Origin of the sequence: Candidatus Methanosphaera massiliense, from assembly GCF_028890305.1 — an archaeon.
Lineage (GTDB): Archaea > Methanobacteriota > Methanobacteria > Methanobacteriales > Methanobacteriaceae > Methanosphaera > Methanosphaera massiliense.
In genome coordinates, this window is the sequence record NZ_JARBXM010000001.1 from 925,243 (window position 1) to 967,500 (window position 42,258).

Annotated in this window: 42 protein-coding genes and 3 tRNA genes (1 of these 45 only partly in view); 26 read left to right on the forward strand and 19 right to left on the reverse strand. The window is 31.1% G+C overall.

Annotated elements, in window-relative coordinates:
• The 5 genes in view from mtrA to OTK55_RS04470 are tightly spaced (at most 42 nt apart) and all read left to right on the forward strand, a layout consistent with a single transcriptional unit that may run on beyond the window.
• Positions 1-190 carry the end of a tetrahydromethanopterin S-methyltransferase subunit A gene (gene mtrA, locus OTK55_RS04450; protein ID WP_407652421.1) on the forward strand. Its footprint begins 572 nt before the window's first position, so 190 of the gene's 762 nt are visible here — the last part of the coding sequence; its start codon lies off the left edge, out of view; it ends in the stop codon at positions 188-190.
• 1 nt (position 191) lies between these two features.
• Positions 192-380 carry a tetrahydromethanopterin S-methyltransferase subunit F gene (locus OTK55_RS04455; RefSeq protein WP_274870847.1) on the forward strand — a complete coding sequence of 63 codons (189 nt, stop codon included), beginning with the start codon at positions 192-194 and terminating at the stop codon, positions 378-380.
• Positions 380-574 carry a tetrahydromethanopterin S-methyltransferase subunit MtrG gene (gene mtrG, locus OTK55_RS04460; protein ID WP_274870848.1) on the forward strand — a complete coding sequence of 65 codons (195 nt, stop codon included), beginning with the start codon at positions 380-382 and terminating at the stop codon, positions 572-574. The genes OTK55_RS04455 and mtrG overlap by 1 nt, the downstream gene beginning before the upstream one ends.
• 42 nt (positions 575-616) lie before the next feature.
• Positions 617-1,549: a tetrahydromethanopterin S-methyltransferase subunit H gene (gene mtrH / locus OTK55_RS04465; RefSeq protein WP_274870849.1), complete on the forward strand. Its 933-nt coding sequence runs from the start codon at positions 617-619 to the stop codon at positions 1,547-1,549.
• Between the two features lie 4 nt (positions 1,550-1,553).
• Entirely contained in the window at positions 1,554-2,927 is a 1,374-nt protein-coding gene (locus OTK55_RS04470; protein WP_274870850.1) for a methanogenesis marker 14 protein, read from the forward strand.
• A 15-nt stretch (positions 2,928-2,942) separates the two neighbouring features.
• On the opposite strand, the gene OTK55_RS04475 is transcribed toward OTK55_RS04470, so the two are convergent.
• Positions 2,943-3,812 carry a zinc metalloprotease HtpX gene (locus OTK55_RS04475; protein ID WP_274870852.1) on the reverse strand — a complete coding sequence of 290 codons (870 nt, stop codon included), beginning with the start codon at positions 3,810-3,812 and terminating at the stop codon, positions 2,943-2,945.
• Positions 3,813-4,005: 193 nt separating this feature from the next.
• Between OTK55_RS04475 and OTK55_RS04480 the strand changes: the two genes are divergently transcribed.
• Positions 4,006-4,602: an NTP transferase domain-containing protein gene (locus OTK55_RS04480; protein ID WP_274870853.1), complete on the forward strand. Its 597-nt coding sequence runs from the start codon at positions 4,006-4,008 to the stop codon at positions 4,600-4,602.
• A gap of 99 nt (positions 4,603-4,701) precedes the next feature.
• Positions 4,702-4,971 carry a PRC-barrel domain-containing protein gene (locus tag OTK55_RS04485; protein WP_274870854.1) on the forward strand — a complete coding sequence of 90 codons (270 nt, stop codon included), beginning with the start codon at positions 4,702-4,704 and terminating at the stop codon, positions 4,969-4,971.
• Between the two features lie 216 nt (positions 4,972-5,187).
• On the opposite strand, the gene OTK55_RS04490 is transcribed toward OTK55_RS04485, so the two are convergent.
• Together OTK55_RS04490 and sufC are read right to left on the reverse strand one after the other, a co-directional pair.
• Positions 5,188-6,405 (reverse strand): SufB/SufD family protein, encoded by a 1,218-nt coding sequence (locus OTK55_RS04490; protein WP_274870856.1) that lies wholly within the window; start codon positions 6,403-6,405, stop codon positions 5,188-5,190.
• A gap of 1 nt (position 6,406) precedes the next feature.
• Positions 6,407-7,144: a Fe-S cluster assembly ATPase SufC gene (gene sufC / locus OTK55_RS04495; RefSeq protein ID WP_274870858.1), complete on the reverse strand. Its 738-nt coding sequence runs from the start codon at positions 7,142-7,144 to the stop codon at positions 6,407-6,409.
• 732 nt (positions 7,145-7,876) lie between these two features.
• Between sufC and OTK55_RS04500 the strand changes: the two genes are divergently transcribed.
• The 3 genes from OTK55_RS04500 to OTK55_RS04510 are packed head-to-tail and all read left to right on the forward strand — an operon-like array spanning position 7,877 to position 10,681.
• Positions 7,877-8,305, forward strand: coding sequence for a hydrogenase iron-sulfur subunit (locus OTK55_RS04500; RefSeq protein ID WP_274870859.1), 429 nt, complete (start codon positions 7,877-7,879; stop codon positions 8,303-8,305).
• A gap of 4 nt (positions 8,306-8,309) precedes the next feature.
• Positions 8,310-9,227, forward strand: coding sequence for an NADH-quinone oxidoreductase subunit B family protein (locus OTK55_RS04505; RefSeq protein ID WP_274870860.1), 918 nt, complete (start codon positions 8,310-8,312; stop codon positions 9,225-9,227).
• A gap of 23 nt (positions 9,228-9,250) precedes the next feature.
• The gene (locus OTK55_RS04510) at positions 9,251-10,681 is read left to right on the forward strand and encodes a Ni/Fe hydrogenase subunit alpha (protein ID WP_274870862.1); all 1,431 of its coding nucleotides are present in this window, start codon (positions 9,251-9,253) and stop codon (positions 10,679-10,681) included.
• A gap of 582 nt (positions 10,682-11,263) precedes the next feature.
• Here OTK55_RS04510 and OTK55_RS04515 read toward each other — a convergent pair.
• Positions 11,264-12,190: a hypothetical protein gene (locus tag OTK55_RS04515; RefSeq protein WP_274870863.1), complete on the reverse strand. Its 927-nt coding sequence runs from the start codon at positions 12,188-12,190 to the stop codon at positions 11,264-11,266.
• A gap of 702 nt (positions 12,191-12,892) precedes the next feature.
• On the opposite strand from OTK55_RS04515, the gene mcrB reads away from it, so the two are divergent.
• Genes mcrB through mcrA form a run of 4 tightly spaced genes read left to right on the forward strand, consistent with a single transcriptional unit; the run spans position 12,893 to position 17,208 of the window.
• Positions 12,893-14,221 carry a coenzyme-B sulfoethylthiotransferase subunit beta gene (gene mcrB, locus OTK55_RS04520; protein WP_274870864.1) on the forward strand — a complete coding sequence of 443 codons (1,329 nt, stop codon included), beginning with the start codon at positions 12,893-12,895 and terminating at the stop codon, positions 14,219-14,221.
• Positions 14,222-14,236: 15 nt separating this feature from the next.
• Positions 14,237-14,749 (forward strand): methyl-coenzyme M reductase operon protein D, encoded by a 513-nt coding sequence (mcrD, locus tag OTK55_RS04525; protein WP_274870865.1) that lies wholly within the window; start codon positions 14,237-14,239, stop codon positions 14,747-14,749.
• A gap of 6 nt (positions 14,750-14,755) precedes the next feature.
• Positions 14,756-15,553 carry a coenzyme-B sulfoethylthiotransferase subunit gamma gene (gene mcrG / locus OTK55_RS04530; RefSeq protein WP_274870867.1) on the forward strand — a complete coding sequence of 266 codons (798 nt, stop codon included), beginning with the start codon at positions 14,756-14,758 and terminating at the stop codon, positions 15,551-15,553.
• Entirely contained in the window at positions 15,553-17,208 is a 1,656-nt protein-coding gene (mcrA, locus tag OTK55_RS04535; protein ID WP_274870868.1) for a coenzyme-B sulfoethylthiotransferase subunit alpha, read from the forward strand. Before mcrG ends, mcrA begins: the two co-directional genes overlap by 1 nt.
• 415 nt (positions 17,209-17,623) lie before the next feature.
• On the opposite strand, the gene OTK55_RS04540 is transcribed toward mcrA, so the two are convergent.
• Entirely contained in the window at positions 17,624-18,910 is a 1,287-nt protein-coding gene (locus OTK55_RS04540; protein WP_274870869.1) for a dihydroorotase, read from the reverse strand.
• Between the two features lie 175 nt (positions 18,911-19,085).
• Here OTK55_RS04540 and OTK55_RS04545 point away from each other — a divergent pair, with 175 nt between their 5' ends.
• Together OTK55_RS04545 and OTK55_RS04550 are read left to right on the forward strand one after the other, a co-directional pair.
• Positions 19,086-20,201: a nucleotidyltransferase family protein gene (locus tag OTK55_RS04545; RefSeq protein WP_274870870.1), complete on the forward strand. Its 1,116-nt coding sequence runs from the start codon at positions 19,086-19,088 to the stop codon at positions 20,199-20,201.
• The gene (locus OTK55_RS04550) at positions 20,192-20,971 is read left to right on the forward strand and encodes a peptidylprolyl isomerase (protein WP_274870871.1); all 780 of its coding nucleotides are present in this window, start codon (positions 20,192-20,194) and stop codon (positions 20,969-20,971) included. The genes OTK55_RS04545 and OTK55_RS04550 overlap by 10 nt, the downstream gene beginning before the upstream one ends.
• 69 nt (positions 20,972-21,040) lie before the next feature.
• Here the strand turns inward: OTK55_RS04550 and OTK55_RS04555 are convergent, their stop codons facing one another.
• Positions 21,041-21,247, reverse strand: a complete 207-nt coding sequence (locus OTK55_RS04555) for a KEOPS complex subunit Pcc1 (RefSeq protein WP_274870872.1) — start codon at positions 21,245-21,247, stop codon at positions 21,041-21,043.
• A gap of 355 nt (positions 21,248-21,602) precedes the next feature.
• Here OTK55_RS04555 and rplJ point away from each other — a divergent pair, with 355 nt between their 5' ends.
• The 3 genes from rplJ (at position 21,603) to mfnA (ending at position 26,098) form a co-directional block, all read left to right on the forward strand.
• On the forward strand, positions 21,603-22,088 hold the full coding sequence (gene rplJ, locus OTK55_RS04560; RefSeq protein WP_274870873.1) for a 50S ribosomal protein L16: 486 nt from the start codon (positions 21,603-21,605) through the stop codon (positions 22,086-22,088).
• 198 nt (positions 22,089-22,286) lie between these two features.
• Entirely contained in the window at positions 22,287-24,587 is a 2,301-nt protein-coding gene (ppsA, locus tag OTK55_RS04565; protein WP_274870874.1) for a phosphoenolpyruvate synthase, read from the forward strand.
• Between the two features lie 347 nt (positions 24,588-24,934).
• Positions 24,935-26,098, forward strand: a complete 1,164-nt coding sequence (mfnA, locus tag OTK55_RS04570) for a tyrosine decarboxylase MfnA (RefSeq protein ID WP_274870875.1) — start codon at positions 24,935-24,937, stop codon at positions 26,096-26,098.
• A 52-nt stretch (positions 26,099-26,150) separates the two neighbouring features.
• Here mfnA and OTK55_RS04575 read toward each other — a convergent pair whose 3' ends face one another.
• The 3 genes from OTK55_RS04575 to OTK55_RS04585 all read right to left on the reverse strand — a co-directional run bounded on the left by OTK55_RS04575 (position 26,151) and on the right by OTK55_RS04585 (position 29,114).
• Positions 26,151-26,351, reverse strand: coding sequence for a MoaD/ThiS family protein (locus tag OTK55_RS04575; protein ID WP_274870876.1), 201 nt, complete (start codon positions 26,349-26,351; stop codon positions 26,151-26,153).
• Positions 26,352-26,357: 6 nt separating this feature from the next.
• Positions 26,358-27,317: a TIGR00269 family protein gene (locus OTK55_RS04580; RefSeq protein ID WP_274870877.1), complete on the reverse strand. Its 960-nt coding sequence runs from the start codon at positions 27,315-27,317 to the stop codon at positions 26,358-26,360.
• 210 nt (positions 27,318-27,527) lie between these two features.
• Positions 27,528-29,114 carry a dihydropteroate synthase-like protein gene (locus tag OTK55_RS04585; protein WP_274871770.1) on the reverse strand — a complete coding sequence of 529 codons (1,587 nt, stop codon included), beginning with the start codon at positions 29,112-29,114 and terminating at the stop codon, positions 27,528-27,530.
• Between the two features lie 268 nt (positions 29,115-29,382).
• On the opposite strand from OTK55_RS04585, the gene OTK55_RS04590 reads away from it, so the two are divergent.
• The 5 genes from OTK55_RS04590 to OTK55_RS04610 all read left to right on the forward strand — a co-directional run bounded on the left by OTK55_RS04590 (position 29,383) and on the right by OTK55_RS04610 (position 33,247).
• Positions 29,383-29,925, forward strand: a complete 543-nt coding sequence (locus tag OTK55_RS04590; RefSeq protein WP_274870878.1) for a pyruvate ferredoxin oxidoreductase subunit gamma — start codon at positions 29,383-29,385, stop codon at positions 29,923-29,925.
• Between the two features lie 22 nt (positions 29,926-29,947).
• A complete protein-coding gene (gene porD, locus OTK55_RS04595; RefSeq protein WP_274870879.1) occupies positions 29,948-30,190 on the forward strand; it encodes a pyruvate synthase subunit PorD in 243 nt (80 codons plus the stop codon).
• Position 30,191: 1 nt separating this feature from the next.
• The gene (gene porA / locus OTK55_RS04600; protein WP_274870880.1) at positions 30,192-31,331 is read left to right on the forward strand and encodes a pyruvate synthase subunit PorA; all 1,140 of its coding nucleotides are present in this window, start codon (positions 30,192-30,194) and stop codon (positions 31,329-31,331) included.
• Between the two features lie 6 nt (positions 31,332-31,337).
• Positions 31,338-32,210, forward strand: coding sequence for a pyruvate synthase subunit PorB (gene porB, locus OTK55_RS04605; protein WP_274870881.1), 873 nt, complete (start codon positions 31,338-31,340; stop codon positions 32,208-32,210).
• Positions 32,211-32,404: 194 nt separating this feature from the next.
• The gene (locus tag OTK55_RS04610; protein WP_274870882.1) at positions 32,405-33,247 is read left to right on the forward strand and encodes a fumarate hydratase; all 843 of its coding nucleotides are present in this window, start codon (positions 32,405-32,407) and stop codon (positions 33,245-33,247) included.
• A gap of 368 nt (positions 33,248-33,615) precedes the next feature.
• Here the strand turns inward: OTK55_RS04610 and phoU are convergent, their stop codons facing one another.
• From phoU to OTK55_RS04640, 6 genes are all read right to left on the reverse strand, one after another.
• Positions 33,616-34,269, reverse strand: a complete 654-nt coding sequence (gene phoU, locus OTK55_RS04615) for a phosphate signaling complex protein PhoU (protein ID WP_274870884.1) — start codon at positions 34,267-34,269, stop codon at positions 33,616-33,618.
• 50 nt (positions 34,270-34,319) lie between these two features.
• Entirely contained in the window at positions 34,320-35,078 is a 759-nt protein-coding gene (gene pstB / locus OTK55_RS04620) for a phosphate ABC transporter ATP-binding protein PstB (protein WP_274870885.1), read from the reverse strand.
• A gap of 1 nt (position 35,079) precedes the next feature.
• On the reverse strand, positions 35,080-35,952 hold the full coding sequence (pstA, locus tag OTK55_RS04625) for a phosphate ABC transporter permease PstA (RefSeq protein ID WP_274870886.1): 873 nt from the start codon (positions 35,950-35,952) through the stop codon (positions 35,080-35,082).
• Entirely contained in the window at positions 35,949-36,824 is an 876-nt protein-coding gene (gene pstC / locus OTK55_RS04630) for a phosphate ABC transporter permease subunit PstC (protein WP_274870887.1), read from the reverse strand. Before pstC ends, pstA begins: the two co-directional genes overlap by 4 nt.
• Positions 36,825-36,854: 30 nt before the next feature.
• Positions 36,855-37,673 carry a phosphate ABC transporter substrate-binding protein gene (locus OTK55_RS04635; RefSeq protein WP_274870889.1) on the reverse strand — a complete coding sequence of 273 codons (819 nt, stop codon included), beginning with the start codon at positions 37,671-37,673 and terminating at the stop codon, positions 36,855-36,857.
• Between the two features lie 328 nt (positions 37,674-38,001).
• The gene (locus OTK55_RS04640; protein WP_274870891.1) at positions 38,002-38,907 is read right to left on the reverse strand and encodes a PhoU domain-containing protein; all 906 of its coding nucleotides are present in this window, start codon (positions 38,905-38,907) and stop codon (positions 38,002-38,004) included.
• Between the two features lie 423 nt (positions 38,908-39,330).
• On the opposite strand from OTK55_RS04640, the gene OTK55_RS04645 reads away from it, so the two are divergent.
• Positions 39,331-39,801 carry an ERF family protein gene (locus OTK55_RS04645; RefSeq protein WP_274870892.1) on the forward strand — a complete coding sequence of 157 codons (471 nt, stop codon included), beginning with the start codon at positions 39,331-39,333 and terminating at the stop codon, positions 39,799-39,801.
• 22 nt (positions 39,802-39,823) lie between these two features.
• On the forward strand, positions 39,824-40,198 hold the full coding sequence (locus OTK55_RS04650) for a YigZ family protein (protein WP_274870893.1): 375 nt from the start codon (positions 39,824-39,826) through the stop codon (positions 40,196-40,198).
• 185 nt (positions 40,199-40,383) lie between these two features.
• Here OTK55_RS04650 and OTK55_RS04655 read toward each other — a convergent pair whose 3' ends face one another.
• The 4 genes from OTK55_RS04655 to OTK55_RS04670 form a co-directional block, all read right to left on the reverse strand.
• A complete protein-coding gene (locus tag OTK55_RS04655) occupies positions 40,384-41,289 on the reverse strand; it encodes a hypothetical protein (protein ID WP_274870894.1) in 906 nt (301 codons plus the stop codon).
• A gap of 150 nt (positions 41,290-41,439) precedes the next feature.
• Positions 41,440-41,523 (reverse strand) — tRNA-Leu (locus OTK55_RS04660).
• A 42-nt stretch (positions 41,524-41,565) separates the two neighbouring features.
• Positions 41,566-41,637, reverse strand: a tRNA-Thr gene (locus OTK55_RS04665).
• A 32-nt stretch (positions 41,638-41,669) separates the two neighbouring features.
• Positions 41,670-41,753: transfer RNA gene (locus OTK55_RS04670), tRNA-Leu, on the reverse strand.
• Positions 41,754-42,258: the final 505 nt, after the last annotated feature.

The following is a 42,258-nucleotide window of genomic DNA, read 5'->3' on the forward strand; positions in this document are numbered from 1 at the left end:
TGTTGATTCATCAGCTTTAAGATTACTTGAAATAGAAGACCGTATAAGGTTAATGAATAATGAAGTTAAGGAAATTGGCAGTCTTGAGAAAATAAATTCAGGGTATTATGCAGGAAAAATAGAGGGTATAGTTCTTGGTTTTATATTAACCTTAATCCTTCTAATTGTAATAATGATAGGTTGGGTTTAATATGAAAAAGACAATGAACAATATTGGTGAATTGGTAGATTCAATAGAGTATAGAGCCCAGTTAATTGGAAGAAACCAAAGATTAATTAGTGGTGTGGAGAGTACTCGTATAAGTGGTATATTAATTGGATTTATATGTACATTAATCATTGTAGGTATACCTATATTATACTATAGTGGGGGCTTTTAATGTCTGATAATATAAAAGAAGATCTTGAACAAATTAATGAACGTTTAGATAAGTTAGAGGAAAGACTAGAAGAGTCTCATGGTGAATTTTCTCAGAAAACTGGAAAAAGTATTGGAAGAGATATAGGATTTTTATATGGTATAATAATAGCACTAATTGTAGTGATTATATTAATGAAACTCACAATAATTTAGGGTAAAAGACTTAGAAGTAATTATTTAAAAAGGAGCATTTTCATGTTTAAATTTGAACAAAAACAAGAAGTATTTGATGTTTATGGTGTAAAGATAGGTGGACAGCCTGGTGAATATCCAACTGTATTAGCAGGTACAATTTTTTATGCTGGTCATAATATTATATCTGATGAGAATAAGGGAATTTTTGACAAGGATAAGGCAGAAACTCTATTAAATACTATGGATGAAATGACAGATTTAACAGGAAATCCTAATATAGTACAAATATTCGGAGCAACACCTGAAGCTTTACTTAAATATATAGATTTTGTAACATCAATATCTGACGCACCATTTCTTATAGATTCAACATCAGCAGATGCAAGAATAGCCGGAGCAAAACATGTAACAGAATCAGGATTAGCAGAAAGAACCATATATAACTCTATAAACATGTCCATAGACACGGAAGAAATCGAAGCAATAACAAACTCAGACATAACCTCATCAATAATACTAGGATTTAATCCAACTCAACCAGGTGTTGAAGGAAAAATAGAATTATGGGACAATGGAGCAGGTATTCTAGAAAAAGGATTACTGGAAATAGCTGATGATTGTGGTATATTCAAACCTTTAATGGATGTTGCAGTAACACCTCTAGGACAAGGAGGAGGAAGTGCAATAAAAGCAACAATAAATGAGAAAAGTAAATGGGGTTATCCTGCTGGTAGTGGAGTACATAATGTACCATCAGCATGGGATTGGATTAAAAAATATAAAAAGGAATATCCTGAAGTATGGCCTGTATGTGATGTAGGAGCTAACATTGTCCAGCAAATGGCTGGTGGAGACTTTGTATTATTCGGTCCAATAGAAAATACTAGAAAAGCATTCACAGCATGTGCAATGACAGACATGTTTATAGCTGAGGCTAACGAGGCAATAGGCATTAATCCAATAGATTCACATCCATATAAAAATTTATTATGATACTATGACACTAGATAAAGTTACAATACCTAGAATATCACCTAACGATATAAAGGACCAATTCTTCACAGTTTTATCAGTAGAACTAGGAAATACAACTATTAAGTCTATAATTATGACTACAAATATTAAAACTAATAAGAATTATCAGTTGAATAAGATGGTACGTTTAACTAGGGATATAAGACTGCCATCACCATCAGAGGAAATATTCGGTCATACAATATGGGATAAACCGTTATCAAAAGAAGCTATAGAAGAAGCAATATCAAGCATAATTCTTGATTCATTAGCTGAAATCAATTTATCTGTAAGTGATTTGGACTTTGTAGTTAGATCAACAGGTGTTGTTGCTATTTCTGGTTTATCTAGTGAAGTAGGATCTATTATCAAAGCATTATCCGATGGTTGTTTGAAGGCAGGAGTTAAACCTGCACAAATGACTGCCCCATTTTCTATAAATAATATTCCAAAACATATACGTAAATTCTCATTTTTTAATAATATACAGTTTGATGGATCAGTTGTCAGTGTATCTTCACCAGAATCAATAGGCAGAGTCGCTAATGAGATGGAGGGGGAATTAGTTACAGCTGGTTTAAAGCTTGCTAGTAAAGGTTCTGTGATAGATTATCGTAATCCTGTGATATCTGTGGATATGGGGACTACTCTTGCCGGACAAGTGATTGATAATCATAAACCTTATGCAAGTTTAACCTGTAATTATGTTGGACTGGCTGGCGGTATCTCTGATATTATTTTGAGAGATTGTGAAATTATAGAAGATAATCATTCAACAATTGACTTAACATTTACTGAAAATAATAATGGATATGATGAGGTATTGTTACATGAAAATACTCTTAAATTACATGAATATATTGATATCATGGAAGTTCCTCCGGAAGTTAATGAATTTGGTTCTGTTGCTGTAGATTCCACGAAGATAAAACAATCAAAAATCAAAGTTATAGGTTCAAGAATTAATAATACCGAAAAATTAGTAGATACATTTAATAACATAATAGAAAACTTTGATAACAATCAGGTCATGTTACAAATAGATGATATGTATGCATTTTTAATAAAACGGTTAATGGATAAAACTAATGAATTAAATCTCATAAAACAAGATACAACACTAGGAATAACTGGAAGAGCAGGAATAACAGGATATAAACCTTATTTCATAGAACAATATTTGAAAGAAGATTTTGATAATATTTTATTTGCACAGGACGGATTAGCATTAGGTGCATTAATGATGGCAAGATGTATGAATTCCTTAGGTACGCCATCTAATCCAGTAGGCGGATCTAGAAGGGGCATGTGTATAATGCAGCAAAGAATTAAAAATAATAAAATAAGAAAATTCTGATAGAACTTAATGTTGTTAGTATTGTTGGCTAACAGCCATTCCTTCTAATCTTTTTATTCTATCAGCTGTACTTGGATGAGTTGAAAATAATTTCTGTAATGCACCACCTATATTAGTAAGTGGATTTATTATAAACATATGTGCATCTGTTGATTTAGCATCAGTCATAGGCATATTAATATTAGCAAATTCTAGTTTTCTAAGTGCCTCTGCTAAAGCATGAGGATTACCACATATCTGGGCACCAGTTGCATCAGCCTTGTATTCACGTGATCTGCTAATAGATAACTGTATTAATGTTGCAGCTATCGGACCAAGAATTGCTATTAATAATGATCCTAAAATACTACCTGCATCATCATCGATTGCGAAAAATACTGCATATCTTCCCCAGTCAGCAATAGCTACAATCATACCTGCAAGGGTTGCTGCCACAGAACTTATTAGAATATCTCTGTTTTTTATATGTCCTAGTTCGTGTGATAATACTCCACGTAACTCGTCTTCGTTTAGTATTTGAAGAAGGGCTGTTGTAACTGCTACTGCTGCGTGACTTTGATTACGTCCTGTTGCAAAAGCATTAGGAGTATTAGACTCGATTATTGCTACTCTTGGTTTTTTAATGCCTGCCTGATTTGATAGTTCACCAATGATTCTATGAAGATTTGGTGCTTCTTGCTCTGACACAATACGTGCATTATATGAGGATAATGCAATTTTATCAGAATAGAAATATGATACGAAATTCATAATAATTGCAAATATAAATCCTATGAAGATACCAAAACTACCTAAGCTAAAAATACTTCCGATAGCTCCACAGACTACTACAAGTATTGCAGACATTATTCCTAATAATAATGCTGTTTTCAGATTTTCTAACATTTTTATTTCTGTCCTTAATTATTTTTTTGTATTTACTTCAAACTCTTAAAAATTTATAAGTGTTCCTATATATAGTTTTTTAAATCATCATATTAATATTATATATAATATTCTATTTTTCCAATTAAACGGTCTTATTAATTTTATATTAAGTAGGAATAAATATAATATTAAATAAACTTGGAAGTATAACATGACAACGGCGTTAGTAATGGCTGGTGGAAAAGGCAGTAGAATGGATTCCGATTGTGAGAAACCTATGATTAAAGTTAAGGGTAAGCCAATGGTTACACATGTATTAGATGCTTTAACAAGTTCTAAATATATAGATAAAATTATTGTAGCTGTGAGTCCTAACACTCCTTTCACTGAGAAATATCTGGAAGATTTCCCAGTTATAATAATAAAAACTAAAGGTAATGGATATGTGGAAGATTTGTCAGATATTCTTTCTGACAGAAAATATGTTGAGGAAGATGAAGTTGTAATGACTCTTGTAGCAGATTTACCTTTTATAACTTCAGAACATATAGACGACGTGTTAGATCATTATTATGATAGGGATAAACCTGCTATGTGTGTTTCAGTACCAGCAAATTTATTTGATAAGTATAATTTAACTCCAACATTAGTCTTTGAGGGATTAGTACCTACAGGTGTTAATGTAGTGTTAGCTAATACTAAGGAACAAGATCAAACAATCTATATATCAAATAGTGTAGAATTAGCTTTTAATGTTAATACACTTGATGATTTAGATATCTCTAATCATCATGCTAAGAAGGAGTAAGTTATTATATTAATAAGTTATATATAGTTTTAAAAATAAAGATATTAGTAATTATTATTACCAATAGGTAACTTGTTAAAATACGTTTAGGTGGACATAATGGCAAAAGAAAGGGAATTAATAAAAGGCGAAGAAAAATTATGGGCAGATATCAGAGGATATCAAGTTGCAACAAGTAGTGCACGTATTCTAGGAGAACTAGAAGAATTAACTATCGATGAAAAAACTGGTAAAATTACAGATATTATCATAAAAACAGACAGTGAAAGAAATGTTAATGTTAAAGGTGCTAAACGTAATGGCGACTTGTTAATTGTTCCATTTGGTAAAGTTGAAAAAGTCGGTGAATTTATTATTATCTCTGGATAATAACACTATGGGAAAAGAATAATCTATTTGAGGGTTATTTTTTCTTTTTTTTATTATATATTAGAGCTATTTTATATACGAAATTTCTTATCTATTTTTTATCATATTAACTTAAAGAATTGTTTATTATTTTTTTCATGTAAATATTAATGTAAAATTAGTTAATCTATTTTTTTTTAAATAATAAAAAAAGAGGGAGGTTAATTATTTTTAGGATTACATTCCTTCCATACTCATATCCATGAGTTTTTTGGTTTCTTGAGCTAATTTATCTGGTAATCCTTTAATATCAATATCAAGGAATCCTCTTACAATCATTGATGCAGCTTCATCTTCTGTTAATCCTCTAGCCATTAGATATTGGATTTCATCTTCAGCTATTTTACCTACAGCAGCTTCGTGTGATAATTCCATGTTTGTAGATTCTCCTCTTAGTTCAGGTACTGAATATATTTTTGAGTCATCAGATAATATTAATCCCATACATTCAAGGTGTCCCCGTACATCTGGTGATTTACCTAATAAATCTCCTCTGGTGTATATTGTAGAGTTATCTTCAGATATTGCTCTTGTAATCATTTCTGATTGGGAGTTTTCTCCAGATAATACTGTTCTGGATCCTTGGTCAATTAATGAATCTTCTTTTCCTGCTAATATTGATTGGAAGAATACTTTACAGTTTTTACCATTTGCGTATGCTGTTGGGTATGCTTGTAAGTTTCTTACTGGATGTGCTAGTATGTAGTTTGAGATGTATGTACTGTTATCATCCATTATAACTCCAGTTCTTGGTCTTACATCTACTTCTTTTGCCCAGTTGTGTACCATGGTGAATGTTACTTTTGCTCCTTTTTTAAGGTAGAATTCTGATACACCTATGTGTGCTGCATTGTCTACGTGTGTTGCTGTTGAACAGCCTGTGATGATATTTATTTCAGAATTTTCTTCAGCAATAATTATGTTGTGTGCAGTTTGTCTTACTTCATCATCACCAATATACATACATGCTTGTATAGGTATGTCTAATTTAGTGTTAGGTTCACTTCTTATGAAGTATCCACTTCTTGCACCTAACTCTGTTGTAGCAGTATATTTATCTGCATCTACCTGTACTGCTTTCCACATGTAATCTTTTAACCAGTCATATTTATCCAGTGCTTGTGCTGTTCCCATTACTTCTACACCAGGGAACATGTTATTTACAAATATTTCTGATTGGTCCATTTGTAGGAATGATGCTGCTCTTCCTTTTTCATCAGTTTCCATTCCAACACTGTTTAATGTTTTTTGGTCATCTTTGGTTAAATCTTCTAATGAATCGATGTGGTCGTATTGTCCTACATCTGCTGCTTCAAATTCATCTAAATCTACATCAGCACCAACGGATGCTTTTTTGTCTATTGCTTTTTCTGCTCTGTCTTTAAATGAAACCATTTTATGCATCTCCAAATCCTGATTTTCTAACGTCGTTCATAATATCTGTAGGATTACCTGTTCTTGTAATTTTACCATCTATTAATATATGTGCGTGTGTTGCATTCACATATTTTAATATGTATCCCAGGTGAGTAATGAGTAATCCACTTTTCTTGGTATTAGGGTCATCTTGTCCAAGAAGTGTACCTATTTCTTTTGAAATCAATTCAACATTTTCTATGTCTACTCCAGAATCAGGTTCATCGAACATGATGAAATCAGGTTTTTGTGCTAATAATTGTAATAATTCAGATCTTTTTACTTCTCCACCAGAGAATCCTAAATTAACATCTCTTTCAAGGAAAGTTTCATTTAATTTTAATCTTTTTCCTAATTCAACTACTTCATTGGTTAATTCATCATCATTTTTGTATTCGTGGTCTTTGTCTTCTATTTTTAGTAAATCTTTTAGTTTTACTCCATGAATTGCTGGTGGATTTTGGAAGGTTACACCTAAACCTAATTTGATTCTTTCGTGGGTTTCCATATTTGTTATGTCTTGTCCTTTGTATATTATTTTACCATTCGTGACTTCATATTTTGGAAATCCAAGTATTGTCATAAATAGTGTACTTTTTCCAGCTCCATTTGGGCCGAGTAGTACGTGTCTTTCACCTTCGTTTATCTCCAGGTTTACTCCTTTTAATATTTGCTTTCCTTCTACTTCTACTTCTAAATCTTTTATTTCGAGTAGCATTTAATCACCCTGTTTTTAAATTATAAAAAGTATTATTGTGATATCCTAAGTTTTATATTTTTTTATCAATTATTACTTTCTCTTTCTTTTATTTATTATAATTATCGTGTGTTATATAACAGTGTTATGCTTATTAAGTAATATAACAACGTTATTTTTAATCTGGAGGAATAAAATAGGATTGAATAATATTCGTACAGTTTCTATTTTGAAATTTATTAAGTATTGTAATTATATAATAATTAATCATCTTTAATTTAAATATTATTTCATATTCAATCAATAATACTTTAAAGTAATAATCATTTTGTAAATAGTATTAATATATTTATTAATTAGGTTAACCTAAATTTTTCAATGTTTTCATTAAAAAAATCAAAATTAAAAAAAACTTATAAGCAACGTTTTAAGACGAAATATAATTTAAACAACGATTTTTTACAACAAGAATTATACTGAAAAATCATGATAATAACACAAAAAATTCAATCATCATATTTAAACTTTACGGTATACTCTATAAAATAACCTTTATAATAATAGTTAAAGTCATATAATATTGTACATTATTTTAGTTTGTACATTTTTTTAAATTGTACTAAATTAATAGTACAATGAACACGTGTTTAATATTAATTATAATGTCTAATCTTAGATTATAATGAGTAGATTATTTTTAAAATAAAAAAAATATTTTAAAATAATCATGTTTTTTTAATAGGAGGAAAAAAAATGGCTAATGACGATATTAAAATAATCGTTTTCAGTTGTAACTGGTGCTGCTACGGTGGAGCAGACACTGCAGGAACTTCAAGGATGCAATACCCACCTAACATAAGAATGATCAGAGTAATGTGCTCTGGTAGAATAGAACCTCAATTTATTCTAAAAGCTCTAAGAGAAGGAGCAGATGGAGTATTCGTAGGAGGATGTCACATGGGAGACTGCCACTACGATGCAGGTAACTACAAATTCGATAGAAGAATGAGATTAGTTTACAGATTATTAGATGAACTCGGAATTGAAAAAGAAAGAGTACAACACGACTGGATTTCAGCATCTGAAGGTGAAAAATTTGCTTCCACAATCAGAAGAGTAACTGCTGAAATAGAAGAATTAGGTCCATCACCACTCAAAGCTCAAATAGAACAGGAGGCATAATCACATGGCAGAAAAGAAAAAAATAGGAACAATGTGGCTAGGCGGATGTTCTGGATGTCACATAGCTTTAACTGATTTACACGAACTATTATTAGATGTTCTCGATGTTGCAGAATTCGAATTTTCACCAGTATTAATGGATACAAAATACGATGAAATTCCACACATGGACATTTGTCTTATAGAAGGTGGAATCCGTAACGATGAAAACAGAGAACTCGCAGAAGTATTAAGAGAAAAATCTGACATGATTGTTGCTTACGGTACCTGTGCTGAATTCGGAGGAATTCCAGGATTAGGTAACTTATATGACAATGACGAGTTAACAGAAGAAGCATACATAAACTCTGAATCTACAGTAAACCCAGATAAAATCATACCTAATGAATCTGTACCACACCTAGAAAGCAGAGTAAGACCATTATCTGAAGCAATCAAAGTAGATGCAGCATTACCAGGATGCCCACCAAAATCTGATGTAATTGCACAAGTATTAATTTCATTAGTAAAAGGTGAACCAGTAGAAATTCCTGATAACAACCTTTGTGATGTATGTGAAAGAGAAAAACCACCTACGGGAATGGCTATGGATACCATCAAAAGACCATGGGAAGTTGGACCAACCGACAAAGACATGTGTCTAGTACCACAAGGTATCATATGTTTAGGTCCAGCAACACGTCCATTATGTGGAGCACAATGTCCAGCAGTAGATACACCATGCCGTGGATGTTATGGACCTACAGACAAAGTATATGATGCAGGAGCAAAAATGATAAGTGCTATCTCATCTGACTTTGGTGTAGAAAACGATAAAGATGTAGATCCTGAAGAAGTTGCTGAACAAGTAGAAGATATAGTAGGAACTTTCTATACTTACACATTACCAGCAGCATTAATCCCTTTAAAAGTCAAAAAATAGATGGAATAGGAGGATAAATAAATATGGTAGAATTAACATTAGAACCAGTTACAAGAATAGAAGGTCACGCAAAAATTACAGTAGACCTTGACGAAGAAGGAAATGTAAAAGATACAAAATTACACGTAATGGAATTCAGAGGATTCGAAAAATTCCTACAAGGAAGACCAATCGAAGAAGTTCCAAGAATCGTACCAAGAATCTGTGGTATTTGTGATGTACAACACCACTTAGCAGCAGCTAAAGCATGTGACCAAGTATTTGGATTCAATGATGATGAGATATATCCAGCAGCTTACAAAATGAGAGAAATCATGAATTGGGCTTCTGTAATGCACTCACACACATTAAGTTTCTACTTCTTATCTGCACCTGACTTCATAGGTGGAAAAGATAGAAAAACCAGAAATGTATTCCAAATCATTAAAGATAAACCTGAATTAGCTAAAAAAGCTTTAGAACTAAGAAGAAACTCACAAGATATCGTAGCTGCTGTCGGTGGAAGACCAATTCACCAAGTATCCAACACACCTGGTGGAATTACCACTGAATTAACAGACGAAGAACAAAAAGACAACTTAGTAAAAGCACAAAGAGCTCTCGAACTTTCATTAGACACATGGGATGTAGCACAAGGTATTTTCGAAGAAAATATGGACTTAATCAAAACATTAGGTAATGTTGAAACATACCACTGTGGATTAGTAGACAAAAAAGATGGAAGTTGGGAAATGTACAATGGTAATGTAAGAATGTGCGATAAAGAAGGAGAAAAATACGCAGAATTCGGTTCAGAAGATTACCAAGACTACATGGCTGAAGGTGTAAAACCATACTCCTGGTTAAAATTCCCATACATAAAAGATATAGGATACCCTGAAGGTATATACAGAGTAGCTCCTCTATCAAGAATCAACGTATGTACAAAAATGCCTGACCCAGCTGAAAGAGCACAAGACTACTTAAAAGAATTCAGAAGCAACTTCGGTTACGCTCAAGAACCATTATTATTCCACCCAGCAAGACTCATAGAATTAGTTGCATCAGCAGAATTAGCTGTTGACGGCTTAGAAGGAGACTTAAGTGGACAAAAACGTCCTGAAGCAATAGACCGTGATCAAATCACAGGTAAAGGTATTGGTATTGTTGAAGCATCAAGAGGTACTTTAACCCACCACTACGAAACTGATGAAAACGGTTTAGTAACCAAAGCAAACATTGTAGTAGCTACAGTACAAAACAACCCTGCAATGGAAATGGGTATTCAACAAGTAGCTAAAAACTACATAAAACCTGGAGTAGAAGTTGACGATAAAATCTTCAACTTAATGGAAATGGTTATTCGTGCATACGACCCATGTCTATCCTGTGCTACTCACCAATTAGATACCCAAATGAGATTATCTACTGTAGAAGTATATGATCACATGGGTAACTTAGTAAAAAAAGTCTAAGTATGTAATCTAAAAATACAGTCTTCATTGAAGAGTGTAGTTAAAGTTTAGGATAGGTCCTCCTATTCTATACTTTCAAATATTGATTAGTTTATTTTAAACTAATAGGGTATTGTATTTAATATATTGTTTGTTGCATCTTTGAACAAATTATGACTAAAATAATATAAAATCGGAACATACTTCATTGGTTTTTATCAATGAAGTTATCTTATTTTTTTTAATCAATTTTTTTAGAATTTCTTTATAGAATTAGTATTTTTCTTTTTTTATTAGTTATATTGATGAATTTTCTATTTTTAAAAAAAAAGAATTATTTTTAGATCTTATAAGTATAAGGTCTAATCCGTTAATTATAGTTTTATAGATATTTGAACACTTTAATCTTTACTTTTTTTGGAGTTTTTTTTATATTCGAATTGGGTTTTTTTTGGGGGAGGGTATGTGTAGAATTACTTTAGTAATGTAGAATATTATAAAAAATCATACTATTTTATATTTTTTTATTACTTTCTACAATTATTATTTTATACATACGATGATAAATACTTTTTGATTAAAAAGTATTACTTTTTATCATTTTTAGGATTTAATATTCATAATTTTGTTAATATTGTATAATTGGGGTTTGTTTTTATCGAAATATATTCCAGTAATTGTATTTATTCCAAGTTTTACATTTTCTTCCATATCATTATTACCATTTGTCGCATATTTTAGTTTTAAATTGGTTTTTGGAAGGATTATGCGGAGTAGAGATATTATCTTTTTTAAATATTGCTGTGAATATTGGGGATTATATTCCCTTGGTGAATCATAGAATGGATCATAACCTTTGATTTCTATAGATGTAGGTTTAATTTTCATAAATATTTTAAAAATTCGATAAAGGTCTATATGTGTTTCACCAATATTGATTGGAAATTCATAAGTTATGTCTTTGATTGAATTATCATTAATTATTTGTGATAGTTTATATGAAATCTTATCGAATTCTTCATGATTACTATGAGTATAATAGTTCTTAGTAAGTAATGAATAATCGATAATTAGAGAATCAACGTCAAAACATGAAATTAACTTATAATCATTCCAGTTAGTTATATTTACATTAATGTCTATATCATACTGATCAAGAGTATTCATAACAATTTTTAGTATATCTTCATCAAGAGTATTAGTAAAATAACAATTAATTGCATGAATATCATATTGATTTATATCACGTAGTCTGTATTCTAAAATATTTTTAATATATAATGGATTATATTCACGTCTTGATTCAGGTGTTCTGTAACCACATGTAGGACAGTTATCCTTAACTCTGTAAATATTAGGAAAATATAAGTTAGTTTCAAATTGAGTCTTTTCATTAAATATTTCTTGTATTTTTCTTGCATTCTCAAATAATTCATTTAAACTATCATTATCCTCACAATTGACGATGTTTTTTATGTCATCACATGTAAAATTCATATTTTTTGTATTATTTATACTATTTTTTTCCATTTTATTTTATCTCCTCTTTATTTGGCTTTTAATTGTTTTATTTTTTATTTATGATGATTTGAATAATATAAAATAATCAATCGTGATTAATATAAAGTATCTTCGTTTTATTTTTTTTATAAAAAAAATTATCATGATTTATTGGTAAGGTTTTATTCTATAAAATTTAGAAATATTTATATTGTATTCTAATTATATAATTCAATTGTAAGAATATTTATTACAAATTAGTATGAATTACAAAAATATTCATAAGTAATGATATCTTTTGTATTACTCATAATGACGTATTAAACGGTTAATTAAATACATCCTAAAATCATACAATTTGTAAAATATACAATTGGAGTGTTGTATGATATAACGCTAAGTTATTAGGAGTATTTTTTCTTTGTATGAATATTTGAGCACAATAATTATGGAAATGTATTTTTAGATAAACAGTTGGAGGGATAGATTTCATTTGTTTAAGTTAAATAATTAACTGAATTCTTTTTCACATAGACATTATAAATTTGATGTTAAAGATAAAAAACACGTGGATATAATCTTGTTTCATTAAAATATTTCTACCAACTAAGTATTTTATTGAATCATAACAAGAATTATAGTGAAAAGAAGAGCAATATGAAAGTATAAACCCGGAATGAATAATAATAAGTTCATTTCTTAATAAATTTAATTTAAGAGGTGTACATATAAATGCCAACATATGACGATAAAATAGATTTGTATGGGGTAGACGGAAAACTTTTAGAAGAACAAGTACCTCTAGAAGCAATTAGTCCTCTAGTAAACCCAACTATAAAAAACATTATAGAAGAAATTAAGCGTTCTGTTGCAGTAAACTTAGCAGGTATTGAAAAATCCTTAGCAAACGGAGCATACGGTGGAAAAGCTAACTTTATTCCAGGAAGAGAATTAGATTTAGCAATTGTAGACAACGCAGATGCAATTGCTGACAAAATGGAAAAAATCTTAAAAGTTAACGACGATGACGATCTTAACATAAAATTATTAAACGACGGAAAACAAGCATTAGTACAAATTCCATCAGAAAGATTAGCAGTATCCGGTGACTACTCCGTAGCACCATTAGCAACAGGAGCAGCTTTAATCCAAGCTATACTCGATACATTTGATATAAACAAATATCAAGCTTCAGAAATAAAAACAGCAGCTATGGGTGGATATCCACATAACGTAAAATTAGGTGGAGCATTAACAACATTATTAGGACAAACAACTCACCTTGAAGGTTTAGGTTACAGTCTAAGAAACATTGGTGCAAACCACGTAGTAGCAATCACAAAGAAAAATACTCTTAACGCAGTAGCTTTATCATCAATCCTTGAACAAACTGCAACATTCGAAATGGGTGACGCAATCGGTGCATTCGAAAGAAGCCACTTATTAGGATTAGCATACCAAGGATTAAACGCAAACAACATAGTTTATGACTTAGTAAAAGAAAACGGTAAAGCAACACTCGGTGACGTAGTAATTTCATTATTATCCAGAGCATCCGATGATGGAATAATCAAAGTAAAAGAAACATTACCATCAGGATATAAATTATACGAACCAGTTGATTGGGCATTATGGAACGCATATGCAGCAGCAGGTCAAATTGCAGCAGTTATTGTTAACGTAGGTGCAGCAAGAGCAGCTCAAGGTGTAGCATCATCTATATTATACTACAACGATATCTTAGAATACGAAGCAGGTTTACCAGGAGTAGACTTTGGTAGAGTAATGGGTACTGGTGTAGGTATGAGTTTCTTCTCACACGGTATTTACGGTGGTGGAGGACCAGGTATCTTCAATGGTAACCACGTAGTAACAAGACACAGTAAAGGTTACGCTATACCATGTAACGCAGCAGCAATGTCCTTAGATGCAGGTACACAGATGTTCTCTGTAGAAGCTACATCAGGATTAGTTGGAGAAGTATACAGTAGTGTAGACAATTTAAGAGAACCAGTAAAATATGTTGCTGAAGGAGCACATGAAGTAAAAGATAAAATCTAGATAGGAAGTTAAATAATGTCAACAGACGTAGATGAAACAGAATTAAAAGTAATAAAAGCAAGTGATGTAAAAATATTCCCAGATAGAATTCTCAAACCAGAAACAACTGAAAAGATATTAAATCAAATCATGGAGTTAGATGGTATATTGAGAGTTTTAATAAATGGTGAATCACTACCTACAGTAGTAGCTTATGGTCCAGCTAAAGGAGCAAAAGTTAATCATACAGATAGGAAAACCATCCATGTTAAAGGTAATGATGTTCCATTAAAAGTATCTGTTGGTGAAATTATTTTAACAGTCCAATTAGAATTTCTAGACGATTTTGTAGAACAGGTAAACTCTATTTTAGAAGATACCCTAGATTTTGGTTTCCAAGTATCAACAGGTATATTCACTAAAACCACAACATCAGTTTCAGATTACATGAAATATGGAAAAGGTTTTGAAGACAAAATAGACTCAAGATTAATTGGATTAGTAGATCCAAATGCAAAATCATCAGAAACTATAAGATATATCAGGTGATTGTAAATGGCATATGACGTACAATTTTATCCTGGAGAAAGTGTTATTGCAGAAAACCGTAAGAAACACATGAATCCAGATTACGAACTTAAAAAACTAAGAAATATTGCAGATGACGATATAGTAAAACTCTTAAGTCACAGAAACCCAGGAGAAGGTTACAAAACAGTACACCCACCTCTTGATGAAATGGACTTTGAAGAAGACGCTATGAAAGACTTCGTAGAACCAATCGACGGAGCAAAAAAAGGAATCCGTATAAGATACATACAATTCGCAGATTCAATGTATAATGCACCTGCTCAACCATACGACAGAGCAAGATCATACTTAAGAAGATTCAGAGGAGTAGATACAGGTACACTTTCAGGAAGACAAGTAGTTGAAATGAGAGAATCTGACTTAGAAGAAACCTCCAAAATATTACTAGAATCCGAATTCTTCGATGCAGCAAAAACAGGTTTAAGAGGAGCAACAGTACACGGACACTCCCTAAGACTTGACGAAAACGGATTAATGTTCGACGCATTACAAAGATACGTATATGATGAAGAAACTGGCCACGTAATATACGTAAAAGATCAAGTAGGAGTAGAACTTGACGAACCTGTAGACGTTGGAGAACCATTACCAGAAGACGAACTTAAGAAGATCACAACCATATACAGATACGACAACGTAAGTCTAAGAGACGACCCAGAAGTTATCAAAGTTGTTGAAGAAATACACTTCGCAAGAACTGAAGGTGGATATGGTTTAGATGTATTCAATAAAGATTTACAAAGTAAATTAGGTGGTAACTAATGGATAATGAGAAAAAATTATTCTTAAAGGCTTTACAAGAAAAATTTGATGAAGACCCTAAAGATGAAAAAACTAAATATTACTGCTACGGTGGATGGGAACAATCCGCAAGAAAAAGAGAATTTAATGAAGAAGCTAAAAAAGCTATGGAAGCTCGTGGAGGACTACCATTTTACAACCCAGACATTGGTGTACCTCTCGGACAGAGAAAATTAATGGCATACCAAGTATCTGGTACAGACACATACGTAGAAGGAGACGACCTTCACTTCTGTAACAACTCAGCTATTCAACAATTAGTAGACGATATTAAAAGAACTGTAATTGTTGGTATGGATACAGCTCACGGTGTACTAGAACAAAGGTTAGGTGTAGAAGTAACTCCTGAAACAATCAACGAATACTTAGAAACAATCAACCACGCACTCCCTGGAGGAGCAGTTGTACAAGAACACATGGTAGAAGTTGACCCTGGATTAGTAGTAGATTCCTACGCAAAAATCTTCACCGGTGACGATGATTTATTAGATCAATTAGACCAAAGATTTGTTATAGACATCAACAAAGAGTTCCCTGAAGAACAAGCAGAAATGCTCAAAAAATACATAGGTAAGAAAACTTACCAAGTAAGTAGAGTACCTACATTAGTAGTACGTGCTTGTGACGGAGGTACAACCTCAAGATGGTCTGCTATGCAAATCGGTATGAGTTTCATTTCTGCATACAAATTATGTGCAGGAGAAGCAGCTATTGCTGATTTCTCATACGCAGCAAAACACGCAGACGTAATCTCAATGGCTACCGCAATGCCTTCAAGAAGAGCAAGAGGACCAAACGAACCAGGAGGAGTAACCTTCGGTGCATTCTCTGATATGGTACAAACCAGCAGAGTATCTGATGACCCTGCAGAAGTAACATTAGAAGTTATTGGTGGAGCAGCACCATTATACGACCAAGTATGGTTAGGTTCATACATGTCTGGTGGTGTAGGATTCACACAATATGCTACTGCAGCATACACAGATGAAATCTTAGACGACTTCATATACTACGGTAAAGACTACGTAGACAACAAATACGGATTATGTCAAGCTGAAGCTAATTCCGATGTTGTAAGAGACATCGCTAGTGAAGTAACATTATACGGATTAGAACAATACGAAATCCCTGCAGCATTAGAAGACCACTTCGGTGGATCACAGAGAGCAGCAGTTCTCGCAGCAGGTGCAGGTTGTTCAGTAGCATTCGCAACTGCTAACTCTAACGCAGGTGTAAACGGATGGTACTTAAGTCAATTATTACATAAAGAAGGACACAGCAGATTAGGATTCTACGGTTACGACTTACAAGATCAATGTGGATCATCCAACTCACTCTCCATAAGAAGTGACGAAGGACTTATTCACGAATTAAGAGGTCCTAACTACCCTAACTACGCAATGAACGTAGGTCACCAACCTGAATACGCAGGTATTGCTGAAGCTCCACACGCAGCTAGAGGAGACGCATTTGCACTTAACCCTCTCATAAAAGTTGCATTTGCAGATAAAAACTTACTCTTCGACTGGACTCACCCAAGAAAATGCATTGCTAAAGGTGCAGTAAGAGAGTTCATGCCTAGTGGAGAACGTGACTTAATCAACCCTGCTTTATAAATTAGCGGATATTAAACTAATAGGGTAAGTTTATATATTATGTTAAACAAATATACAAACTGAAGTTTTCCAAGTAAACTTTAAAGTATAAATATATTTTAATAATAGTTAGGAGTGTACGTAAGTGAGGTACGACCTGTATTACTGAGGTAAACAAGGTACGACCCGCATTACTACATACTAAACTATTAGTACTTTTTACTAGGAAATATCTAAAGGACTAAGTTGCTTGAAAAACTAGAACCCTATTTATTTCCTTTATTTTTTACTTTGTTTTTTCTAATTTTATTTACAATTAATTCTATTTTTCATAAATTCACTAAATTTTATAATTAAATCATTTTCTTAAGAATTACTATAAATCTAAAAATAGGTCTATTTTTTTTTAAAAAAGAGTGGGGGATGAGTCAAAAGGTTAGTATATATATTTTCCATTGTGTTCATAGACTTCATCATTTTCACAGATTACTGTTCCTCTGTTAATGGTCATGATGTTACTTCCATGGTATGGTCTATTTTCAAATGGTGTGTATTTCCCTTTAGTATATGTGTTTTCTGTGCTAATTTTTCCAGTTTCTTTCATATCTATTACTGTGATATCGGCATCATATTCTTTTTCTATTTTTCCTTTATTTGGTATTTTGAATATTTTTGCTGGATTGTTACACATTAATCTAACTATATCGTGAAGAGTTAAATTATTGTTATTAACTTCTGTTAGCAGTAGTTTCATTGATGTTTCTAGTCCGGGTATTCCTGCAGCACTACTCCATGTGTCTTTTTCTTTTTCTTCTATTGTGTGTGGTGCGTGGTCTGTTCCTATACTATCAAATTCATTTAGGTTGGATATAGTAATATTATAATTACTATCTCTTAGAGGTGGATTTGTTTTTGCTTTTACTCCATATGTTTCATATACATTATTTTCTAGGAATAGATGATGCGGTGTTGCTTCTATGGTTATGTTTAGTTTTTCTCGTGCTTCATGTATTAATTCAAGTGTTTGTCTTGTGCTTATGTGACATAGATGTAATTGCAGGTTATATTTTTTTCCTAATTCTATTGCTCTGTTTACTGCTATTAGTTCTGTTAGTGGACTTCTTGCATAACTATATGTTATTATTTTTTCTTTATTTTCCGGGTCTTCTTTTAGTCGTTTTATATTATAGTCTACTAGTGTTTTATCCTCACAATGTAAGCATAATGGTTTATCGGTTTTTCCTACATAACTAAACATTTTATCTAGTTGTTCATTTGTATGTAAATCCATGAATATTTTATATGATGCTGGTTTTTCTTTGTTTATTTCTAGCACATCTTGCTCAGTTTTAACACCTGCCTGTAGACCAAAGTCAACTATTGATTTTTGTGCTATTTCCTTTTTTTCTTGGAAGTTTTTTAGGGTGTCTGTTTTCGGTATTGTGTTTGGCATGTCTATTACGGTGGTGTATCCTCCATGTGCTGCTGCCTGACTGCCTGTTTTCCATGTTTCCTTGTGTGTTAATCCGGGGTCACGGAAGTGTACATGGGGATCTATTAGACCAGGTATTACTATTTTATCTTTTATGTCAATTGTTTTGTCTGTGGCTGTGTCAGAAGGTAGTATTGTTTTTTTTATTTCTTTTATTTTTCCATTTTCTATAATGATATTTATGGTGTTATTGTCTATTGTTTTACAATTTTTTAATATGAGATTTCCCATCTTTTTTCACCTTCATTATATTTTATTTATATTCGTTTTTCTATTTTATATGATAAGAATTCTATGGTTTATTTTTTTCCTATTTTTTCTAGGCTTTGTTGTTATATGATTATATATTAGTTTTAACAAATTTTTTCATACGTATTGATATTATTAATTTTTAGGGGTTATTATAATGGGTATTGAATCATTTGTTGAGAATAATTTATGTAGGGATAGAAAGCAGTTTTATAAGGATCTGGATTCTAATGGTCTGAAAATTATGGGTAATAAAAATATTACTCCTATGATTGCTGATTTTACTGAGTATTCTCCTTTACATAATGGACATTTATTTTGTATGAATGAAGCTAAACGTTTACATCCTGAATGTTTATTTGTAGCAATTATCCCAGGATTGTTTGAACGTAATGGTAGAGGATTACCTTATATATTAACTAGACAAAAAAGAGCTGAACTTGCAATTAAGGTAGGTGCAGATATTGCTGTAGAAGGTCCACCTATGGGTATCATGGGTTCTGGCCAATATTCCTTATGTTTATCTTTAATGTTTAAGGCACTGAATGCCGATTATATTCCAAGAGGATATATTAGTAATGACCCTAAATTTAAAATAATACTTAATTATATAAATAATGGTAAGGGCGTAGCACCAAAACCATATAAAATTATTTCTATGGAAGATAAAAAGGTGTTACTTGAAGGGAAATTAAGCAATGATGATTATGTTATTGTGTCCCTTGCTAAATCATTGACAAAACTAAATTTTGATTTTAAGAATAAATTTATTTTCATTCCAAGACTAGAAAATGTTAGTGGTACTAAGATAAGAGAAATGGTATCAAAAAATGAATTCAATAAATTAGATGATATGTTACCAATTGAAACCATTAACATGTTAGAAAAGGAAATTGAAGCAAATCATGCTCCATTACATGATGTGAGAGCAACAAAGACCTTGCTTGATAATGTGAATAATCTATCAAGAGATGAATTATCTAATTTAGCTCTCATGGATGATAGTACAGTTAGTAATATACTTGATAATAGGCCATTTGATAATATTGACGAGATATTAAATAATATTACTTATGGATTCAGTAGTCATAAAAAACAGAGAATACTAAGTGTATTAGAGGCAGGTATTTTTAAGGATGAGATACATAAATATATTAATAATTATCCACAAAAAATCAGAATCTTAGGATATAAAAATAAAGATATTCTGAATCAATTTAAAAATAATATTAATAATAACTTAATAGGAGATAATGGAAAAATATGCCAATAGATGATAAAGATTTTGTAAAACTAAATTACACTGGAAGAGTTAAAGAAACTGGAGATGTATTTGATACTACATACGAAGATGTAGCTGAAGAAGCAGGCATCAAAAACGATCAAAAAGATTACCATCCAATGGTTTTAGCTGTAGGATCATCACAATTAATACCAAAATTACATGATGAGATTAAAGGCTTAGAAGTAGGAGACAAAAAAACAGTAGAAATACCATGTGAAGATGCATTTGGTAAAAGAGACCCTAGTTTAATAAAATTAATTCCAATGAGAGAATTCAAAAGACAAAACATAAAACCTTTCGTTGGCATGCCATTAACATTAGAAGGAAATCCTGGTGTAGTAAGAACAATCAGTGGTGGAAGAGTAAGAGTAGACTTCAACCATGAATTAGCAGGTAAAGACATAGTATACGATTTAGAAATTGTAGACACAATCCAAGATGACGCAGAAAAAATCAAAGGATTAATAGAAGTATACTACGGAAACCCTAACTTAGATGTTGAAAAAACAGAAATCGAAATAGAAGATGGTGTTGCTAAAATTACACTAGACAAATTATCCGGATTTGAACAGAGAACTGTACAAGAAGTAACATTATCCAAATTCAGAGTAGCTAGAGAAACATACGAAAACATTGAAGGAATAGAAAAAGTTCAATTCATCGATGAATTCGAAAAACCAGAACCAGAAGAAGAAACTGAAGAAGAAGCTGATTCTGAAGAAGTAGCACCTGAAGTATTACCAGATGATGAAGAATAAGTAAAATAAAGGGATTATTATTTAATCCAAATCTTATTTTTTTTATCTAAAAATTTACTATTTTTTTTATTAAACAATTTCTGAGGTCATTTCAATCATCTTTTCACATTGAATCAGATCCTCAATAGTATTTAATACAGTTGTTATATTCTCATTTTCAAAATAACATACTAATTTATTATCTATAACCTCAGATTCAACAAAACCCTCATTATCAGGGTATAATGATTTATAAGCAATTTCTGCATATTTATTATCCGTATATGTAAAAGTCATTTTAGTTTTTACTTTCATAAATTTAAAACCCTATTTATTTATCAATATTAACTAATTTATAATTTATTTATTAATAGTAAAGTATATTAAGTTGATATTTCAAAAAAATTATATAATTAATAAGAAATAATAATCTTATTCTAAGTCAATATATGTATTAATATAAAATCTATTTTTTATTAACACTATTTTTATATAATATCTTTAACATATCATAAATTAGTATATTCAAATTCATAAGTTAATTACTGAATTTGATTTTAATGAATACTATTTATTGTATTATTAATTAGATTTTTTCAAATATTTTTTTCACAATGGAAATAAAGTATTTAGTTAAACGGAGGAGAATAACATGGTTAGACCATACACAAGAAAAGATTATATTAGAAAAATCCCAGCATCAAAAATTGTACAGTATGACATGGGAAATTTATCAGAAGACTACCCATTACAAGTAACATTAGCAGTTAAAGAACACACACATTTATCACACAGTTCCTTAGAAGCTGCTAGGGTAGCTGCAAACAGATACTTACAAAGAACAACCGGTAAAATGGGTTACAGATTAAAAATAAGAACATACCCTCACCACATAGTAAGAGAAAACCCTATGGCAACTGGAGCAGGAGCCGACAGGGTTCAGAGTGGAATGAGAGGAGCATTTGGTAAAGCTATAGGTTCAGAAGCTTTAGTACGTGCAAACCAAAAAATTATTACAGCATACGTAAATGTTAAAGACTTTGAAAATGCAAAAGTAGCACTTAACAGAGCTGCAATGAAATTACCAGTAACTTGTAAAATTGTTATAGACAAAGGACATGACCTTGTACAATACTAAGTTTATAACAGTTTAGTACAAGATTATAAAATAGATTAAGGATTTAATAATAGAATAAATAGTGGTATTTATATAACCCACAAAGATGACTGATTATTATCATATTTCATGAAATAATTGGTTAATAATCCTTTTCGTATGTTATATAAATAATTATCAAATAATAATAAAATAAAATTTTTTAGAAGAGTGTTACAGATGAATTACGTTGAATTTTTTAAAGAGATAGGTAAAGATGATATACCTATTGCTGGAGGTAAGGGAGCAAACCTTGGAGAATTAACAAATGCAGGAATTCCTGTACCTCCAGGATTTGTAATCACAGCAGAAACCTATCTTAAATTCATAACAAAGACAGGTATTGTTGATAAAATTAATGAAATGTTAGATGGACTTGACTTTAATAATACAACAGAATTAAATAGAGTAGCAGACAACATCAAAGAATTAATTACAACAACTGAAATACCTGAAGATATACAACGTGTAATTATTGAAGCATATAATGCATTATGTATGCAGGTAGATATCGAAGACGTAGTTGTAGCTGTAAGATCATCTGCTACAGCAGAAGACTTACCAGATGCTTCATTTGCAGGACAACAAGATACATACCTAAACATTTCTGGAATAGATGATGTATTATATAATGTAAGAAAATGTTGGGCATCATTATTTGAAGCAAGAGCAATTTTCTACAGAGCAGAAAATGATTTTGATCATTCAAAAGTACTAATTGCTGTAGTAATACAACAAATGGTAAACTCTGAAAAATCAGGAGTAATGTTCACAGTTGATCCATCAACAGGAGCAGAAGAAATGCTCATAGAAGGAGCATGGGGACTTGGAGAAGGTGTAGTATCAGGTACAGTAACACCAGATACATGCCGTTTTGATAAAATAAATGATGAAGTAAAATCATACAAAATAAACACTAAGAAAACCATGTTCACCAAAAATCAGGAAACTGGTGAAACAGTACAAATTGATGTTCCTGAAGATAAAAAAGATGCAAGAGTATTAACAGATAGTGATCTTGAACAACTAACACAGCTTGGTAGAAGAATACAGAAACATTACGGTGCTCCTATGGATACTGAATGGGGTATCGAAAATAATAAAGTATACATGTTACAAGCAAGACCAATCACAACATTAGGCAATATCACTGAAGAAAAAAGTTCCTCATCATATGATGAAGAAGAAAGAGAGATTATTGTAAGAGGTCTTGGTGCAAGTCCAGGTATGATTTCTGGTACAGTAAAAATTATCAAAGACTTAGATGAACTTGATAAAATAGTAGATGGAGATATACTAGTAACAACAATGACAACACCTGATATGGTACCAGCAATGAAAAGAGCTAACGGTATTGTAACTGATGAAGGTGGAGTAACCTGTCACGCAGCAATTATTTCAAGAGAATTAGGAATACCATGTGTATCAGGTACTGGTGAAGCAACTTCTGTACTTAAAGATAATCAAGTAGTTACAATTGATGGTAAAAAAGGATTAGTATTTGAAGGAGAATTCAAAGAAGAATCTGAATCAACAACTACCCAAGCAACACAGGCAGTATCAGCAGAACCATTATTAACAGTAACTGATGTTAAAGTAAATGTTAGTATGGCTGATGCAGCAAAAAGAGCATATGCTACTGGAGCAGATGGAGTAGGATTACTAAGAACAGAGCATATGATGCTAGAAACAGGTACAGTACCATATAAATTCATCGATGAAGGTAGAGAAGATGAATTAGTAGACGTACTAGTTAAAGGAATACTCAAAGTAGCAGATGTATTCTATCCAAAAACAGTATGGTACAGAACACTTGATGCACCTACTGATGAATTCAAAACATTAGAAGGTGGAGAAAATGAACCTGACGAAGCAAACCCAATGCTTGGTTGGAGAGGAATCAGAAGAGAATTAGATCAGCCAGATATTCTCAAAGCTGAATTCAAAGCAATCAAAAAACTCCATAATCAAGGATACACTAACATAGGCGTAATGCTACCATTACTACATAAACCAGAAGAACTACGTCAAGCAAAAGAAATTGCAAGATCTGTCGGTTTAGAACCACATAAAGATGTAGACTTTGGTATGATGGTAGAAACACCAGCAGCAGCAATAATCATAGAAGACTTCATAGAAGAAGGACTTGACTTTATAAGTTTCGGTACAAATGATTTAACTCAATACACTCTAGCATTAGATAGAAACAATGAGTTAGTTGCTAAACATTACACCGAAGCACATCCTGCAGTAATAAAATTAATTACAAGTGTAATTAAAAAATGTAAAGCAGCAGGAGTAACTACAAGTATCTGTGGACAAGCAGGTAGTAAACCTGAAATTGTTGAGAAATTAGTAGAAGCTGGAATTGATAGTATTTCAGCAAATACAGATGCAGTTCCTACTATCAGAAGAATAGTTGCTAAAGTAGAGAAAAGAATCATGCTTGACGCAGCTAAAAAAGTTTTAAATGATAATTAAGTTTTAAGTAAACACTCTTCATCATTATCATTTTTTTAAGATTTTATTTTTTTTAATGTTATTTTTATATGACATTTTTTCTATTTTTTTTATAATTCTAAATGTTGTTAAAATCCATTTAAATATTCTTTTTTTTTTAATATTCTGATTTCTATTTTTAATTGAAATATTTGCTATAGAATATAATAGTAAAATTTCAAGGATATTATTGGATAACATGTAGTGATTTGTTTTTTTTTTAACTTGAATAAAATTTTTTATGACATGATTTACAAATAATTATATTAGAATTATTGTGTTAATTTTTCTATAAATTTTTTTTCAACACATTTAATTAGGGTTAAATAATGCATGATAAAGGAAGAAGTAAAGAAGATATTTTTAATGATTTAAATAAGTTTCATAGTATGGATATGTGCTATGATTCAGGTAAAATACTAGGTTCTATGTGTACTAAACCAGATCCTATTGCTGTGGAAGCTTATGAAATGTTTCTAGAAACTAATCTTGGTGATTCTGGATTGTTTAAGGGTACTAGTATGATGGAAGTTGATGTTATTAATTCATTAGGTAACTTGTTACACTTAGATAATCCTTATGGACATATTGTTACAGGTGGTACTGAGGCTAATATCATGGCTATGACTGTAGCTAAGTACTTATTTGAAGAGGAGCATACGGGTGTTCCTGAGTTAATTTTACCTAAGAGTGCTCATTTTTCTTTTAAAAAAGTTTTATCTATGTTATCCATCAAGCCTGTTTTTGTTCCATTAAATGAGGAATATAAGATAGATGTTTCAAAGTTGGATGATCTGATTACAGAGAATACTATGGCAATAGTTGCTATTGCAGGTACGACTGAACTTGGACTGATTGATGATATTAAAAATATCTCTAAAATAGCATATTCAAATCAGGTATATCTACATGTAGACGCAGCTCTAGGTGGATTTATGATACCCTTTATAAATATGGACAGGGAGCCTAAAATAAACTTTGACTTTAAATGTAAAGGTGTATCTTCTATGACTATAGATCCACATAAAATGGGTCTTGCACCAGTACCAGCAGGTGGAATTATCTTTAGGAAAAAAGAATACCTGGAAAAACTAGCTGTTAAAACACCCTACCTTACTAGAGACCATCAGACAACATTAGTAGGTACTAGAACTGGAGCTTCAACAGCAGCAACATGGGCGTTAATTAACTATTACGGAAAAGAAGGATACAAGAAAATAGTGGATAGTGTACTAGATTTAACAAAATATACGTATACTATACTTAAAGATATGAAACATGTTCATGTAGTACATAAACCAGAACTAAATCTATTATCATTTATATCTGACAATATGGAAGTGGATGTATTACAGGAGAGATTGCTTGAGTATGGTTGGAGAGTGTCAGTATCAGAATATCCTCATGCAATAAGATTAGTATTAATGCCTCATATTAAGAAAGAACATATAAATCAGTTTATTATAGATTTAAAAAATATATTGAATGAATAAATATAAAAAAGTGAATCATATAAAATATGGGTGGTGAAGATAATTTATGGATTTATCCACCATAAATTACTTTTATAATTTCTAATTCATCATCATCTTTAACTATTTCGTCTTCAGTTACTGTATCACCATTTAATTTAACAACAACTGTTTCTATTGGAATTTCTTCTTGTTTTAGTATATCTTCAATTTTCGTGTTTTCGGATATGTCTATTTCTTTAACATTACTTTTATTAATCAGTTTTATACTCATGTTAATCTATTCTCCTATTTTTTCATGTATTTGTTTTAAAAATTTACAGGATTTACATATTCTCTGGGAGGATGGTTCTCCACATATTTCACAGGTACTATTAGGTTTTCCAGGATGATTTTCAAGGTATTCCTCTCTTATTACTGGCCTGATTTTTTCAAATCCATTAAGAATAGAATACATTATTGTCGGATGTTTTATAGTAGTGCTTCTTAGGAAGTCACCTACCTCCATTCTAAAGGAGTCATGTGCATATGGACAGCCATCAAAGTGTACTTCAAAGCCACTTTCTAACACATATAATCCAATCTCTTTTTCAGGTATTTTACGTAGTGGTTTTATTTTCTGGGTAAATCTTTCATCACTAGCCTGTGTTTTATAACCTATGCGTACCATGTTGTTTATGTTACCTTCAAGGTAGTTCATTAGTATACTTTGTGTTTCATCATCAAGGTTGTGACCAGTTGCTATTTTTGTAGCATTAACTTCCCGTGCTACCTGGTTAAACACTTGTCTTCGGAATACTCCACAATATGTGCATGCATGTTGTGGATTTGGTTGATTTTTTTCTGCTTCCATTATCTTGTCTATTGTAAAACCATACTTATCTTGGAAGGATATTATATGATGTTTTATATTTAGTTTTTCTGTAGTATCCTTTGCTATACGTATACCTTCTTCACGGTATCCAGCAATTCCTTCATCAATAGTTATTGCTTCCAGTGCTATAATGTGTTTTTCTTTGAGTATGTTTAGTATTTTTAGCAGGGCTACACTATCTTTTCCACCAGATAGTCCTACCAGTACTTTGTCACCCTTGGTGATGAGTTTTTGTTTTCTTATTGTTGTGAGTACTTGTTTTTCTATTGATTTTCTAAAGCAGCTACTACATAGTCTTTGTCCATTATATTTTCTATGGATTATTGGCTTGTTTCTTCCACATTGTGTACATAGCTTTTCTGTCAATTTCAATCTCCCTTATATTTATTTGAATATAATCTTGTAATCAGAATAAAAAAATTTGTAATTTAATTTTTTTGGTGTGTGCTTCTTATTAATATTATATTTTTTTAATTCTTTTTATTTATTATCCATGGGTATTTTTAGTAGAATTAGTTGGTTATTGTTAATTAGTATATGGGGTGATAGAGGGGGGGGAGTGTGATAATATGTACACTAGAATATTGGGAAGTCCTGTACATATTTTTTGTTTAATTTGAGTGCTATTTCTGCTTTTTCCAGTTCCATTCCCAGATATGCTGCATGTTCCATTCTACTTATAAGATCTCTTCTTAGTATTTCTTCATAAATTGCACGTGCTGTTGTTGCTGTTATCACAGCTGTTTTCTCATAATTTTGATATAATACTGCCTTGATTAAATTATCTTTAACAATAATTTTAAAGCTACCTTTTGTGTCAGGTATGAATTTTCCATCAGCTACTGCTTTGATTTCTGGAATGTCCTTAGTATCTATTTGAATATCATCCTTCTCGTACTCATCTTTTAGTTCTATAAGATTAATTCCGAGATTCTTTGGAATGGTATTTCTTATATTAGCTATGAACATCATATTTGATGCTGTTTTAAGTTCTTTTATACTGTTTTTTGTTTTCAAACTAGCTTCTGGAGTAAATAGTATATTTGCACCTATTTCCATTCCAATTCCACTAAGAACTGCATTAACACCATTACTATCTGCATCAAGTAGTTCTGATACATTGCCCACTCCGAAAAATAATGGTTTTGTAGGATTACGCTGTCTGTATAATGAACATGCAATAATAGAATCTGTTAATGAAAAACTATTTATCGGGTCAAGTAATGGGTCGGCTATTGTCTGAATATTTCCACATAACTTGTCAAGTTTTTCTAGTGATTTTACTCTGTCTATCGGAATCTTAGGGATATAATTTTTAGAGTAATTTGTCGGTAATATTACACAGCTAGCATCATAATCTCTGATGTCATCAAGTACCTTACTATAATTTCCATGATCTAAGCTAAGTACCAGGTCACATCCTGCATTTAATCCACTTTTTATTTCATCAGGATTTAATGTATCAATACTTACCGGCACATCATAGTTATCTTTAATAAGTTTCACCATTTCATATGCCTTGTCAGGGTCATTTTCACCTGCATGCATTCCAATATCCACCATATCTGCACCAGATTCTATGTAGTATCCTACTCTCTCTATTAGTCTATCCTCTGTTAGTGATGGTGCATTTGCAATTTCTCCAAGAATTCTCATTGGAAAATCGGGTCCTAGTGGACAATCTTTTATTAATATGTTTGATTTTTTTTCTAGTAGTTGGTTTATTTTTTCACTACCTTGCTGGTAGTTATTGATTATCTGCATTGCTTCCTGATATTGTTTGTCTCTTATAAGTATATTTGCAGGACGTGATGTGGATAATTTCATTGTATTTACAATGTCTAATGTTAGGTTAATATCGGCAGCATTTGTTGGTCCTTTATAGGAGGGTATGTTTAATTTTTCTTGTATTTCTGTTGTGTCCTGTTTCATGAGACCGGGTGTAATAATCATGTCAATATTATCTACAGGGGAGGTATTATCTGTGTTGATTGATTCAATGATATTTTTTTGTTTCATATAATATATTATCAGTTTTGGTGTTATGAATGCTGCAATGGGTATAGGCATTACTTTCAGGTATAGTTCATGGTCTTTGTAATTCTTTATTTTTTCTTTTATAATTGGTTCCGCTAGTTGTCCTGTTATTATTAATATTTTCAGTTTTACTTCCTCCTATTATTCCATTATAAATAAGTATTCCTGTTTTTTAGATATCCAATTTACTTATTAATATTATGTATTTTTTAATGGTTATAATTAATATACCACAATTATAAATATAATAAAAAATATAATGATAAAACATGATTAATTATAGTCTAGATATTTGTAGTATTTTATTTTCAAAAAACATATATCTACGATGTAACTATTTTTATTCAAGAGACATAATATAAAAATTATGAGATGATTTGGAGGAATATTCTCAATGATTGAAATAAGATTTCATGGACGTGGGGGTCAGGGAGCTGTAACAGCAGCAGAAATCCTGGCAAAAGCAGTATTTGAGGAAGATAAATATACTCAAGCATTCCCATCATTTGGTGTAGAGAGAAGAGGCGCACCAGTAACTGCATTCGCAAGAATCAGTGACAAACCAATAAGAAGAAGATATCAAATTTATGAACCAAAATATGTAGTTGTTCTTGATGAAACTTTAGCAAATGTTGTTGATCTTACATCAGGATTAAAAGATGATGGTTCAGTATTAGTTAATACAGAAAGGGATAGTATACCTTCCTTAGATGAAAAAAATATAGATACACACTTAGTTGATGCAACAGGAGTCGCATTAGATATAATCGGAAGAAACATAGTAAACACAACAATGTTAGGATTCCTATCAGCTAAAACAAACATAGTAAAAATAGATTCTCTATTAGACACAATTAAAGATACATTTAGTGGAAAAGTAGCAAAAACAAACGTGGAAGCTACAGAATTTATCTACAATAAATATGTTAACGAATAATTAAGGAGAATGGGTGAATATTATGGAATCAGTAGGAGCAGCTGTAAAAGAGCCTGGAAGTACCAGGAAAAACAAAACTGGAAGTTGGAGGACATTCAAACCAGTTGCAGATAAAGATAAATGTGTAAGCTGTGGTATCTGTTATTTATTCTGTCCAGATGGATGTATTGATTTAGAATATAATCCTAACTATGATTACTGTAAAGGTTGTGGAATCTGTGCAGAAGAATGTCCAGTAAATGCAATAAAAATGGAGAGAGAATAGTATGGTTGTAAAAGTTATATCATCTGCAGAAGCAATAGCTGAAGCAGTAAAAAGAGCAAGACCAAGTGTTATACCAGTATACCCAATTACACCACAAACTGTAATCTCTGAAAGATTAGCAGATTATGTTGCAGATGGAGATTTAGATGCTCATTATATAAGAGTAGAATCCGAACACAGTGCAATGAGTGCTTCTATAGGAGCAGCAGGTACAGGTGTAAGAGTATTTACAGCAACATCAAGTCAAGGTTTAGCATACATGCATGAACCAGTATTTGCTGCAGCAGGTATGAGAGTACCTATAGTAATGGCAAACGCAAACCGCGCATTATCTGCACCAATTAACATATGGAACGATCAACAAGATTCAATCTCAGAAAGAGATTCTGGATGGATACAAATATATGCAGAAACAGCACAAGAAGCATTTGATACCATATTACAAGCATACAAAATTGCAGAAAATCCTGACGTATCAGTACCAGTAATGGTATGTGTAGATGGATTTATATTAACACACACAGTAGAGCCAGTAGACTTACTTTCACAAGAAGATGTAGACACTTTCTTACCTAAATATCAAAGAGGACACTCATACTTAGATCCTGAAGATCCTATGAGTATTGGTACATTAGCAGATTCAGATTACTATCTTGAAATTAGACATGATTTAGAAGTAGCAATTGAAAATTCAAAAGCAGTAATTGAAGAAGTAGGCAAAGAATTCGGAGAAAAATTCGGAAGATCATACGGTTTAATAGAAGAATACAAATCCGAAGATGCAGACATTATAATACTAGCAATGGGTTCAATTTGTGGAACAATAAAAGATGTAATTGATGAACAAAGAGAACAAGGTAAAAAAATTGGACTAGTAAGAGTAAGGTCATACAGACCATTCCCAAAAGAAGCTCTTAAAGCAGCAGTTAAAGATGCTAAATTAGCAGTTCTTGATAAAAACATATCCTTCTCATCTGGTGGAGCATTATACTTAGATTCATGCTCAGCATTAGATAATGAAATATATGGATTTATCGTAGGATTAGGTGGACGTGACATTACTCCATCAGACATAGAAGAAATCATTGAAAAAACCGAAAATCCAACTAAAAAAGTAGAATGGATAGGATTAAGGGAGTAGATTAAGATGGATATTGACGAAAGAGAATATTTAGCATCTGGACACAGAGCATGTGCAGGATGTGGTGCTACAATAGCTGTAAGATTAGCTTTAAAAGCATTAGGACCTAATACAGTTGCAGTATCAGCAACTGGATGTCTTGAAGTAGTTACATCACCTTATCCAGAAACTTCCTGGAACATACCATGGGTACATGTAGCATTCGAGAACGCTTCAGCAGTAGCAAGTGGTGTAGAAGAAGCACTTAAAGCACAAGGAAAAGAAGATACAAACGTCGTAGTATTCGGTGGAGATGGTGGTACAACAGATATTGGATTACAATCATTATCTGGTGCAATGGAAAGACAACAAAACATAATTTATATTTGTTATGATAACGAAGCTTATATGAACACAGGTATTCAGAGAAGTAGTTCAACACCATTTGGTGCAAGTACAACAACTTCCCCTGCAGGTAAAAAAAGTTTCGGTGAAGATAAACCTAAGAAAAACATGGCAATGATTATGGCAGCACATGGAATTCCATACGTAGCAACAGCATGTGTATCCCATCCATATGATTTAATGAACAAAGTTAAAAAAGCAGCTGAAACTAAAGGACCAGCATATATACATGTGTTACAACCATGTGCAACAGGTTGGGGTTACGCTCCTAATAAAACAATTGAATTAGGAAAACTCGCAGTAGACACATACTCATGGATACTCTACGAAATTGAAAACGGTGAATTAAATATCACTGTAAAACCTGATAAGAAATTACCAGTAATTGACTACTTAAAAGTTCAGAAACGTTTCAAACACTTAGACGAAGCACATGTAAAAATGATTCAGGAACTTGTAGATCAACAAGCTAAAGAGTTAGGTTTAACGGAATAAATTATATTATATAATTTTTCCTCTTTTTCATCTTATTTTAAGCTCCCAAGCATAACATTACTTTTTTGTTTAGACATTACTTTTTTGATTTATTTTAATAATGAACTATTATTATCTAAAATATAATTATAATTATTAGTATTGACATATTCTTTAATAGTAAACATTTATTTTTTGAATAATAGGATGATAACATGATAACACAAGAACAAGTAGCAGATGCAGTATGTGAAATATATAAGAAAGCTGTGATTATTTTACCAACAGACATAAAAGAAGCATTGGAAAATGCTTATGAAAATGAAGAAAGTGATATAGCACGTTTAAATATAAAATCTATACTAGATAATATAGCAATAGCAGAGGAAAAAAGTATTCCTATGTGTCAAGACACAGGATTACCAATAATATTTGTAAAATTAGGAAAGGTTGACGTTGAAAATTTACAGGAAGGAATAATAGACGGAGTAAAAAAAGCCACAGAAACAGTACCACTAAGAACAAATGTTGTTGACCCGTTAACTAGAAAAAATTCAGGAAACAACATAGGAAATGGAATACCTCAAATAAACGTAGAGCTATCAGATAAACCAGAACTGGAATTAACAGTATTTCCAAAAGGTTTTGGTTCAGAAAACAATAACAAACTAGCAATGCTACTACCTGGAGAAGGACTTGATGGAATTAAACAATTCTTTGAAGAATCAATAAAAGCTGCAGGAGGAAAACCATGTCCACCATCAGTAATAGGAGTAGGAATAGGTGGATCATCAGACATGGTAATGAAACTAGCAAAAAAAGCACTACTAAGACCAATAAATGAACATAATGAAGATCCAAGATTAGCACAGTTAGAAGATGACTTACTAGATATAGCTAATGCTACAGGAATAGGACCTATGGGTTTAGGTGGAAAAACCACAACACTAGGTGTAAATGTAGAAATGGCTGATACTCATACTGCAGGTCTTCCAGTAGGTATATGTGTACAATGCTGGGCTGCTAGACATGCTTCAATAACCTTAAAAGATGAATAAAACATTAATATCATCTTACAATTCTTATCTTTTTTTAACAAAATTAATTTAGAATAATATAATTACTTATTTAAAATTTTGAAAACTGATTGTATAAAAAATAGAAATTACTATAGCTATTAGTTTTCGGGTAATAAATTCTTTAAAAAAAAATAAATCAGAGGGGGTTATTAGTCATATTCCCTAAGGGGTGATGGCTCACACTACCTAAATAATAGGGGGAACTATTATTTATTTTATTATATTTTTTTACGACTTTTTCTAATGACTAAGGGATTATAAATTTTATAACTTTATAGGGAATTATCTTTTTATTTACTTAATTTTGTTTTATTCTATTTTTTGGGAATATGACTTAAATGGGGATTTTATTCGGTTTCGTATTTGTTCATTAACAATACTTTTGCACCGATACTTTCTGATCTGTCAGCTATTCTTTCCAGGTATCTTGATGTTAATATGAATGGTACTAAAACATCTATTGTATCGGTGTTTTCTTTCATAGTTTTTGTGATGGTAAGTAAAAATTCATCGAATAAATCGTCTACAACATCATCATCTTCTTCCAGCTCAGCAGCTTCTTCAGAATTTCTTGTTAAGAATGATCTGATACTTCTTTTAAGCATACTTCCTGTTTCTGCAGCCATTTTGTTCATGGATTCTAACGGTTTTTCAGGAATTTCATCTACTTTTAAGTCTGATGCAATTCTTGCAATATCTATTGATAATTTGCTGATTCTTTTTAAGTGAGAAGATATCTTTATAGAACTTTCAATGAATCTTAAATCATTAGCTACAGGTTGTTCCATAGCTAATAATTTTAAACACATTTGTTCAACTTCTTGACTTTTTTCTGTGATTTCTTTTGTGTTTTCTTCTATTTTCTGATATTTTTCATCAGAATAGTTGTTAAATAAGTCTATAGCTCCTTCATAATTTGATATAGTTAAATTACTTAGTTCTTCTATAGAGTCTTCTAGTCTTCGGATTTGTTTTCTAAATTTTCTTCTATATTCTGGCATTTTATTCACATCTCTTTATCGTGTATTTAAATAATATCTATCCATCTGTTTTATCCGAATCTACCTGTAATGTAATTTTCGGTTTGTTTATTTGTTGGATGTAGGAAGATATCCTCTGTATTTCCTGTTTCTACAATTTCACCATTTAAGAAGAATGAAGTATATTTAGAAACACGTGTTGCCTGCTGCATGTTGTGTGTAACAATTACGATTGTATAATCATCTTTTAACTGATTGATTAAATCTTCAACTTTAGTAGTTGAGATTGGGTCTAATGCAGAACAAGGCTCGTCCATTAATATTATTTCAGGAGACACTGCTATGGTTCTAGCAATACATAACCTTTGTTGTTGACCTCCTGATAATCCAAGAGCAGATTTATCTAATTTATCTTTAACTTCATCCCATAAAGCTGCAGCTTTTAAACTTTTTTCAACGATTTTTTTGATTTTACTTTCGTTACTTTCACCGTGAATTCTAAGTCCATATGCAACATTATCATATATAGATTTAGGGAATGGGTTAGCTTTCTGGAATACCATTCCAACTTTTTTTCTTAGGTCAACAACATCTATGTCATCGCCATAAATATCTTTACCATCGATTACGATTTCTCCTTCTTTTCTGAAGATAGGTATTAAATCATTCATCCTATTTAATGTACGAAGGAATGTTGATTTACCACATCCTGATGGACCAATAAGTGCTGTAACTGCATGTTCTTCAATAATAGTATTAATATTTTTTAGCACATGGTGATCATCAAAGTATGTGTTCAAATTTTTTGCTTCAATAATTTTTTTACTCATATTATTCTCCCATCATTTTCTTTTGATATCTTTCAACTAAAATGTTAGTTGTAATAGTTATACCTAATATTATTACTATAAGAACTACTGCTGTTCCAAATGTATTTTCAATTGAAATACCTTCAGTAGCTAATATGTATAAGTGTAATGGTAATGGTCTTGCAGGATCAAATATTGTTACAGGTACTGCAATTGATGAACCGACTGTATACATAATTGCTGCAGTTTCTTCTATTGCTCTTGCCATACCAAGTATTACACCGGTTATGATTCCAGGTATTGCTGCAGGTAAGATAACATTTTGAATTGTCTGCCATCTTGTTGCACCCATACCAAGACTTCCTTCTCTGTATGCTGCTGGCACTGCATCTAAAGCATTTTCAGCAGTTCTCATTATTGTAGGCATAGCCATAATAGCTAATGTTAGGGATGCTGATAATATACACCATCCTAAATGTAGAAATTCTACAAAGAATGCTAAACCAAATAAACCAAATATGATTGATGGAAGAGATGCTAATGATTCTGAACAGAATCTTATTATCTGAACAAATTTTCCACTTCCTGCATATTCATACAGATATACTGCAGCTCCTACTCCTATAGGTGTAGCTATTATCACTGCAAAGAATGTTACATAGATTGTAGATACAATCATTGGGAATATACCACCACTAGCACCAAAATCTACAGGTGCAGTTGTTAAGAACTCCCAACTAATTACAGGTAATCCTTTTACAAGGATGTATCCTATGATTACAATTAAAATTAATAATGTTATTAATCCTAATGCATAAAATATTCCTTTCATTATACTATCATTTCTCTTACAAGCTGCTGCATTGGTTGATGCTTCTGTATTGGATGAGCTCATAAATCTCCACTTCCTTCAATTCTACTTTTGTAAGCTACATAATCTGCAATAGCTATTAAGATCATTATCACGATTAATAGTATAATACCAGTTGCGAACAATGCATTGTAGTGTAAGTCAATTGCGTAACCCATTTCTAGTGCAATGTTTGATGTTAATACTCTTACTGGTTCGAATATTGATCCAGGTATTTGAGCAACGTTACCAGCAACCATGATTACTGCCATTGTTTCTCCAATAGCTCTACCCATACCAAGAATAATAGCTGTTACTATTCCAGGTGCTGCTGTTGGTAAGATAACTTTATAAATTGTTTGCCATTTTGTTGCACCTAATCCATATGAAGCTTCCTTCATTGCACCAGGTACAGCATATATTGCATCTTCAGATACACTAATGATAGTTGGTAATATCATAATTGATAATATGATTGAAGCTGCGATTAAACTGAAACCAGTTCCTCCAAAATGGTCTCTTATAAATGGTACTAGAACAACCAGACCAAAGAAACCATAGATAACTGAGGGAATACCAGCTAAACTTTGGATTGTTGGTTTTAATATTCTATTCATTGTATTGTTTGCGTATTCAGTCATGAATACTGAGCACCCAATTGATAATGGCACTGCTATTACTAGTGAGATGGCCATCATTTCGAGGGTACCTATAATCATTGGGAATACACCGTAGACTTCATCTTTAGGTGCCCATTTCATACCAAATATGAAATTGAAGAATCCTATTTGTTCGATTGCAGGCATTCCTTCTACAACTATAAACCCAATAATAAGTAATATAATGATTACTGATAATATTGCAATTATCATTAATCCTTTTTCTATTATTAGTTCTGTTAGTTTATTATTTTCCATAACTAATCCTCATTAACATTTTAGAAAGTTTTAATTTACAGGGACTAAACCTTCTTCTGCTACTATTTGTTGACCTTCATCACTTAATGTCCAGTTAATAAAAGCTTGTGTTGCATTGTCTGGTGTTTTGTTTGTCAAGAATAAAAATGGTCTTTGTACTACGTAACTACCGTCTTTTATTGTTTGATCGTTTGGTTCTACACCATTAATTTTAAGTTTTTTAACTTGGTTTTCTCTTAAGTCTGATAATGATGCAAATCCTATAGCTTTATCATCTGTTGATATTGACTGCATAAGTGAACCTGTTGAACTTTGTACAACAGCATTTGATACGAAGTCTTCATCATCAAGTACAACTTTAGTTATTGCATCTCTTGTTCCAGAACCTTCTTCACGGGTAATTACATTTATTTTACCTGGACTTCCACCTACTTGGCTCCAGTCTGTGATTTTACCTGTGAAAATGTCTTTCACTTGGTCTTTAGTTAAATCAGATACATTGTTACTTGGGTTTACAATAATTGCTATACCATCTGTTGCTATCTGTGTTTGTGTCACATTAGCTCCTGCTTTCTTGGATGATAACTTGGAAGAATAAGTACCTATTTGGGCTGAACCTTTTTTAACACTGTTCAATCCCATGGATGATCCTCCACCTTGAACTGTTAGTTTATCAACAGAGTCATTTTCCATGTAAGTGGTTGCTAATTTCTCTGCAACAGGTTGAACGGAAGTCGAACCAGCTATAGCTATATTGTTATGCTTTTCAGCTCCCGGGGCAAAAATCATAAATCCGGCAATAAGTAGTATTACGACTACTAATATTGCGAGTTTATATTTTCCTTTCATTTATTTTATACCTCTTAATTTAATATTTTCATAATCTGTCTCCCTGTTACTTAGTAATTTGTTAGAAGTATATTTAAAGCATGTGGAAAATAGGTATTTTTTTTCCTAAAATATGAAAAAACTATTAATTTGATTCACATTTTAGGAATTTTTTTAGATGTTATGAGTTTAAGATATGCATAAAAGTAAAATATTGTTCTTATTTTAAGAACATCTCAAAAAAATTAGTGAAATAAAAAATAAAAAAAGTGTAAACAATGTGAACTAAACATCCAAAAACCAGAATAAACCTTGTTAAATTCAAAAAAAAATTAAAAAATTTTAAAAATTATTTGTTCTGGTCAAAATACTTGAAATGTTGTTTTCGTAATGTAGACTGATTTTCTATGTAAAATTGGGTGGTAGCTTCAGTAATTTCAATAGAAATATCACCAATACGTTCAAAGGATTTTACAACTCTGAATAATTTAAGATAATACGGGGAGTTATTTTTGTTAATATCAGCCTTAGCCATCTGGCTAGAAATCTTCTTAGTAGCTAATTTCTGTAAATTAGTTAATTCATGTTCATAACGATCCATTTTATCCTTAATATTCAAGTCACGTTTAAGAAAACTCTTAACAGCCTTTTTGAACATAGTAGAAGCCATATCATACATTTCCTCTAACACATCAAATACAGGCTTCTTAACCTCAGTATGCTCTTCGAGAACAAATTTTGGTATATGACATATATGGTCACCGATACGCTCCATATCATATGCAATTTCATTAAACATGATAGTGTTATTAAACTCAAAAAATGGGTCAAGAGATAACACAGTATCTGTAGAAGATTTGATTTTTGAGTACATATGATTGGTATTCTGATCTTCATCTAATGCTTTCTGTGCAAGTTCAAGATCATTATTTTTCATAGCTTCAAAGGACCATTTGAACTGTTTTAAAATCTGTTCACCCATCTCCTTCATCATTTCTTTAATGAAATATTCACCTGAATACTCTGGAACAGAATGCTCTGTTTCAAAATTCTCAGATATTTCATTAAACTTCTTTAAATCAACAACATAAGCTTTTTTAATTACATTTTCATCTATAAGAGGTTTCAGTAATTTAGTCACATAACGCCTACTAATGTTTAATTTATCAGCGATTTCATCTTGAGTAGATGGTGATTCATATAATATGATATCTAAAATCTCTTTCAATGTATTATTTTTCATATTCTTTGGCATGTTTTAGCTCACTATAATAAAAAATTCATAATTTAAATTTTAATTAGTATTTATTTTTATTCATATAATAAACTTAACCCTAGTAATTATTCTATAAAAAATGAATAATAATTCACTAAATGATTTAACATGATTACTATATATTTTAAAATTAGTGTACAAGAATTAATTAATAATTAACTTGATATAGAACAAAAAATCCTATTGATTTCACATTAAATACCTATAAAATTTTTTTATTATATAAAAATAGTAATAAAACAAGCTTTGATTTAATATTAAACAACAATTATAAACTTTAAAAAATATAAATAATTTTCTAAAAAATCAATAGCAACAATTAACAAAATTAAATAAAAATAGTAATTAAAAAAACCATAAATAATAATTAGAAAAAAAACAAAAAAATGGAATAAAAGAATCATGTTTACAGAAACCAATTATAAAGAAGAAATGCCAGTAAACTTACTAAGAAAAATTATGCAAGCAAGGAAAATGTTTAAAGATAAAGGTATAAGTAAATCTGGATATAACCACTTCCAAAAATTCTCATACTATGAATTAAAAGATATAATTCCAGAGGCAATAGAAATATGCATAGAACTCGATATTGCAACAAGATTCACATATGAATATGACCATTATGCATTAAAAATCTATGACTTGGAAAACAAGGAAGAAACAGAATTCTGCATGCCAGCACAGGAAATACCAAAAGAAGGAAATATGAACAATCAACTACAGAATCTAGGGAAAGTACAAACATATATCAGACGATACCTATACATGCAATTTCTAGATATAACAGAAAATGACGTGGTGGATGCAAGTAACACAAAAAATGATCCAGCTAAGAAACCTCGAAACAAAAACCTTAAATATCCAGTACTATAAAAAGTAGGAGAAAAAAATAAAAATGACAGTAGAAGAAGTATATGCAGGAAAACTTGTAGATAGAAAATCTAAATTCTATGCACATCTCTACAGAATAGATAATCTTGACCAGGATATAACTGAGATACAAAAAATTCATAACAAGAAATATAAAAAAGCAGCACATCACTGTTATGCAGCATTAGTAAATGGTGAAGAGGATTCACGTAATGATGGAGAAGTAGGCTCACCTGGAAGAGTTCTACTAGAACTGCTACAGGAGTATAATCTTGATGGCTATATGATTATGATATCACGTAAATTTGGTGGTATTAAATTAGGTCAAGGTGGAGTAGCAAGAGCATTTAGAAATACAGGTAGAGGTGTAATAGAAGCTTACCTTGAAAGTCAAAAATAAGAAGAATTTTAATCATCACCAATACTCTTTTTTACAATATCTCTTTTTTTCAATCTAGTATTTAATCTATACAATAGATATCCTAAATTGTTGTAAAATTTATTAAAGATAGTGTTTTTCATAAAAAAAATCATTTCAAAAAAAGTAATATCAAAAAAATAGAAAAATAAACTTCCTATTTTTTATTAGTAATAATAGTAGTCATCATCAAAATCATCATCATATATTGTATCCTTATTTCTTGGTTTTTTATATTTCTGATTTTTTCTTGGCCTAGAATACCTTTGATTATATTGATCATCATAATAATTATCATTATATTGACGATTCTGTCTTTTTCTAGGATGTCTAGGTATATTTCTAGGTTCAAATTCTCTAGGTTTAAATTCACGAGCTCTACTTTTATTAGTTTCTTTTATTTCATCTGGCACTGTAACAATAGTGTATAATATTGCTAAAATAATAGCTATATTCACATACTCTTTTAATGATGCAAATAATGAGAATAACAGTGAAGCTTGTGTACTTGTATCAGCATAACCTATGATTAATTCAATTGCTCCTACAATTATTAGTATAATACCATGTTGTGTTCCCAGTTTTTTAGATATCAATGGATATATACCCATAATAACTAATGCATATCCTATAGTTCTGAATAAAGTCCAATTAGTAATTGACTCTAAACCATAGAATATATCATAAGGTATAATTCCAATTGCACCTAAGAAGTGAACTAATTCTATAATTAATATCACTACTAAAGGGAATAAAAACAATGCTTTTGTACTAATATGTGATGAATCCTCACTCTGTACTTGAGGTCTAGGTTCATATGAATAATTATCTCTAATACTATATCCACTATTATCATTTTGATATGAATGATATTTAGGTGGTTTTGATTGTTCATGCTCTGATAACTTTTTAGTTACAGGATTAATCAGCCTTTTCATTATTTCAGCAGCTAATGAGGTAACAACTGCTCCTATAATAGTACCACTAATACCCATAACTGAAGTTAATAATGCAGTGATTCCCGAAATCATTGCTAAAATTAAGATATCAGTTATCTGTGATTTTGAAGTCATTAAATTTCAACTCCCTTTATTACATTTTATTCTAAGTTTTTTTATATCTTTTTTATAATATATAAATGACTTGTATATAAATATAAAAAAATCAATTTAGATTAATTTTCAAGTAAAAATAGCATAATGTAATGGTTGTTTTTAAATTAGTGCAGGGGATGGGATTCGAACCCACGTAGGCCTACGCCAGAGGATCTTAAGTCCACCCCCTTTGGCCAGCTCGGGCACCCCTGCATATAAAAAAATAGTACTTTTTTCTTTTTTCATGATAGTACAAGCCTTAGGGGGGAATTGAACCCTCGACCTACGCCTTACCAAGGCGTCGCTCTACCCCTGAGCCACTAAGGCAATTAAATATTAAAAATTAGTTTTTAAATTAGTGCAGGGGATGGGATTCGAACCCACGTAGGCCTACGCCAGAGGATCTTAAGTCCACCCCCTTTGGCCAGCTCGGGCACCCCTGCATTTCTATAAACTGTGTTTTAAAAATCTTTAAGTTCTAAACTTTAATAGAACAATATTATATTGTGTTAAACTACTATATATACTTTATCCTATATCGTTATAAAAAGAGTATACTTCACCATTAGACTTACAAATTTTTATACATATATCTACAGTAGTAACTTCATAAAAATATTTGTTATAATATTTTTTTGAGTAAAAAATAAAAGTACCATCATCCCATTTTTTTTGCATGATTCATTTTTTACTGAGAAATAAAAATGTAATATTTTTAAATAATCTGGATAAAAAATTTAATATTTTATAATTATGATTATTTTTAATTATTTCATCAATTTTTTATAACTTTGTTCAATATCCTAAAATCTCATCATTATTAAAAAATTCTTATAATATATAGCATAAAATTTCTTAAAATAGGAAGTAACTCTAAAAAAGCTATTCATAATATACTGGAATATTATGAATTATACTTCTTCAAATGAGAATATTCATGAAATTATA

Excerpts from the sequence above, each read along its gene's own strand:
- OTK55_RS04455 (WP_274870847.1), top strand. The coding sequence starts at position 192 with ATGAAAAAGACAATGAACAATATTGGTGAATTGGTAGATTCAATAGAG.
- mtrG (WP_274870848.1), top strand. The coding sequence starts at position 380 with ATGTCTGATAATATAAAAGAAGATCTTGAACAAATTAATGAACGTTTA.
- mtrH (WP_274870849.1), top strand. The coding sequence starts at position 617 with ATGTTTAAATTTGAACAAAAACAAGAAGTATTTGATGTTTATGGTGTA.
- OTK55_RS04470 (WP_274870850.1), top strand. The coding sequence starts at position 1,554 with ATGACACTAGATAAAGTTACAATACCTAGAATATCACCTAACGATATA.
- OTK55_RS04475 (WP_274870852.1), bottom strand. The coding sequence starts at position 3,812 with ATGTTAGAAAATCTGAAAACAGCATTATTATTAGGAATAATGTCTGCA.
- OTK55_RS04480 (WP_274870853.1), top strand. The coding sequence starts at position 4,006 with ATGACAACGGCGTTAGTAATGGCTGGTGGAAAAGGCAGTAGAATGGAT.
- OTK55_RS04485 (WP_274870854.1), top strand. The coding sequence starts at position 4,702 with ATGGCAAAAGAAAGGGAATTAATAAAAGGCGAAGAAAAATTATGGGCA.
- OTK55_RS04490 (WP_274870856.1), bottom strand. The coding sequence starts at position 6,405 with ATGGTTTCATTTAAAGACAGAGCAGAAAAAGCAATAGACAAAAAAGCA.
- sufC (WP_274870858.1), bottom strand. The coding sequence starts at position 7,144 with ATGCTACTCGAAATAAAAGATTTAGAAGTAGAAGTAGAAGGAAAGCAA.
- OTK55_RS04500 (WP_274870859.1), top strand. The coding sequence starts at position 7,877 with ATGGCTAATGACGATATTAAAATAATCGTTTTCAGTTGTAACTGGTGC.
- OTK55_RS04505 (WP_274870860.1), top strand. The coding sequence starts at position 8,310 with ATGGCAGAAAAGAAAAAAATAGGAACAATGTGGCTAGGCGGATGTTCT.
- OTK55_RS04510 (WP_274870862.1), top strand. The coding sequence starts at position 9,251 with ATGGTAGAATTAACATTAGAACCAGTTACAAGAATAGAAGGTCACGCA.
- OTK55_RS04515 (WP_274870863.1), bottom strand. The coding sequence starts at position 12,190 with ATGGAAAAAAATAGTATAAATAATACAAAAAATATGAATTTTACATGT.
- mcrB (WP_274870864.1), top strand. The coding sequence starts at position 12,893 with ATGCCAACATATGACGATAAAATAGATTTGTATGGGGTAGACGGAAAA.
- mcrD (WP_274870865.1), top strand. The coding sequence starts at position 14,237 with ATGTCAACAGACGTAGATGAAACAGAATTAAAAGTAATAAAAGCAAGT.
- mcrG (WP_274870867.1), top strand. The coding sequence starts at position 14,756 with ATGGCATATGACGTACAATTTTATCCTGGAGAAAGTGTTATTGCAGAA.
- mcrA (WP_274870868.1), top strand. The coding sequence starts at position 15,553 with ATGGATAATGAGAAAAAATTATTCTTAAAGGCTTTACAAGAAAAATTT.
- OTK55_RS04540 (WP_274870869.1), bottom strand. The coding sequence starts at position 18,910 with ATGGGAAATCTCATATTAAAAAATTGTAAAACAATAGACAATAACACC.
- OTK55_RS04545 (WP_274870870.1), top strand. The coding sequence starts at position 19,086 with ATGGGTATTGAATCATTTGTTGAGAATAATTTATGTAGGGATAGAAAG.
- OTK55_RS04550 (WP_274870871.1), top strand. The coding sequence starts at position 20,192 with ATGCCAATAGATGATAAAGATTTTGTAAAACTAAATTACACTGGAAGA.
- OTK55_RS04555 (WP_274870872.1), bottom strand. The coding sequence starts at position 21,247 with ATGACTTTTACATATACGGATAATAAATATGCAGAAATTGCTTATAAA.
- rplJ (WP_274870873.1), top strand. The coding sequence starts at position 21,603 with ATGGTTAGACCATACACAAGAAAAGATTATATTAGAAAAATCCCAGCA.
- ppsA (WP_274870874.1), top strand. The coding sequence starts at position 22,287 with ATGAATTACGTTGAATTTTTTAAAGAGATAGGTAAAGATGATATACCT.
- mfnA (WP_274870875.1), top strand. The coding sequence starts at position 24,935 with ATGCATGATAAAGGAAGAAGTAAAGAAGATATTTTTAATGATTTAAAT.
- OTK55_RS04575 (WP_274870876.1), bottom strand. The coding sequence starts at position 26,351 with ATGAGTATAAAACTGATTAATAAAAGTAATGTTAAAGAAATAGACATA.
- OTK55_RS04590 (WP_274870878.1), top strand. The coding sequence starts at position 29,383 with ATGATTGAAATAAGATTTCATGGACGTGGGGGTCAGGGAGCTGTAACA.
- porD (WP_274870879.1), top strand. The coding sequence starts at position 29,948 with ATGGAATCAGTAGGAGCAGCTGTAAAAGAGCCTGGAAGTACCAGGAAA.
- porA (WP_274870880.1), top strand. The coding sequence starts at position 30,192 with ATGGTTGTAAAAGTTATATCATCTGCAGAAGCAATAGCTGAAGCAGTA.
- porB (WP_274870881.1), top strand. The coding sequence starts at position 31,338 with ATGGATATTGACGAAAGAGAATATTTAGCATCTGGACACAGAGCATGT.
- OTK55_RS04610 (WP_274870882.1), top strand. The coding sequence starts at position 32,405 with ATGATAACACAAGAACAAGTAGCAGATGCAGTATGTGAAATATATAAG.
- phoU (WP_274870884.1), bottom strand. The coding sequence starts at position 34,269 with ATGCCAGAATATAGAAGAAAATTTAGAAAACAAATCCGAAGACTAGAA.
- pstB (WP_274870885.1), bottom strand. The coding sequence starts at position 35,078 with ATGAGTAAAAAAATTATTGAAGCAAAAAATTTGAACACATACTTTGAT.
- pstA (WP_274870886.1), bottom strand. The coding sequence starts at position 35,952 with ATGAGCTCATCCAATACAGAAGCATCAACCAATGCAGCAGCTTGTAAG.
- pstC (WP_274870887.1), bottom strand. The coding sequence starts at position 36,824 with ATGGAAAATAATAAACTAACAGAACTAATAATAGAAAAAGGATTAATG.
- OTK55_RS04635 (WP_274870889.1), bottom strand. The coding sequence starts at position 37,673 with ATGAAAGGAAAATATAAACTCGCAATATTAGTAGTCGTAATACTACTT.
- OTK55_RS04640 (WP_274870891.1), bottom strand. The coding sequence starts at position 38,907 with ATGCCAAAGAATATGAAAAATAATACATTGAAAGAGATTTTAGATATC.
- OTK55_RS04645 (WP_274870892.1), top strand. The coding sequence starts at position 39,331 with ATGTTTACAGAAACCAATTATAAAGAAGAAATGCCAGTAAACTTACTA.
- OTK55_RS04650 (WP_274870893.1), top strand. The coding sequence starts at position 39,824 with ATGACAGTAGAAGAAGTATATGCAGGAAAACTTGTAGATAGAAAATCT.
- OTK55_RS04655 (WP_274870894.1), bottom strand. The coding sequence starts at position 41,289 with ATGACTTCAAAATCACAGATAACTGATATCTTAATTTTAGCAATGATT.